Source organism: Mesonia hippocampi (genome assembly GCF_014197445.1).
Lineage (GTDB): Bacteria > Bacteroidota > Bacteroidia > Flavobacteriales > Flavobacteriaceae > Mesonia > Mesonia hippocampi.
Genome location: NZ_JACIFO010000007.1, coordinates 57,672 through 115,342 on the forward strand (window position 1 = coordinate 57,672; position 57,671 = coordinate 115,342).

Annotated in this window: 53 protein-coding genes and 1 other RNA gene (2 of these 54 cut by a window edge); 31 read left to right on the plus strand and 23 right to left on the minus strand. The window is 33.8% G+C overall.

All coding sequences use genetic code 11. From position 1 onward, the window contains the following. From GGR32_RS08980 to GGR32_RS08990, 3 genes are all read left to right on the plus strand, one after another. Window positions 1-282, plus strand: the final stretch of a protein-coding gene (locus GGR32_RS08980) for a potassium channel family protein (protein ID WP_183477867.1). Its footprint begins 378 nt before the window's first position; only the last 282 of its 660 coding nucleotides appear in the window; the start codon falls outside the window, past its left edge; the stop codon is at window positions 280-282. Window positions 283-298: 16 nt separating this feature from the next. Continuing rightward, window positions 299-1,405 (plus strand): porin, encoded by a 1,107-nt coding sequence (locus GGR32_RS08985; RefSeq protein ID WP_183477868.1) that lies wholly within the window; start codon window positions 299-301, stop codon window positions 1,403-1,405. Window positions 1,406-1,508: 103 nt separating this feature from the next. Next, window positions 1,509-2,357: a DJ-1/PfpI family protein gene (locus GGR32_RS08990; RefSeq protein ID WP_183477869.1), complete on the plus strand. Its 849-nt coding sequence runs from the start codon at window positions 1,509-1,511 to the stop codon at window positions 2,355-2,357. A gap of 169 nt (window positions 2,358-2,526) precedes the next feature. On the opposite strand, the gene GGR32_RS08995 is transcribed toward GGR32_RS08990, so the two are convergent. The 4 genes from GGR32_RS08995 to hutI all read right to left on the minus strand — a co-directional run bounded on the left by GGR32_RS08995 (window position 2,527) and on the right by hutI (window position 12,250). Further along, window positions 2,527-6,465 carry a hypothetical protein gene (locus GGR32_RS08995; protein ID WP_183477870.1) on the minus strand — a complete coding sequence of 1,313 codons (3,939 nt, stop codon included), beginning with the start codon at window positions 6,463-6,465 and terminating at the stop codon, window positions 2,527-2,529. Between the two features lie 75 nt (window positions 6,466-6,540). Then, window positions 6,541-9,786, minus strand: coding sequence for a hypothetical protein (locus GGR32_RS09000; RefSeq protein ID WP_183477871.1), 3,246 nt, complete (start codon window positions 9,784-9,786; stop codon window positions 6,541-6,543). Between the two features lie 243 nt (window positions 9,787-10,029). Continuing rightward, on the minus strand, window positions 10,030-11,007 hold the full coding sequence (locus GGR32_RS09005; RefSeq protein ID WP_183477872.1) for a formimidoylglutamase: 978 nt from the start codon (window positions 11,005-11,007) through the stop codon (window positions 10,030-10,032). A gap of 1 nt (window position 11,008) precedes the next feature. Continuing rightward, complete coding sequence (hutI, locus tag GGR32_RS09010; RefSeq protein WP_183477873.1) at window positions 11,009-12,250, minus strand: imidazolonepropionase; 1,242 nt, start codon at window positions 12,248-12,250, stop codon at window positions 11,009-11,011. 244 nt (window positions 12,251-12,494) lie between these two features. Between hutI and GGR32_RS09015 the strand changes: the two genes are divergently transcribed. The 8 genes from GGR32_RS09015 (at window position 12,495) to ribB (ending at window position 20,050) form a co-directional block, all read left to right on the plus strand. Beyond that, a complete protein-coding gene (locus GGR32_RS09015) occupies window positions 12,495-13,130 on the plus strand; it encodes a peroxiredoxin (protein ID WP_183477874.1) in 636 nt (211 codons plus the stop codon). A 61-nt stretch (window positions 13,131-13,191) separates the two neighbouring features. Next, entirely contained in the window at window positions 13,192-13,506 is a 315-nt protein-coding gene (locus tag GGR32_RS09020; RefSeq protein WP_183477980.1) for a thioredoxin domain-containing protein, read from the plus strand. Further along, a complete protein-coding gene (locus tag GGR32_RS09025; RefSeq protein ID WP_183477875.1) occupies window positions 13,487-13,735 on the plus strand; it encodes a DUF6952 family protein in 249 nt (82 codons plus the stop codon). The genes GGR32_RS09020 and GGR32_RS09025 overlap by 20 nt, the downstream gene beginning before the upstream one ends. Window positions 13,736-13,828: 93 nt before the next feature. Continuing rightward, window positions 13,829-14,203, plus strand: coding sequence for a diacylglycerol kinase (locus GGR32_RS09030; protein ID WP_246415188.1), 375 nt, complete (start codon window positions 13,829-13,831; stop codon window positions 14,201-14,203). A gap of 91 nt (window positions 14,204-14,294) precedes the next feature. Then, on the plus strand, window positions 14,295-16,712 hold the full coding sequence (locus tag GGR32_RS09035; RefSeq protein WP_183477877.1) for an FtsK/SpoIIIE family DNA translocase: 2,418 nt from the start codon (window positions 14,295-14,297) through the stop codon (window positions 16,710-16,712). Between the two features lie 14 nt (window positions 16,713-16,726). Next, on the plus strand, window positions 16,727-17,371 hold the full coding sequence (gene lolA1, locus GGR32_RS09040) for an outer membrane lipoprotein periplasmic chaperone LolA1 (protein ID WP_183477878.1): 645 nt from the start codon (window positions 16,727-16,729) through the stop codon (window positions 17,369-17,371). A gap of 7 nt (window positions 17,372-17,378) precedes the next feature. Continuing rightward, a complete protein-coding gene (locus GGR32_RS09045; protein WP_183477879.1) occupies window positions 17,379-18,866 on the plus strand; it encodes an LptF/LptG family permease in 1,488 nt (495 codons plus the stop codon). Window positions 18,867-18,904: 38 nt separating this feature from the next. Further along, window positions 18,905-20,050, plus strand: a complete 1,146-nt coding sequence (gene ribB, locus GGR32_RS09050) for a 3,4-dihydroxy-2-butanone-4-phosphate synthase (RefSeq protein ID WP_183477880.1) — start codon at window positions 18,905-18,907, stop codon at window positions 20,048-20,050. Between the two features lie 27 nt (window positions 20,051-20,077). Here ribB and GGR32_RS09055 read toward each other — a convergent pair whose 3' ends face one another. The 6 genes from GGR32_RS09055 to GGR32_RS09080 form a co-directional block, all read right to left on the minus strand. Continuing rightward, a complete protein-coding gene (locus GGR32_RS09055) occupies window positions 20,078-20,710 on the minus strand; it encodes an NAD(P)H-dependent oxidoreductase (protein ID WP_183477881.1) in 633 nt (210 codons plus the stop codon). A gap of 80 nt (window positions 20,711-20,790) precedes the next feature. Further along, a complete protein-coding gene (locus GGR32_RS09060) occupies window positions 20,791-21,615 on the minus strand; it encodes a DUF4249 family protein (protein ID WP_183477882.1) in 825 nt (274 codons plus the stop codon). A gap of 4 nt (window positions 21,616-21,619) precedes the next feature. Beyond that, complete coding sequence (locus GGR32_RS09065) at window positions 21,620-24,217, minus strand: TonB-dependent receptor (protein ID WP_183477883.1); 2,598 nt, start codon at window positions 24,215-24,217, stop codon at window positions 21,620-21,622. 39 nt (window positions 24,218-24,256) lie between these two features. Then, complete coding sequence (locus GGR32_RS09070) at window positions 24,257-25,108, minus strand: FecR family protein (RefSeq protein ID WP_183477884.1); 852 nt, start codon at window positions 25,106-25,108, stop codon at window positions 24,257-24,259. 5 nt (window positions 25,109-25,113) lie between these two features. Beyond that, the gene (locus GGR32_RS09075) at window positions 25,114-25,326 is read right to left on the minus strand and encodes a hypothetical protein (RefSeq protein ID WP_183477885.1); all 213 of its coding nucleotides are present in this window, start codon (window positions 25,324-25,326) and stop codon (window positions 25,114-25,116) included. Between the two features lie 40 nt (window positions 25,327-25,366). Then, window positions 25,367-25,894, minus strand: coding sequence for an RNA polymerase sigma factor (locus GGR32_RS09080; protein WP_183477886.1), 528 nt, complete (start codon window positions 25,892-25,894; stop codon window positions 25,367-25,369). A gap of 234 nt (window positions 25,895-26,128) precedes the next feature. On the opposite strand from GGR32_RS09080, the gene GGR32_RS09085 reads away from it, so the two are divergent. Both GGR32_RS09085 and GGR32_RS09090 read left to right on the plus strand, forming a co-directional pair. Then, window positions 26,129-26,932, plus strand: a complete 804-nt coding sequence (locus GGR32_RS09085; RefSeq protein ID WP_183477887.1) for an alpha/beta hydrolase — start codon at window positions 26,129-26,131, stop codon at window positions 26,930-26,932. A gap of 2 nt (window positions 26,933-26,934) precedes the next feature. Further along, window positions 26,935-27,549 carry a hypothetical protein gene (locus GGR32_RS09090; RefSeq protein WP_183477888.1) on the plus strand — a complete coding sequence of 205 codons (615 nt, stop codon included), beginning with the start codon at window positions 26,935-26,937 and terminating at the stop codon, window positions 27,547-27,549. Here GGR32_RS09090 and GGR32_RS09095 read toward each other — a convergent pair. Next, the gene (locus tag GGR32_RS09095) at window positions 27,546-28,436 is read right to left on the minus strand and encodes a LytTR family transcriptional regulator DNA-binding domain-containing protein (RefSeq protein WP_183477889.1); all 891 of its coding nucleotides are present in this window, start codon (window positions 28,434-28,436) and stop codon (window positions 27,546-27,548) included. The genes GGR32_RS09090 and GGR32_RS09095 overlap by 4 nt on opposite strands. A 172-nt stretch (window positions 28,437-28,608) precedes the next feature. Next, window positions 28,609-29,364: a glycosyltransferase family 2 protein gene (locus GGR32_RS09100; protein WP_183477890.1), complete on the minus strand. Its 756-nt coding sequence runs from the start codon at window positions 29,362-29,364 to the stop codon at window positions 28,609-28,611. 207 nt (window positions 29,365-29,571) lie between these two features. On the opposite strand from GGR32_RS09100, the gene GGR32_RS09105 reads away from it, so the two are divergent. Further along, window positions 29,572-30,402, plus strand: a complete 831-nt coding sequence (locus GGR32_RS09105) for a glycosyltransferase family 2 protein (protein ID WP_183477891.1) — start codon at window positions 29,572-29,574, stop codon at window positions 30,400-30,402. On the opposite strand, the gene GGR32_RS09110 is transcribed toward GGR32_RS09105, so the two are convergent. Genes GGR32_RS09110 through GGR32_RS09120 form a run of 3 tightly spaced genes read right to left on the minus strand, consistent with a single transcriptional unit; the run spans window position 30,395 to window position 33,184 of the window. Then, the gene (locus GGR32_RS09110) at window positions 30,395-31,453 is read right to left on the minus strand and encodes a glycosyltransferase family 9 protein (RefSeq protein ID WP_183477892.1); all 1,059 of its coding nucleotides are present in this window, start codon (window positions 31,451-31,453) and stop codon (window positions 30,395-30,397) included. The genes GGR32_RS09105 and GGR32_RS09110 overlap by 8 nt on opposite strands. Then, on the minus strand, window positions 31,450-32,328 hold the full coding sequence (locus tag GGR32_RS09115) for an ATP-grasp fold amidoligase family protein (protein ID WP_246415190.1): 879 nt from the start codon (window positions 32,326-32,328) through the stop codon (window positions 31,450-31,452). The genes GGR32_RS09110 and GGR32_RS09115 overlap by 4 nt, the downstream gene beginning before the upstream one ends. Window positions 32,329-32,368: 40 nt before the next feature. Then, complete coding sequence (locus tag GGR32_RS09120) at window positions 32,369-33,184, minus strand: 2,3,4,5-tetrahydropyridine-2,6-dicarboxylate N-succinyltransferase (protein WP_183477894.1); 816 nt, start codon at window positions 33,182-33,184, stop codon at window positions 32,369-32,371. A gap of 86 nt (window positions 33,185-33,270) precedes the next feature. Between GGR32_RS09120 and ruvX the strand changes: the two genes are divergently transcribed. The 4 genes from ruvX (at window position 33,271) to mazG (ending at window position 35,642) form a co-directional block, all read left to right on the plus strand. Beyond that, window positions 33,271-33,675 carry a Holliday junction resolvase RuvX gene (ruvX, locus tag GGR32_RS09125; protein ID WP_183477895.1) on the plus strand — a complete coding sequence of 135 codons (405 nt, stop codon included), beginning with the start codon at window positions 33,271-33,273 and terminating at the stop codon, window positions 33,673-33,675. 23 nt (window positions 33,676-33,698) lie between these two features. Further along, a complete protein-coding gene (gene def / locus GGR32_RS09130) occupies window positions 33,699-34,289 on the plus strand; it encodes a peptide deformylase (protein WP_183477896.1) in 591 nt (196 codons plus the stop codon). 58 nt (window positions 34,290-34,347) lie between these two features. Continuing rightward, entirely contained in the window at window positions 34,348-34,773 is a 426-nt protein-coding gene (locus GGR32_RS09135; RefSeq protein ID WP_183477897.1) for a DUF5606 family protein, read from the plus strand. A 92-nt stretch (window positions 34,774-34,865) separates the two neighbouring features. Next, a complete protein-coding gene (mazG, locus tag GGR32_RS09140; RefSeq protein ID WP_183477898.1) occupies window positions 34,866-35,642 on the plus strand; it encodes a nucleoside triphosphate pyrophosphohydrolase in 777 nt (258 codons plus the stop codon). A 79-nt stretch (window positions 35,643-35,721) separates the two neighbouring features. Here the strand turns inward: mazG and GGR32_RS09145 are convergent, their stop codons facing one another. Further along, window positions 35,722-37,155: an L-serine ammonia-lyase gene (locus GGR32_RS09145; protein ID WP_183477899.1), complete on the minus strand. Its 1,434-nt coding sequence runs from the start codon at window positions 37,153-37,155 to the stop codon at window positions 35,722-35,724. A gap of 191 nt (window positions 37,156-37,346) precedes the next feature. Here GGR32_RS09145 and dnaK point away from each other — a divergent pair, with 191 nt between their 5' ends. The 9 genes from dnaK (at window position 37,347) to GGR32_RS09190 (ending at window position 46,779) form a co-directional block, all read left to right on the plus strand. After that, on the plus strand, window positions 37,347-39,263 hold the full coding sequence (dnaK, locus tag GGR32_RS09150; protein ID WP_183477900.1) for a molecular chaperone DnaK: 1,917 nt from the start codon (window positions 37,347-37,349) through the stop codon (window positions 39,261-39,263). A 536-nt stretch (window positions 39,264-39,799) separates the two neighbouring features. After that, window positions 39,800-40,351 (plus strand): bifunctional pyr operon transcriptional regulator/uracil phosphoribosyltransferase PyrR, encoded by a 552-nt coding sequence (pyrR, locus tag GGR32_RS09155; protein ID WP_183477901.1) that lies wholly within the window; start codon window positions 39,800-39,802, stop codon window positions 40,349-40,351. Beyond that, a complete protein-coding gene (locus GGR32_RS09160; protein WP_183477902.1) occupies window positions 40,348-41,274 on the plus strand; it encodes an aspartate carbamoyltransferase catalytic subunit in 927 nt (308 codons plus the stop codon). Before pyrR ends, GGR32_RS09160 begins: the two co-directional genes overlap by 4 nt. A gap of 14 nt (window positions 41,275-41,288) precedes the next feature. Next, complete coding sequence (locus tag GGR32_RS09165) at window positions 41,289-41,624, plus strand: ribonuclease Z (RefSeq protein WP_183477903.1); 336 nt, start codon at window positions 41,289-41,291, stop codon at window positions 41,622-41,624. A 7-nt stretch (window positions 41,625-41,631) separates the two neighbouring features. Further along, window positions 41,632-42,540 (plus strand): ribonuclease Z, encoded by a 909-nt coding sequence (locus tag GGR32_RS09170; RefSeq protein WP_183477904.1) that lies wholly within the window; start codon window positions 41,632-41,634, stop codon window positions 42,538-42,540. Window positions 42,541-42,599: 59 nt separating this feature from the next. Further along, a complete protein-coding gene (pdxH, locus tag GGR32_RS09175; protein WP_183477905.1) occupies window positions 42,600-43,247 on the plus strand; it encodes a pyridoxamine 5'-phosphate oxidase in 648 nt (215 codons plus the stop codon). 42 nt (window positions 43,248-43,289) lie between these two features. After that, window positions 43,290-43,784 (plus strand): SixA phosphatase family protein, encoded by a 495-nt coding sequence (locus GGR32_RS09180; RefSeq protein WP_183477906.1) that lies wholly within the window; start codon window positions 43,290-43,292, stop codon window positions 43,782-43,784. Window positions 43,785-43,791: 7 nt separating this feature from the next. Then, a complete protein-coding gene (gene ppk1 / locus GGR32_RS09185; RefSeq protein WP_183477907.1) occupies window positions 43,792-45,867 on the plus strand; it encodes a polyphosphate kinase 1 in 2,076 nt (691 codons plus the stop codon). Window positions 45,868-45,876: 9 nt separating this feature from the next. Next, window positions 45,877-46,779: a Ppx/GppA phosphatase family protein gene (locus GGR32_RS09190; protein WP_183477908.1), complete on the plus strand. Its 903-nt coding sequence runs from the start codon at window positions 45,877-45,879 to the stop codon at window positions 46,777-46,779. 19 nt (window positions 46,780-46,798) lie between these two features. On the opposite strand, the gene GGR32_RS09195 is transcribed toward GGR32_RS09190, so the two are convergent. From GGR32_RS09195 to dnaX, 3 genes are read right to left on the minus strand one after another with little or no spacing between them, the layout of a single operon-like run. After that, window positions 46,799-47,755, minus strand: a complete 957-nt coding sequence (locus GGR32_RS09195) for a bile acid:sodium symporter family protein (RefSeq protein ID WP_183477909.1) — start codon at window positions 47,753-47,755, stop codon at window positions 46,799-46,801. A 15-nt stretch (window positions 47,756-47,770) separates the two neighbouring features. Next, window positions 47,771-48,352, minus strand: coding sequence for a MiaE family protein (locus GGR32_RS09200; protein WP_183477910.1), 582 nt, complete (start codon window positions 48,350-48,352; stop codon window positions 47,771-47,773). 2 nt (window positions 48,353-48,354) lie between these two features. Beyond that, window positions 48,355-50,070, minus strand: coding sequence for a DNA polymerase III subunit gamma/tau (gene dnaX, locus GGR32_RS09205; RefSeq protein WP_183477911.1), 1,716 nt, complete (start codon window positions 50,068-50,070; stop codon window positions 48,355-48,357). 106 nt (window positions 50,071-50,176) lie between these two features. Between dnaX and rnpB the strand changes: the two genes are divergently transcribed. Together rnpB and GGR32_RS09215 are read left to right on the plus strand one after the other, a co-directional pair. Further along, window positions 50,177-50,477, plus strand: an RNA gene (gene rnpB / locus GGR32_RS09210) — RNase P RNA component class A. Window positions 50,478-50,570: 93 nt separating this feature from the next. Next, window positions 50,571-52,691, plus strand: coding sequence for an O-antigen ligase family protein (locus GGR32_RS09215; RefSeq protein WP_183477912.1), 2,121 nt, complete (start codon window positions 50,571-50,573; stop codon window positions 52,689-52,691). 12 nt (window positions 52,692-52,703) lie between these two features. Here the strand turns inward: GGR32_RS09215 and GGR32_RS09220 are convergent, their stop codons facing one another. The 3 genes from GGR32_RS09220 to GGR32_RS09230 are packed head-to-tail and all read right to left on the minus strand — an operon-like array spanning window position 52,704 to window position 54,716. Next, window positions 52,704-53,246, minus strand: a complete 543-nt coding sequence (locus GGR32_RS09220) for an RsmD family RNA methyltransferase (RefSeq protein WP_183477913.1) — start codon at window positions 53,244-53,246, stop codon at window positions 52,704-52,706. Then, the gene (locus tag GGR32_RS09225; RefSeq protein ID WP_183477914.1) at window positions 53,237-54,082 is read right to left on the minus strand and encodes a DUF3822 family protein; all 846 of its coding nucleotides are present in this window, start codon (window positions 54,080-54,082) and stop codon (window positions 53,237-53,239) included. The genes GGR32_RS09220 and GGR32_RS09225 overlap by 10 nt, the downstream gene beginning before the upstream one ends. Then, the gene (locus GGR32_RS09230) at window positions 54,063-54,716 is read right to left on the minus strand and encodes a hypothetical protein (protein WP_183477915.1); all 654 of its coding nucleotides are present in this window, start codon (window positions 54,714-54,716) and stop codon (window positions 54,063-54,065) included. Before GGR32_RS09230 ends, GGR32_RS09225 begins: the two co-directional genes overlap by 20 nt. 133 nt (window positions 54,717-54,849) lie before the next feature. Between GGR32_RS09230 and GGR32_RS09235 the strand changes: the two genes are divergently transcribed. Continuing rightward, the gene (locus GGR32_RS09235) at window positions 54,850-56,271 is read left to right on the plus strand and encodes an ATP-dependent DNA helicase (protein WP_183477916.1); all 1,422 of its coding nucleotides are present in this window, start codon (window positions 54,850-54,852) and stop codon (window positions 56,269-56,271) included. 4 nt (window positions 56,272-56,275) lie between these two features. Then, complete coding sequence (kdsB, locus tag GGR32_RS09240) at window positions 56,276-57,025, plus strand: 3-deoxy-manno-octulosonate cytidylyltransferase (RefSeq protein WP_183477917.1); 750 nt, start codon at window positions 56,276-56,278, stop codon at window positions 57,023-57,025. On the opposite strand, the gene GGR32_RS09245 is transcribed toward kdsB, so the two are convergent. Beyond that, window positions 57,015-57,671: the final stretch of an OmpP1/FadL family transporter gene (locus tag GGR32_RS09245; RefSeq protein WP_183477918.1), read on the minus strand. Its footprint extends 876 nt past the window's final position; only the last 657 of its 1,533 coding nucleotides appear in the window; its start codon lies off the right edge, out of view; the stop codon is at window positions 57,015-57,017. The genes kdsB and GGR32_RS09245 overlap by 11 nt on opposite strands.

Consider the following 57,671-nt stretch of genomic DNA (forward strand, 5'->3'; position numbering starts at 1 on the left):
TACAGAGCCGTACAAGGCCCTAATGTAAACGAGTTTTTAGACCTAGGAGACGGTCACGAGTTATTGGAAATGCAAGTGGAACAAAACGCTAAAATTTCTAATAAATTAATTAAAGAACTAAATAAACAACGCGTATTACCTCCCGATTCTCGTATTATTTTAATTAAAAGAAACGAACAAATTATTGTTCCAGAAGGAGAAACAAAAATAGAGGTTAAGGACACTGTAGTTGTATTATCACAACGAAAAAAAGTATCAGAAATATCTAAACTTTTTGGATAAGAAATTAATATAAGCAATGAAACATTTTTGGAAAATATTTAGTGTAATAACATTGTCAAACTTACAGCTGTTAGCACAAGTAGATCGTATCTGGCAACAACAGCCCGAACTTAATATTTCAGGTTTTATGGATGTTTTCTACGTTTACGATTTTAATAGACCACAACATGCAGAAAGGCAATCTTTTTTGTTTAACCATAATAGGCATAACGAGTTTAATCTGAATTTAGCTTTGGTAAAATTAGATGTTAAGCATTCAAAATACCGAGCCAATTTAGCACTGCAAACAGGTACTTATGCGGGTGATAATTACACCGCAGAACCAGGGCTTTTAAAAAATGTTTTCGAGGCAAATATTGGTATTTCATTAAATAAGAAAAATAACCTTTGGTTAGATGCTGGTATTTTACCATCTCATATAGGGTTTGAAAGTGCTATTTCGATGAATAATTTAACGCTAACACGTTCTTTATTAGCAGAAAATTCACCTTATTTTTTAACAGGGGCAAAACTAACGTTTAGTCCAAATGATAAATGGGAAGTGGCAGGATTAATTGTAAACGGATGGCAACGCATTCAGAAATTGGAAGGAAACTCTTTAGTTTCTTTTGGAACACAAGTAAATTATAAACCAACTGAAAAAATTACGTTAAACTGGAGTACATTTATAGGTGCAGATACACCAGACCATATAAGGAAAATACGATATTTTAATAATTTGTACGGACAGTTTCAAGTGACCGAAAAACTTAACTTAATAACAGGTTTAGATATCGGAATAGAACAAAAAGCAAAAAAAAGCTCGAGTTATAACTATTGGCTAAGCCCAGTAATTATTGGACAGTACACGGTAAACAATACATGGAAAATGGCTGTTAGGGCAGAGTATTATCAAGATGAGAAAGGAGTAATAATTCCCACAGAAACAATAAATGGTTTTAAAACTACAGGCATCTCTTTCAATATAGATTACCTACCCAGTAAAAATATAAGCTGCCGATTTGAGGGGAGATGGCTTACGAGTAAAGATGATTTTTTTGAAACCGGAAACCGTACGTCGAAAAACAACTTTATTATAGGAACATCAATCGCTATAAAATTTTCTGAGTCATTAAGTAATTAGCAATAAACAATTGAACCTTGTTAGAAAAAATATTTTCTTAAACTAGTTTAAGTTTGTTGGCTTTTAACTTACCTATCTTTATTTCTCATTAAAAACATACAATATGAAATTGAATAAGATTATAGGAATACTATTTTTTACAGCATTTTTTTTAACCAGTTGTTCTTCCGAAAAAAAGAAGAACAACACCCAGAAAACGCAACTAGCGGTTACTGAAAACAAAATTGCAGAAGATAGTGTCACAGCCAGTTGTAGCCCAAGAATTTTAAAGAGAAATAAAAAAAATGGACTTATTCCACTTACCAAAAATCAATTGGAAAAGGTGGCCGATAATGCCAAAAAACTAGACGCCAATTTACCTGTAATTGGTTTATTGATGTATGACGATGTTTTAATAACCGAATTAACAGCGCCAATGGATGTGTTTACAAAACATTCAGAAAAAGGGGAGAAGTTATTTAATGTAATTACAATTGCAGAAACCTACGATTTTATTGTAGGGGAAGAAGGGTTAAAAATGTTTCCAGATTATACCATTAAAAATAGCCCAAAACTAGACGTTTTAATAGTGCCAAGTGCATACGATATGTCTAGGCAGGTAAAAAATAAAAACTTAGTAGATTTTATTAAGGCACAAAATAACAATACAGAATATACGGTAAGTAATTGTGCTGGAGCACACTTGATAGGTGAATCTGGGATTGCAGATGGTAGAAAAATTGTGACTTGGATCGGAGGAGGAGAAGACTTACAAAAAAACTACCCAAACTTAAAAGTTCAGGATGATGCGGTAATAGGTTATGTGGAAGATGGCAAATTTTTGTCGTCAAACGGAAATTTAGTTTCCTATATATCATCTTTAGAGTTATTAGAAAAAATGACAAGCGCAAAGCATCGAGAGCATGTAGAATCATATCTATTTCTCGACAGGCTTAAAAATTGGAAAAAATAAATTTTTATAAAACCTGATGCAAGATTATTGCTTCGAAAAATTATTCGTTTTGGGCGACAAGCTTTAGTGCCTTTCTAAGTGTATAAATTTTAAAATTAAACAAAAAAATATCGAGGGTTGCTACCCTCGATATTTTTTACTTTACATACTAGGGGAGATCGTACCGTTTTTAAACATGTACGATAAAACTCTTTCGAGCTAATTCAACGCCATTAAGATCTTTAGCAGTAATAACATATTGCCCAGGTACTAACTCTTGTTCATTTTCAAAGTGCCAACCTAAAAATATATCTGCAGCACTATAACCATTTTGTGTCCACTGCACGGTATTGGTAATATAGTGTTGTTTTTCTTCATCCCAAACAGGATGCAGTACTGTCACTTGGTGTGTACTCACTTTAGGCGCCAAATCAGGTAGGCACGATGTAAAGCGAAGACCAATATACATGCCCAATTCTACTGTCACCTCTATCGCCTGCTCTATACAGACAGGATCAGTTGCTACTTTTAGCTCAGTCCCTTTTATCGGTTCAGTATTACCTAACATTTTGTATATTCCATAATCAACAATCTTTGTTGGAATAAAATGAGGGCTAATCAATCTGCGCTTTTCCACCAATCGATAAACATGCTCTTTAACACGTGTATTCTCGCTCGTTCCGAAAGACAAGATTAAATCTTTAAAGCGAAGGTGTTCCGATAAACTATCAAGAATCTCTATCTGTTGTTTTACTTTCAATCGACTAATAGCCTCTCTCATATCAACAGCATCTACCAACTTCTTCAACAAGAACATATCTTCCTCTTCCAGCAACCAAAACATAACAGCAGTTGGGTCTACTTTGAAATTCAATAACATCGCAAAGTATTTAACCTCATGAATATCTAAGTGAAGTTTTAATCCTTCTCTAGGAGACACTAAAGCCAACATATTGAGTAAAGCACCTTGAGATTGTATCGGCATCTTTAACAAAACATCTTCAATACTGAAGTCATAAAAACCATCGTCTTGTAAAAATTCATAATAATAAATACCAAAGCGGAAAAAACGCTCTGTCTCTGGTGTTAATACACCTGTATTTAGATACTGATAAGCCAACTCCTTACCTCTACTTACATAGTCGGAAGTAGTCAGTATATCCATATCAAACTTATATTTCTCAGCAAGCTCTCCTTCTAAAACAATAACATTACACTTGGCTTGGTTAATATCTTCTCTTTCAATGTTTTCTTTGATATATACTAAAGTATCTAACCCATAAATTGGCTTATATACTCTTGCTATCTTCTCTACGACAATATAGTTCCACTCTGTACTATCGTCAAAACACTTACTAAGATATTCTTTGACCTCTGGAGAACTATAAGTACCCACCTGCCCCTGTTCGACAAAGTCACACCACTCTGGGAAGTCATTCCATTTTGTCCACTCAATATATTGATATTCAATCTTGTCATAATCCAACCAATTCTTCAAATAATCCAAAGGGTATTGAATTTTCAAACGTTGACTTAATTCATTTTGTAAACGCACTTGCATAAAATCAAGGAAATAAGAACTAAAGTCTTGATCTGGATAATAACTAGCTAGATCTTTAAAGAATACCACTTGTCGCTCCGTAGAAACTAAAGCAAGACCTTCTTTAAAAGCATTGACCTTTTCTTCATCTTGGGTGTTCTGTGAATCATCACCGTTGCAAAAAAACGATGAACCAAATTCCTTAGCAATAGTTTGATAAAACGGTGTCTCTTCAATAGAACACTCTGCTGTCAAACGATCAATAATTGTTCCCCAATACCCTCTATCAGATAATCCTTGTGCTTTGAAGATAGCCAGTTTTTCTACTAACTGGTCCGTAGACATTTGCTCATATCTCTCTGGCTTATATCCTTTAAGCAACATACATGAAGTACGTATAGGTGCTAAATAAAACGCTAACTCTAAAAAACGTTTTAATTGACTAGCATAGACAGACTCCGCATCAATGAGTTGCTGCGTATATGCCACCCACAATAGTTTCTGTGTATGATCACTTCGATTAGCCAGCCACTCTATTTCGGGCTGATCTTTAGATACTGGTCTATCATCAACTGTTATATACTGATCTATTAATTTATAAATATAAACCTTACTCGCTACCTCATCGAATGCTATTCCATCGACGACAATAGTTCCCTTACTAAAGTAATCTTTCAATGCATTAACCTTAGGCAAAGCCTCTTGAATCTCTGCGATATTCTGCTTGTTTAAACTATTCTCAGTCTTGTTGACGACCATATTAATAAGATAGGTCTTCGGCAACTCTGTATTATCGTAAAAATCATGAAATAACAAGTCTAGTACACAAGTCTCAACATACTGCATACAAGCCTTAGTAAGCGTATCAGAACGATTATTTTGTTTGTCTAAATACACAATATGATTCGCTAAAACAGCCATTTCTGTTGCCCCAAATTTGCGCATATTTAATAGAAAGTCGTCATCATCTTCATAGTCGGTATTAGGTAATACTAGAAACTTTTCGGGTATAACCTCTACAGCAAGTGCTCTATTAACCTCTATTAACTCCGCAATAGCATCTAATTGCTCTTGGTAGACATCATCATTATACCTTCCAAATGAAGCAAGGACATTTTCTAATTCCTTATCCCATGAAATGGCATAGCGTTCTCTAAACTCAAATACAGAACACAACTTGTATTTTTTAGCGCAAAGCTTCTCCACATCATCTTCAAAAGGATTACCATCATTTAAGACAAAAAACACATCTAAAAAGCGCAACAACATCTCAGCATCAAGCTCATTTTGACCATTTGCCTCTAAGTATTTCTTATACTTCTTGAATAATTTCTTCAAAACCTGAGCCAACTCCTCCCAAAGACTTTCCATATCATATATGAAATCAAAACCTTTTAGCAACTCTTGCTTACTATACTGCAAATGTCTAAATATGTTGACTTTTTCTATTTGCGGTAATTTGTCAATGCTCTGCTTACCGACAATATAATTCCACAATACCTCTCCATTAGTTAACTGATCTTTAAAAAAAGCTTCCCAACCAAGAAATGGATTCTTCAGCTCTTTACTTTTTGGTTTTTTGAATTGATTTAGCTTCTTATCCTTGCCAATAGCTACCAGAGCTTGTTCACCTACTTTTTCGCAGACATAAGTTGTTAACTGTTCTACCTCTTGATAGGCAGGTAAACTAACAAAGGTATGTTCCATAAAAGCATATACATCAAAGTCATCATCCCAACTATTGTATGGGTGCTCACTAGCTAATATATCCATGACAAAATCCTGAATAGGATTACTTACCTGGTCATCTGGGTGATTTGAACGCTTCAGATAAGGCATATTTTCAAAGCGCTCAACCAAAGCGTCTTTAAACGCCTGATAATTAGATTCATTTTCTCTAATATATTTTAATAACTCGAAAGAGCGTCCTTCTATTTTTTCATACGTTCCGTATTCTGTAGAATATCCAAGCATTTGCTCACGTATCTCACCGTAATCACAATAGCAAAACGCCTTGAGCAAATACGTATAATTCTCCTGCTTTTCCGTCCAACTTCTCATCAATATACGAGCCTCTGGCATGTGCTCATCATCCCAATAAGGAACATAAAAACAACCCAACAAATAACCGTATTCAGGATAAGTGCGTACAGACAAATAAATTGGTTCAAGACCAAATGGTTGCTCACAAGTAATCCACATCTCTGACGAATCATTAAGCCTTCTAGCAAAAAGCCCTATGACCTCACAAGCTTTAAGTACCTCCTGCTTTAATTCAGCAAATGTATTGGCTATAGCAAAAAACAAAGTCTCCGTCAACAGTGACTCTACTAGATTAGTCTCTTCAGCGGGACGAAAACAAGAAATAATTTCTTTGGTCAATGCCTGCTCAATCATTGGATGATCGTTAAAAATAGCTAACTCAATAGTTTCTCTATTGGGTCTAAACTGAATCACACAATAGTTTTGCACAAAACCTTTGTTATCAATCAGTAATTCACAGTATTGATTCAAAGCTTGCTTTATAGAAGCAGGATCATCAATTACGTAATCTATAATGTATTTAGGTGGAAATTCTTCGTATGCCATCTCTTTATTTTTGAAAGAAACTTATCGACTCACAATATCAAAATTGTAAACCTATAATAACTTATTTTTATTTTATTAATTTAAATATGCTCTAACTTTTCTTGATTGATCATCAGCAAAAAGCGCTAAATAAGAAGCTAATTCTTCGTGCTTTTTAATCAGAACAACAAGTTTTATGCGTTGCTTTACTCCTGAGTTCGGAAGAAATGCAGGTAATGCCCCTTGCTTGATAAACTCAACCACTTGATCTTGATACACTTCGATATCTTCATATCTCAATAAGAAACTCAACCAATGGTTCGTATCTGTCTCAAATGGCAATAAGTTCTCTAACAACATTCTAGGGGCATTTTCTTCGGCTAAGTCCATTAAGCGACTATTCATCTCATCAGAAAACGCTAAGTAATCTTCTATACGTTCTTGCTTTGACTCAACCAAACTTCTAACGTAAGCATAGTTGAGATACTCTTCTGCTATTTCAAAACCATCAGGGCTATGATTAAGCAATAACTTCATCAAGTGCTCTTGCTTTTCTTTGTCTAACGACCAATAGTGCTGACCGATACTTGTCATTTTATATTTAGGAGATCCTGTATCTAAGTCAAATACAGGAATATCTTTTTTCATAAGTACCAACATGTCCGCTAAAGCGAAAGTACCACTCATATAATCTGTAAATCGCTGTATCAACTCGTCAATGATCACTTGATCTCGACTACTTGAATTAATAGAGAAAAAAGTTTTCATACATCGATCAAAAGACTCCGGCTGATCAAAGGTGAAACGCGGGTGTCTCAGTGCTAGATTGACAAAAAACTTAATGCGTTCATGTTCATGAATATAATACATTCCCTTATCTAACGCAATTGCTTTTCTCTTTCTTGCCCCACCAATCATACCTCCATCTTCATCATCTATCTCATCATACAAATCTAACCAGGTTAGATACTCTGCTACATCACACGGATCAGCAATACTATGTTTTGATTGTGCTTGTGTCATTTGAAAAGCATACAGCTGGTCTACAGGTACTTTAGCTCTTTTTAAATCCTCATAGAAGCGTTCTCCTGCTTGATAATCGTCAAAAGCTATAACCGACATATCATCTGAATATACTTTCCCTATCAGCTTAAAAATACGTTGAGGAGCTAAAGCAACCAATACTTTAAATATTCTATCTGCATGTGAGCTAATTGGAGGCATCAGACCACGCATCCAATAAGCACATAAAACAAAAGACTGAAAACTATCTCCTCTTTTAAACAAGCTATAACTCTTCTGATGCTCAGAAATTGCATTAAATACAAACGGACCTCTATAACACTCTTCTCTATAAAGTGATTTTTCTAAAAGGGCAACTACTTGCTCTTGACTAGCCTCAGGGGTATTGGGGTTGACAAAGTAATCTTTAATAAGTTTCTTTTGTTCTTTCGTAATTCGATCAGTATCTAACGAATCCTTTAATTTTTCATACGCTTTCTCCCAAGGCCCTTCTTTCACAAACTCTAATAGAGCGCCTGTATAATCGTCGAAGTGCATACTGGCTCTATCTAATGACAAAAGATAAGCTGCTAAAGTAATAGCTCCAACCTTGTCTCTCTTCCAATCTGAGCAGTCATAAGCCTCTCTTCCTCTCTGCTTAATAACTTTGTTAATATACTTTAAAGCATCATTATCATTGGTATAACCTGTAATCCCAAAACTAGTTAACTTTAGCTTCTTTTCCTTTTTCTTATCTCCTTTAATACCTTTTTTACTATATCGCGCATAGAATTCATCTTTCGTTAATAGCACATTGTCCTCTTGATCTTCTTCTCCTGTCAAAACTACTTCTATACCCTTGCCTAGTTTTTTTACTCCTAACAATCGGAAAAAGACATCTAGTATACGTAAGAACATTTCTTCATTAGTAGTAAAACTAGTCTGTAAAGTTGCTTTTTCATTGTCTTTTTTACTAAAAATTCGAGAGATGAAGTTTCTAGTATATTGTATATCCTCTTGCTGCTCATCATCATTTAATAAATCATAAATTACGCTATTTAAGATAGAGTCTAATGAATCATTAATCTCAGACTCTGGATCTATTTTATTGAGGTAATAAAACATCTGATAATAGAAGTTTCTAGCGTGCTGCTTAGCTATAGGCAACAATTCTGTCTTAACGATATCCTCTAATATTTCAGGATTATCGCCTTGTTCAATAAAGTTCCAAAGCTGCTCACCACGATCCAAGGCTAAGATAAACTCTTTTAAATTTCTTACTCCATCTCCTTTATACGAGTCTTTTTTAAAGAACTCACTCATATCAATTTCTAATTGAGCACTTTCATCATATCTAACAAGTAGCCTACCTACCTTCGCTTCTACATACTCCTGCAAGTCCATTGCTTCATTCTCTAAAGTATCCGTAATAAAGAAGGTCTGTAAATCTTGTTGATATTCATCATCTTCTTCATTGTAATCCTCTGAAGCCAGTAAGGTGATATACAAGTCAAGAACAGGGTTTTGTTGCTCTATACGCTCCTCACGGGAATACATTAAAACAGGCTCTTGTTTAAAGCGTTCTAAAACTTCTTCTTTAAACCATTCATATTCAGCTGGATTAGCCTTTAAGTGGTTTAATAAGCTAGGTAAGCTTGTATCTAATAATGCTGTATAATCTTCATTCCACTGATCAGGAAGCGTATCCATATATATTCTGAAATGCTGGTTATCACACCATATATATGCCTTAATCATATCTCTACTCCACCCATACTTCTCAACTAAAGTATATAAAAACTTCTCATAACCTGATAGGTGCTCACTGTCCCAATATGGAATCATGTATTGCCCCACTAAGTAGGCATACTCAGGATAAGTATAAGCTACCATAAAAAGTGCCTCGACACCAAATATATTCATATCATCTACCCAAACTGCATCTGTATCATTTCGCCCTCTCATCAAAGCTACCATCGCCTTTGCCGTCTCAACTATTGAAGATTTAAGTTCTGGGTGCTCTAAAACCGAAGCGAAAAAGATAGCTTCCGAAATATATACTTCTGTCTGGTCTGTAATCTCATCTGTAAAATAAGTATCTTCCGAACCAAAGCTAAGCGCTAGTTTTAACAGCTCTTGATTCGCTACATCCCATACCTGTAATCGCCTTAATCCCTCTTTAGTTTTTGCTTGAAACTCTACATCAAACATACCAAACAAACCATGGGTAAATGCAAGATTGTCATCTAACAACTGTCTATATGCATTCAATGCAATTTTCATTGATTCAGCATTTCCTAACTCAAAGGGGATAACTTTACTCTTATCAAATTGATTCATCTACGATCTTATTTCGAAATTTATATATTTCAAAAATAGAAACTTCTTTTTAGTAATATACAGACTTATATTAGGTAAAGTGCTATATCACGGAATTAGGGGATACGAGTGTAAATGAGAAATAAGGGCGTGTAAATTCTTATAGACGAAAAGCAGTTTGGTATGTAATCTTGTAGTTTTGTAATAATAATCGGAGGGCTATGTTTTTAGGCCTCCGATTACTTTATCATTTCTCCTTTTTTATTAGGGGTTTCTTCTTATAAAATCAGATACAAAATAACTCAAGCTTTTTGCAATGGTGGGGTTTTGCGAAGTGATGGCTTCACAAATATGTAAATAGACAACATCTTGTTTTCTAGCTATATTTAGAAAACCTCTAATGTTAGTAACGCTAAATCCGGTAGGAGTTATGGCGCTGCTGTTAAAGTTTTCTATAGCGTCGCAGTCTATTTCTAGCCCGTAATAATCATCTAGAAAATCGGAAGTTTTTTTATACTTAACCAGCTTTTCTAAGTGTGAGAGGTGTAGCATATCTTCAAAAAGGACATATTCGATATGATTATCGGTATCCATTGCATCAAAAATATAAGTTGGGGTATAGTTTTTATGTAAACCAAAAACGGCATATTTAGCTAAATATTTTCGGTCTTTGGCAAAACTAAAACCATTACCACTATGCCTATAATTAATTGCACGAAGATCGGTATGGGCATCTATGTTTAGTACGTTAATACTACGTTCTAGGCCTAAAGATGTTCCTTTTATAATCCCGTAGGCGTTATTATGCCCACCGCCAATTGCAATAGGAATTTTGTTGGCACGAACAATTTTAGTAACAACTTCTGTAACAACATCATCAATAGCATCTACAATGCTACCTAATTTTTCAGGCTCTTGAATTTTTGCAGCATCGGTTATAAAAGCATCGGTATTAATGTGCCCTAAAAGAATGCAATTTTCGGGGTTATTAAACTTGTTCTTTTGAATGTTTAAAAAACTAGATAGGAAATCGTTCCATGTACTTCTTGCGCCTTCTTTTCCGTAATTGGCACGTACGCCTATATCTTCGGGGATTCCGAAAATAACGTATTCTGCAGGATGGTTTTCTAGGTCATTTAAGTCTGTTAAGGTAATTATTTCTTCCCCTAGTTTTGTTTCCCCAGCTCTAGGGGTAACATATTTAGCAAGGTCTGTTGGTGAATAAAGGCAAAGGTTAGTCATATTAATAGGTAATAAATTTTCCGTCTAAAATAATTTGATCAATATGGTTATTTCCAAACGAGTAGGGTAGGAATCCGTAGGATGGAATTTTATCGGTAATTATTAAATTTGCTTTTTTGTTTTTAGTAATACTTCCTAAGGTATCACTTACTCCCATGGCATAAGCGGCATTTATAGTTGCAGCATTAATGGCTTCTTCTGGGGTTAATTTCATTTTTATACAAGCCAGAGATACTACAAGATTCATGTTTCCGCTTGGTGTTGTTCCTGGGTTGTAATCTGTTGCTAGGGCTAGAGGCAAGCCTTTATCTATTATTTTACGAGCTGGTGCATAAGGAATTCCTATAAATAAAGAACAAGAAGGTAAGGCAACTGGCATTGTTTGGGTGTTTTTTAAGGTATTATAATCTTCTTCTTGCATAATTTCAAGGTGGTCTACACTTAACGCATTTTGTTTTACACTTTCTTGGATACCCCCAATGGCGTTAAATTGATTTACATGTACTTTTCCTTGTAAACCAACAGCAGCTCCCGCTTCTAATATATTTTTGGTGTCTTCTACAGTAAAGTAACCTTTTTCGCAAAAAATATCTATATAGTCTGCTAGTTTTTCTTTGGCAACAACAGGGAGCATATCTTTTATAATGTGTTCTACATAAGCCTTACTGTTGTGAAAAGATTTTGGTACGGCATGGGCGGCAAGAAATGTACTTTTAATGCTAATAGGATAGTTTTCTTTTAAGCGTTTAATAACTCGAAGAATTTTTAATTCCGCTTCGGTGGTTAATCCATAGCCCGATTTAATTTCTATGGCACCTGTTCCCATTTTAATTACTTCCTCTAGGCGAGCAGCAGCTTCTTTGTATAGTTGGTCTTCTGGGGTTTCCTGAAGTTTTTTTGCACTGTTTTTAATTCCTCCACCTTTTTTGGCAATTTCCTCGTAGGTGAGTCCGTTTATACGGTCTACAAACTCCTGTTCTCTATTTCCTGCATAAACAAGATGCGTATGAGAGTCTACCCAAGAAGGAAGCACCATTTTCCCATTAAGATCTACTTGTTGCTCATAAGCTATCGCAGGCATATCTTCCATGCTTCCGTAATTGCTAATTTTTCCATCCTCAATTAAGAGCCAAGCGTTTTTTATGCTAGGAAGCGTTTTCATTTCCTCGCCTTTTAAAAACTTGTTATTTAGGTGTTCACGTACTTGGATTAATTCTTTAATATTATAGAGTAATGTTTTCATAATAGTTTTTCTATTGAAGATTTTAAATGTATAAAAAAATATAGAAATCAACTTGAAAAAAGCCAGTATTCCTACAAAAAATGAAGTGTATTTGTTTTTGTTATTAAAACATTCTTTGTGTATAAATTTAATTTATTGAGGTATTGTTATAAATGACTAAAAAGCTTGTTTTTCTCGGGAAATAAGTTATATTTTTGAAGCAGATAACAAGTAGTATAACTATTAATTTTAAAAACAAAAAAACATGTCAATTGTAGGTCAACAGTTTCCAGATTTAACCGTAAACGCCATGAATGAAATGGGCGATACATTTACTATCAATGTACTAGAAGAAGCAAAAAAGAACAATAAAAAAGTAGTATTGTTTTGGTATCCAAAAGACTTTACATACGTATGTCCTACCGAACTTCATGCTTTTCAGGCTGCTTTACCAGAGTTTGAAAAAAGAAATACGATTGTAATTGGAGCGTCATGCGATACTGCCGAGGTGCACTTTGCATGGTTAAACACTTCTAAAGACAATGGCGGGATAGAAGGAGTAACTTATCCTATCCTAGCAGACTCTAATCGTAACTTAAGCATGCGTTTAGGAATTTTAGATGCAGAAGAAAGATTTAACGAAGAAACAGGAGAAATTACCTTAGAAGGAGATAACGTAACATACCGTGCTACTTATTTGATAGATGAAGAAGGAGTTGTTTTCCACGAAGGGGTAAACCACATGCCATTAGGACGTAACGTAGATGAGTTTATTCGTATGATTGATGCGTATACGCATGTACAGAAAAACGGAGAGGTATGTCCTGCAAACTGGGAAGAAGGAAAAGACGCTATGAAAGCCGATAGAGAAGGTGTAGCTTCTTATTTAGCAAGTCACTAAAATTATACATAAGGCTGTTTAATTTTAGGATTAAACAGCCTATTTTATATCAAAAAATAACATTATGAAAGAATTAGAACAAGATAACTTAAGCCAAATTGTAGCCGAAAACGATACTGTAATTGTACAATATATGGCAGGATGGTGCGGAAATTGCCGCTTGATGAAACCTAAATTTAAAAAACTAGCTACAGAAACAGCTAATGCTACCTTTATAATGGTAGATGCCGAAAAATTTCCAGAGTCTAGAAAATTAGCTACAGTAGATAATTTACCAACATTTGCAACGTTTAAAAACGGAAGTTTTGTAAACCAAGTGCAAACCAATAAACTAGAACCTTTAAAAGCCTTAGTAGATGAAGTTACCAGTAATTAAACATTTGCAAAAAAATAACACTAAAGAAGAACTAGAAAACACCGTTAAGGTACTAGAAAGCTTTACCGAACATCGCTCAGTAACCGATCAAGATTTAGACGTAATAGGAGAATTACTTACCAATTTGTGTGGAGCGGTAGAAGTACACCAAATGATAGAACAAGGTGTGCCAGAACGTGAGGCTGCTAAAAATTTTGTAAATAAAGTAATGGGAGCCATAGATCGGTAACACAAAATAACGACAATGCAAAAAAGTTGGCTTCTTGCCAACTTTTTTTATTTCTGCGGTTTTTTATATACTATCTTTGAAAGAAAAAGAAACTTGAAACCTAAAAAAACAACTTATTTTAAAGGCCGAATTTTATCAGGAGTTTATGCCTGTAAAGGTATTTTAATATTGCTAAAAAAGGAGCGAAACATACAAGTGCAGTTTGTTATCGCAATACTAGTAACGGTAATGGGGTTTTATTATCACATAACCCCTGTAGAATGGAGCTTGCAATTATTATCTATAGGATTAGTTATAGGGTTAGAGGCCTTTAATACAGCACTCGAGGAAATGGCCAATTTTATACAACCAACTTATCATGAATATATAAAGAAAATAAAAGATATAGCTGCTGCAGCAGTTCTTTTCGCTGCGATTGTAGCTTTTGTTGTAGGGGTTTTAATTTATTATCCTTATCTTTTTACATAAAATAAAACCTAAAATCCTACGATTAGAATAAGCATAATTATTTTAGGTGTAAAACTAATTTGTATTTTTGCACACTAACCCTTCATCATTAATGGCACAGAAAAAGAAAAAAACAACAACAACAACAAAAACAAAATCGCTACGCGAAAGGTTTTCTTTATCGAAGAAGCAACGTGTTATCTTAGGCTTGTTTTTGTTGTTTTTAGGGCTCGCAATGCTACTTGCTTTTGTATCGTTTCTTCTGGATTGGAAATCAGACCAAAGTATAGTAGGGCATATCGAAAACCGAGATTTAGAAGCTAAAAATTGGTTTAGTAAATTTGGGGTAGAAATAAGTCATTTTTTTGTATATCAAGGTTTTGGGGTTGCCTCTTTCTATTTAGCCGTTTTAACTTTTTTAACAGGCTTCTACTTGTTTTTAGGTATATCGTTACAAAAATTAAAATCGTTTTGGTTTTGGGGAACCAGCATGATGCTCTGGCTATCGGTAGTATTTGGTTTCTTAGGTGAAGAAAACCCAATTCTTGGTGGAGTAGTAGGTTATGAAATGAATGATTTCCTTCAGGACTACTTAGGCTTTGCAGGAACCCTATTTTTATTGCTATTTTTAGTAATTGTTTATATGATAATTAGGCTTAATGTAACTCCAGATAAACTAGGGAACTACATTAAACGTACTAAAAAAGAAATAAAAACAGACCTAAATACCGTTTCAACCACGACCAATGCCGAAAGTGAAAATGTACAAACGTCAGAAAAACCTACAGAGGAGGAACTTATTGCAGAATTTTTAAATGTAAAGGAAGAAGAAAAACCTCAAGAAGAAATAACACTTAACGCAAAGGAGTCTACTTTTTCAGAAGAACAAAAAATATTTCCTACTTCAGAAAAAATAATCATTAAAAACGATGATGATGTAACAGATGTTGCCATGGAAGTAGAAACCGTTAAAGAAGAAGAGGAAGCCCCAGAAACCTTAAGTGAAAAGCTGGTAAAAGATTTTGGAGAATTTGATCCTACATTAGAGTTAAGTAATTATAGATTTCCAACCATAGACCTGTTAAAAGATTACACAGAAGGAGGTAGCATTACAATAGATCAAAAAGAACTGGAGGAAAATAAAGACAATATTGTAAATACCCTTAAAAATTATAAAATAGATATTGCTCAGATAAAAGCAACGGTAGGTCCTACGGTAACTTTATATGAGATTGTCCCCGCAGCAGGAATTAGAATTTCTAAAATTAAAAACTTAGAAGACGATATTGCCTTATCACTTTCGGCTTTAGGAATTAGGATTATTGCACCAATACCAGGTAAAGGAACCATTGGGATAGAGGTGCCAAATAAAAAAGCCAATATCGTATCCATGCGTTCGGTAGTTGCGTCGTCTAAATTCCAAAAAGCAGAGATGGAATTGCCCATAGCCATGGGGAAAACCATTTCTAACGAGACTTATGTAATCGATTTAGCGAAGATGCCACACTTGCTTATGGCAGGAGCAACAGGCCAAGGTAAATCTGTAGGTTTAAATGCAATATTAACCTCCTTGTTATATGCCAAACATCCGGCAGAAGTAAAATTTGTTTTGGTAGACCCTAAAAAGGTAGAGCTAACCTTGTTTAATAAAATAGAACGCCATTATTTAGCTAAACTACCAGATGCAGAGGAAGCTATTATAACCGATAATACAAAAGTGATAAACACATTAAATTCACTTTGTATAGAAATGGACCAACGCTACGATTTGCTTAAAAATGCAATGGTGCGTAACATAAAAGAATACAACCAAAAATTTAAAGCAAGAAAATTAAATCCTGAAGAAGGACACCGCTTTTTGCCTTATATTGTTTTGGTGGTCGATGAGTTTGCAGATTTAATTATGACTGCCGGAAAAGAAGTAGAAACACCCATTGCTCGTTTAGCACAGTTAGCAAGAGCAATAGGAATACACTTAATTATAGCCACACAACGTCCATCGGTAAATGTAATTACAGGGATGATAAAAGCCAATTTCCCAGCTCGTATAGCCTTTAGAGTAACTTCCAAAATAGATTCTAGAACAATTTTAGATGCAGGAGGAGCCGAGCAACTTATAGGTAGGGGAGATATGCTGTATACACAAGGAAATAACCTAACCAGGTTACAGTGTGCCTTTGTAGATACTCCAGAGGTAGAAAAAATTACAGAGTATATAGGAAGTCAAAAAGCTTATCCCGACGCCTTATTGCTGCCAGAATATGTAGGCGAAGAAAGTGGCACAGGAGTTGATATAGACATCAGCGAACGCGATAAACTATTTAAGGATGCCGCCGAAATTATTGTAACCGCTCAACAAGGCTCGGCATCTTTATTACAGCGAAAATTAAAGTTGGGCTATAATAGAGCCGGAAGAATAATAGATCAACTAGAAGCTGCAGGAATAGTAGGTCCGTTTGAAGGAAGTAAAGCCAGACAAGTGTTGGTACCAGATTTAATAGCACTGGAAGAATTATTAAATAACGAATAAATAAAAATAGATTTATGAAAAAAATAGCCTTATTAAGCCTTAGCCTTTTATTGAGTCTTGGGATGTTTTCGCAACAAGACCCACAAGCAAAAAAACTACTAAATGAAGTCTCGGCAAAGGTGAAGAGCTATCAAAATATGTATATAGATTTTGATTATATACTACAAAATACAGCGGAAAATATAGAGCAAAAAACAAGAGGCGAAGTATCTTTACAAGAAGAAAAATACCGATTAAACCTTATGGGAGCAATACGGTTATTTGATGGGAAAAAACTATACACCATTATCCCCGAAGATGAAGAAATAACCATTTCTGCCTATAATGCCACCGATGATAAAGATATTACCCCTTCTAAAATGCTTACTTTTTATGAAAAAGGCTACAACTATAAGTGGGATATTGTACAAAATGTAAAAGGACGAAAAATACAATACATTAAATTATCACCTATAGATTCTAATGCAGAAATAAAAGATATTCTTTTAGGGATAGACCAGCAAACAAAACACATTTATAAGCTAATACAAACACAGGATAACGGTACAAAAATTACAATAAAAGTAAATAGCTTTAAAACCAACCAACCTTTATCACCAAATCTTTTTAACTTTGACAAAAGTAAATATCAAGGCTACTATATTAACGAATTAGATTAAGATTCTCTTGAAAATTTTAGACAGGTATATTCTCTCAAGTTTTATAAAAACCTTTCTAGCGGTTTTTTTAATTCTTATGTTTATTTTTGTTCTTCAAGGTGTGTGGTTGCACATTGATGAACTTGCAGGAAAAGATTTAGATTATGAAATTGTAGCCAAATTTCTCTTCTACCTCATTCCCATTTTTGTACCCATGGTATTGCCGCTAACCATTTTGGTTACCTCGATAATGACTTTTGGAAGCTTTTCTGAAAATTATGAATTTGCCGCCATGAAATCTTCAGGAATTTCCTTGCAACGCGCCATGAGAGGCTTAACACTTTTTATAGGCGTGCTAAGTATTGTAGCTTTTTTCTTTGCCAATAATGTTATTCCGTGGGCAGAGTACAAGTCTATAAACCTGCGTTATAACATTCGAGATATGAAGCCTGCTATGGCCATTGTAGAAGGATCTTTTAATCAGTTGGGCGATATTAATATCAAGGTAAAAGAAAAATCAGGAGAGAACGATCAGTATTTATCCGATGTTATTATTCATAAAAATAAACCCAATCGAAAAGGGAATTATACTGTAATAAAAGCAGAACGAGGAGAACTAACCAGTGGTAAAAGTACCGATATTCTATCACTTATTTTATATAACGGAAACTATTACGATGAGTTGCTTCCTAAAGATTACCAAGAGCGCCAACGTAAACCTTATGTAAAAAGCTATTTTGAGCAATACCGCATTAATATAGACTTATCTAGTTTTAATGAAGTAGATTTTGAAAAAGAAGACCGAAGTTCACAAAAAATGCTCGATGTCTCTGAACTTAAAATCTCTATAGATTCTCTTTCTCAGGATTTAAACGAAACTAAAACCGATTTTACCCAAAATATTCTCCTACGTAGCGGAATAAAGCAGCTTGGAGAAAACCCTAAACGTACAGTAAACAAAACAAACATAGTAACACAAAAAACGAACGATACAACTACGTATAAAATTACAAACATAGAAGAGTTTTTTGCCTCTTATAGCACACGGCAACAACAACAGATTATGAATATCGCAGCAGGAGCTGTACGCGGAACAGTCTCTAACATTTCTGGTAAAAAGCAAATTCTTAGAAATAAAGTAAGGCATATTAACAAAACAGAAATTCAGCTGCATGAAAAGTATGCACTAGCCGTAGCCTGTTTTGTTCTGTTTTTTGTAGGAGCACCATTAGGAGCTATTATCAGGAAAGGAGGTTTAGGTTTACCTATGGTAATAGCTATATTACTGTTCTTAACTTATCACTTTATAGGTATTTTTGCCAAAAATAGCGCAGAAGATAATACCGTTAGTCCTTTTGTGGCGGCATGGATATCAACACTAATTATGTTACCCTTAGGTGTTTACTTAACCTATCGCGCAACAACAGATCAAGGTTTTGTAAATACCGATGGCATTACAGAACCCGTTAAAAAATTCTTCGGAAAACTTTTTATAAACAAGCAAGACAAGAAATAGATTACTACCTTTGTAGGCATATTAAAAAGAATAAATTTATGGCAGAGCAATCCGTTAAAAATCGTTTTAAATTAAACACCATTACCGAAGCAATAGAAGATATACGAGCAGGAAAAATGGTAATTGTGGTAGATGATGAAGACCGTGAAAATGAAGGCGATTTTATTGCAGCTGCAGAAAAAGTAACGCCAGAAATGATTAATTTTATGGCTACACATGGGCGCGGACTAATCTGCGCACCACTTACCGAAGATCGCTGTGAAGAATTAGACTTAAACCTAATGGTTTCTAACAATACAGTGTTACACCATACACAATTTACAGTTTCGGTAGATTTAATAGGCTATGGTTGTACCACAGGAATATCTGCCCATGATAGAGCAAAAACTATCGAGGCATTGGTTAAGCCAGATATTAAAGCACACGAACTAGGGCGCCCTGGGCACATCTTCCCTTTAAGGGCTAAAAATGGAGGTGTACTTAGACGTACGGGGCATACCGAAGCTGCTGTAGATTTGGCTCGTTTAGCAGGCCTACAGCCCGCAGGAATTTTGGTGGAAATACTTAACGAAGACGGGACAATGGCACGTTTGCCACAACTGGTAGAAGTAGCTAAGAAATTCGATTTAAAACTTATTTCTATCGAAGATTTAGTAGCCTACCGTATGCAAAATGATTCTTTAATCAACAAAAAAGAAGATTTTGAAGTTACAACCCGTTTTGGTAATTACAGGCTTAGAGCTTATAAACAAACTACCAACGGGCAAGTACATATAGCATTAACTAAAGGCAGTTGGACAGCAGAGGAGCCAGTGCTTGTTCGTGTAAATTCAACCTTGGTAAATAATGATATTTTAGGAACATTAACCAATAATGCCGATAAAAAGCTTGATGATATGTTTACAGCATTAAATAAAGCAGAAAAAGGGGTTATTGTTTTTATTAATCAGGAAAATTCCAATTATAACCTTATTAATAGATTAGAAGCCTTGAAAGAAAACCAAGCAAACGGAAACATGAAGGCGCCAAGCCTAGCTATGGATAATAAAGATTTTGGTATTGGGGCACAAATTTTACACGATTTAGGTATTCATAAAATCAAATTGCTTTCTAATTCTCAACAACAAAAAAGAGTAGGAATGATAGGTTATGGTTTAGAGATTACCGAGTATGTTTCGTATTAATTAAAGTTATTCAAGAATTTTATATTATTAGGTAATTTCTAAAACAACTTCATTTAAAGGGCGACGTACTTTTTTTAAATCAGCAAAAAAATCATCAGTTGCTCGGTAACCTATTGGTAACACCAAAGTTGCTTGTAAGCCTTTTTGGTTAAGTTTTAGAATATCGTTATACTTTTTAGATTCAAACCCTTCCATAGGGCAAGCATCAATGTTTTCCTGAGCACAAACGGTTAGTAAATTTCCTAAAGCTAAATATACCTGATTGGTTGCCCAAGTAGCGATTTCGGCAGTAGATTTTTTTTCAAACATATCGATAAGAAAATTGCGGTAAGGTTCTAGAATAGTATCGGGCGTATTTCTAATTTCCTTTGTTAAATCCTGAATTTTATTGATGTATGAAGTGTCTATTGTTTTCTCTATACATAAAACCAATACATGCGATGCGGTACCAATTTGTTTTTGATTATAGGTAGCTGCTTGTAGTTTTTCTTGTAGCGTTTTATTGCTAATTACCACCATTTTTAGGGGTTGTAATCCGTAAGAGGTAGCGGTAAGCCGGAAACTTTCTTTTAAAATATTTATTTTAGATTCGGTTAGAATCTTATTATTATCAAATTTTTTAGTGGCATACCGCCAATTCAAATTTTTAATACTGTCCATCCAATTGTTCTGTTTACCTGTAAAAGTACAAAGATATAAACCTTAATGGGTTTCTGTTAGGTATAATTATAGTAATAAAATTAATTTTCTTCTACAACAGTATAAGTCAAATGGTTAATTTCCGAGAGTCTAAAATAGCCTAGCGCATAATTATCTGGGTTTTGTTTATTAATAATATTTCCTCTAATGTTTGCAGGTGGGGTTGCAAATGGGTTTCCGCTGGTAGATTCTAAAATTAAATACATATAGTTATAGAATTGTTCTGAAATCCCTCTATGGGTAATTTCTACAAGGTCCCCAGGTTTTAAATCTTCGTGAGAAAAACTATCCTCTATTTCTTTTCCGTTTTGTAAGTCGTCATTCATTAGAATATACTCCCGATAATATAGGTGTTCTGTTTTAAAATCGGTAAGGTAATAATTGGTTTCATCTTCAGGGTCTTGATAAAAAATAGCGATAGAAATATCTTCGTTAGAAATACCTTTACCTGATTCTTGGATTACCTTGGTTATTTCTGGTACAGAGGTAAGGTTTTCTGTTGCCGTATATATTTGGTTATCTATTTCTACTGTTAGGGTGTATGTTTCGTTTAATTTGGGTATAAAATTATTACAAATATATTCTCCAGGTGTATTTGATTCGTGAAAACTAAAAATTTCGCCTGTACTGTTCTGAATTTCTACGATGGCATTAGAGACTTTTGGCGTAGTAGGGTTGTAATAATCGGTTAGGCGGCTTAGTTTTATTTTCTGGAAACTTCCGTCGGTTTCTTTTTGCCATTGTATTTCTGCATCGATAACAAGTTTGGGTTCGCCTGTTTTTAAATCAACTTCAATAACATCTTCACAGGAAAAAAGTAGGAAGGAAAAGAAAATGCTGAGGTATGTTAATGGAGATATTTTCATTTTATTAAAATTTAAAGTTGTAAGATATGCTTGGTAAAATTCCGAAGATAGATAAACGCCTAGCTTCGTTGTTGCCTGTGTCCTCGTTGGTGGTAAACCTAATAGAAGTAGCGTTTTTGCGGTTGTATAAATTGTAAATGCTAAACATCCAAGAGCTTTGCCAGCCTTTCTTTTTATTAGGTTTTGGGGTGTAAGTGGCGGCAATGTCTAGGTGATGATAGGTAGGGAGCTTATTTTCATTACGGTTGGCATAATTTGGAATATGCAAATCGGCAAATTCGTAATATCCATTAGGAAAGGTTACTGGCTGTCCTGATTGTAGTGCAAAATTAGCACTAAACGCCCATTTTTTGTTAAGTGTGTAGCTTGTCATAATGCTTACATCGTGTAGTTTATCGTATGGTGAAAGGTACCATTCTCCGTTAGCAATACCGGGTTCGTTTGGTGTATTGCCTTTTGTTTTTTGTTCTGCACGAGATAAGGTATAGGCAATCCAACCGGTTAATTTTCCTGTATTTTTACGTAATAATAGTTCCATTCCGTAGGCCCTTGCTTTTCCGTTAAGGATAACACGTTCTATATTGTTGTTAGCAAGTAAGTCTGCGCCATCAATATAATCTATTCTATTTTGTACGTTTTTGTAGAAGAATTCGGTTTCTAACGAATATTTTTTGTCTGAAAAATTTCTAAAATAACCTATTGCATATTGGTCGAGTAATTGTGGTTTGATAAAAGGCCCGCTGGGAGTCCAGATATTCATAGGCATAGGAGATTGTGTATTGGAAAGCAAATGTAAGTATTGCGCCATCCTGTTGTAGCTAGCTTTAAGGGATTGATTTTCATTAAAGGCATAGGAAAGGGAAACTCTAGGTTCTAAATGATTAAAGGAAGAAATCTGTTCGCCTTTTTTATAAAAATTGGAACCTGTAGGTGTTGCTTCTTCATAAATGTGATAAGTAGGGTTGTAAACCACAGGCTGATTGTTGAGGTAAGTGGCTACTTCTTGTGCGCCAAAACGGTAGAAAGCGCTGTAACGTAAACCATACCTTAGGTTTAATTTTTCGCTTAGTGTATGTTCAACATCTAGGTATAAAGATGGTTCAAGTGCGTATTTTTTATCTAATTGTTTATAATTAAATTGAGAATCGGTATTTTCTGGTTTTAGGGTTCCCGGATTAAAATCGTAATAGGTGGCTGCCAAACCGTAGTTAAGTTGTATGTTGTCAGACAGGAAGTGTTTCCAGTTATAAGTTAATCCGTAGCTTTTTATGGCATTATCCCATTCAAAATTTTGATCGGTTAATTTTAAACTGAAGGTGTAATCACTGTAAAATACGGCTAAAGTGGTATTTATATTATCAGAAAATCGATGTTTCCAGCTTAAGCTCCCCATAGTGTTTCCGTAAATAGTGTGGAAAAAATTGCTAAGGTCAAAAACATCATTACCAAAATAGCCAGAAAAATGTAAGCTGTTGTTTTCGTTAAGTTTATAGTTTAGCTTGGTGTTAATGTCGTAAAATTTCGCCGAATTTTTATTGTCAGACAGTTTTAAAAATAAGTGAGCGTATGAAGTACGTCCCGCAATACTAAAGGAACTTTTTTCTTTTTGTATAGGTCCTTCTAGCATGAGTCTGCTAGATATTAGTCCGATACCTCCATTAGCATGAAAGTTTTGATAATCTCCTGTTTGTTGCTTTACATCGAGCACAGAGGAAACTCTACCGCCAAACTGAGCAGGGATTCCGCCTTTATATAAATCTAAGCTATGGATAGCGTCGGCATTAAAAACAGAAAAGAAACCAAACATGTGCGAATCGTTATAAATGGGAGCGCCGTCTAATAAAATTAGATTTTGGTCAGAGGCTCCTCCGCGAACATTAAAACCAGACGACATCTCTCCTGCGCTAGTAACTCCTGGGAGGCTAAGAAGCGATTTTAACGGGTCTGCTTCTCCTAAGGCAACGGGTATTTTTTTTATATCTTCTGCTGTTAGGCTGTTGGTGCTCATTTGTGGTTTTTTAATATCTACCGCTTTGTGGTTTTGTGTAATAACTACCTCGTCTAAGGTTTGGTTATCAGCTTGCATTGTTAAGTTTAGGTTTTTATTACCTGTTAATGCTATTTGCTGTTCTAAATTTTTAAAACCTAAATAACTAATTATAAGATTGTAATTTCCTCTAGGAAGGCGAATTGAGAAGTAACCATTTTGGTCTGAAACACTTCCTTTAGCAAGTTCTTTTATATAGATATTAGCCCCTATTAATGGAGTATTGGCGTCATCTAATATTTTTCCAGAGAGCAAGTATTCTTCTTGGCTTTGTTTTTTTAGAATAATATTATTCCCAATAATGGTATGTTGTAATGAATGATTTTTATTAAGTATTGTTAAAAATTTATCGACAGGTATGGTGTTGTAGGTAATGTCATTTTTTAATTTCTGATTTACGTCTACTCCTTGATTGTAAGCAAATTTATAATTTGTTTGACTTTCAACTTCTTGGAATAATTGTTTTAGGGTTGCTGTTTTATTTAAGGAAACTGTAATTTCTTGCGAAAGTGTACTTAAACTAAATATTAAAAAGCAATAAGTGATATACTTCATAAAATTTGTTTTTATCGTTTTATATTAAGAGGGTGTTTATTATTTTTTGAGACTGAAAACAATCTCTTTTTCATTAGGTTTAATTTTATAATCTAGGTTATGTATTTCTGCAATAATGGCAGTAATTGTAGTAAGTTGCTCTTTTTTATAAATTTTGATTGTGGTTTTTTCTGTTGTTAGGTTTTGGGGGATTTTAACTTTATAATTGAAATTTTTTTGTATAAAGTTGCTAACTACACTTAGTGGTTCATTATCGAAGTTTTTAAATAATTCAAACGGTTTTATAATAGGGTTTTCTGTATTGTAAACAAACTTTTCTCCTGGCTCGAGTAACCAGTTGCGCTTATTCCCTTCAATATTCATTTGTACTTTTCCTTCATAGAGTTCAACAACAATAGCATTACCTGGATTTCTTTTTATGGAAAACTCTGTGCCTAAAACAGTTGTTGTTGTATTAGCGTAACGAACACTAAAAGGATAATCTTTGTTTTTAGCGATGCTAAAAAAAGCTTCTCCGTAAAGGGTTGTTGCTCTGTTTTTTGTAAAATTTTCGGAAAATGTAAGTTTTGCATTAGGTTGTAATATAACTACAGAATTATCGGGGAGCTTAACTTCTTTTATTGTTTTAGAAGGGTTTTCTATAACGTTTAAGTGCTTTGTAATTAAATTTTCTTGTGATATTGTTTGGTGTGTTCTCAAAACACCTACACTAATTAAAATAAGCAAAACGGCTGCAGCAGAATAGTACCACAGTACTTTCTTTTTTCTTGTTTGTTTAAAAGTTTTATGAGCAAAATTTTCCCAGGAAACTTCTGTTTTTTGAGGAGTTGCATCTGCGTGAGGTTTACTCCAAATATCCTTTAATACTTTATCAACCTTATTATCTTTCATAAATGCTATTTATATTCTTTTACAAACAGTCCTTGAGTAGAAAAAAGCCCATGTACAACTTCGGTAATGTCTCTATTCACTTCTATTTTGTAAAGTGTTTTATTTTCTTGAATGTCTATATAAATAAGCGCATCGGCTATATTTATTCTAAGCATACTTAAAAGGTAGTCTGCTTTATTGCTATCGGTTATAGTAGCACCAAAAACTTTAATGTTCATTGTTTGCTTTTTTAGATAACAAACAAGGTTTTAAAAGTTCCTAAGTTTTTACGACTTTTTTTTGAAGAAATTTATTAGCAAGGTAAATATGGTTTGCAATTGTTTTTTTAGATAAACCTGTATGCTCCATTATTTCTTGGTAAGTGTATTGTTCTACTTTATGTAATACATATATTTTTTGTTGCTGTTCGGGGAGTTGTTTTATAAGGTTAAAAAACTCCTGTTTTCTATGTTCTAATAGCGTTTGAGTGTTGGCATCATCTTCATCTTCAAAAGTATTGTAGTGGTTGTTTAGCGGGATTACTTTTTGCTCTCGTTTTAGATGGTTTATAATATTGTTTTTGCAGATACTATATAATTGTTTGTCAAAAAGTACATCTGTTTTTAATAAGTGTTTGTTTTGGTACAATTTCAAGAAAGTTTCTTGAGCAAAATCGTCTGGGGAAAGAAATTTGAAATTAAACTTTTTAGCCGAAAGGATTAATTTAGGGTAGTAAAGAAGATAAGCTTTTTTAAAAGCTTTTTGATTTCCTTTTTTAAGTTTTTCGATAAACTTTTTGTTTTCCATGGCTAAGTTTAGGGTTGCTATAATAACTGTAGTAACTAAAAAATGTTACATAAGGTTAAAACTAAATTTAAATAGGTAACGAAGATAATTTATTCTATCCACTCGGTTTAATTTTAAGATTCCCATACATCACAAAGAAACGACATTTCGTCCCAATACTTATAAATAAAGGGTAATCTGCTATTTCTCTATATATTTTTGAGGCTGTAAAATTATTTTTTAAAACAAATTTATATGAAAAACATGCAATGTTCCTTTTGGTATTTTTTGATGATGGTTTTATTTTTTTTACTCACAGGATGCCAAAAAGATAAACTCCCCGAGGTGAAAAACAGTAAACATTATGAGCTTAGCTCAACCAACACTAAAAGTAGGTATAATATTTTTATCGCTTATCCTGAAAATTATCAATCAGATAAATTCTATAATGTAATTTACATGTTAGATGGTGACGATTATTTTGAGGAGGCTGCAAATGCCCTGCGTAAAACTTCTCACAACAACATCGTTTTAGTAGGTGTAGGTTATAATAGTAAAAATAAACGTGGTAGAGATTATTCTTACCCAAACGATGCAGATTTTAAAGGAAGTTCGGGCGGAGCTAAAAAGTTTTTAAAATTCCTTACGGAAGAATTAACCCCTTTTCTTACCAATCAAATAGGTTTACAACATCAAGAAAGTATCCTTTATGGGCATTCTTTGGGCGGATATTTTGCGTTATATACCATGTTTCAGCAATCGCAAAATCATTTTTTTGATGCTTTTATAGCGGTGAGTCCTAACCTTATGTGGGCAGATGCTTATTTATTTAAATTGGAGGAAAGCTATTTTCAGACCACAAATATACTGCCTAAAAAACTTTACTTAAGTGTAGGTGATTTAGAAGGGGTTTCCCAAAACCTTTTTTATCAAGCTTTTTATAGAAAATTAGAAGATCGAGAATACGCTCAGTTTGATTTTTATGCAGAACGCTTGTCTAATACAACACACCGTAATACACCAATAAGAGCATTTAAAAACTTTTTAGATAACATTTAATCATGAAACAGTTAAAATTGATAATCATAGGGCTAAGTTTATTAGGTTACGTTGCTAGTGCCCAGAATAATACAAACGAAATAATTACATGGAAGTTGGAGCTTCTTACTACCTACGATTTTTTAAATACAAGTTACGGTACCAATAATGGTTTTATAGCAAAAGGAAAGTATAGCTTATATCATTCAAAGCATTTTTCTTTTTATACAGGAATAATGCACCAAAATAGTTACATTAACGAACGCAAAAATAAATTTACCAAACATACAAGAGGCTATACCACCGATGTAGGTTTATATGCTCTGACCGAAATAGTTTATTACCCTTTTAGGCAAAGAAAATTTTTTATGAGCATAGAACCTTTTGTTGGAGCAACCCATTTAAAATCTAAAGGTTCTTTAAAAATTCCTAGGTATGAAGTTTCTGAAACCTACAAAAACACTTACGTGTACTTTAACTACGGAATGTCAAATAGCTTAGGTTGTCGTTTTGGTAAATTTTCTGTGCAGTTAAGTTTATGGAGTTCTTTTAAAGGTTTTTTGGATAAAGGTAGGTTTAGACCAGGCGATTTTGATTCTCGTATTTTTGCCGCTTTAGGTGTAGGTTATTCATTTTAGCCCATATTATTAAAAGCTTTTTTAAAAGCTTCAAATTTACTTCTAGATACCGGTATTTCGATATCGGTATGATAGAAGTTTAAACGATAATTTCTGGCATTTCCAGTAGCCGAGGTTATGTTTCTTAGGTTAACTAAATACGACCGATGTGTTCTAATACAATGCTTATCTTGAGCAAGAGCGTCTTCCAATTGTTGGATGTTAATTCGGTATGGTGTACGTTTATAGCTCGAAGTGGTTTTTACAAAAATGTCGGTGTAATTTCCTTCGGCTTTAGCAAATAAAAAGTTTGCTAAATCTATCACAAGAACTTCATTTTTATTATTGGTTTCTATTTTTAATGTATTGTTTTTTGGGAAGTCTTGTTGTTTTAAATTTGCTTCTAATTGTTTGTTGTATAAAGAAACTTCTTTTAAATTTTGCTTTAAAAGTATAGTGTAATTAAACCAAATAATAATTGCTGTTGGGAGGCTTCCTATGCCTGCCGCATAGGTAAAAGCATTTACAAATTGTTGAAAAAAGTTATAATCGGTAGTTCTTTTACTAATTATAAAAGCTACAATGTTGTTAAAAATAGCGATGGTGAATAAAAGTATAATAATGGTAATAAACTCTTTTCCTACCGTCCAAGTTTCTTTTGTTTTTGTGTTTAAAAAAAACCTTGTACCAATTTCTGTAATTAGTAAAGTACTTAGAAAGGTTGATAAACCTGCAAATATACAAACCGCCTGTTTGGAAAAGTTAAAGTTTGTGGTAACAAGAACATCGTTTATACTAATAAGGTTAAGCAAGTAAATAAAAACCCCTAGCAGAAAAGCAACAATAAAATTGCGTATAGGGGAAAATAAAAATGGATAAGGTTGTTTGATAAATTTATGCAGTAGCATAGCTTGATTATTTATAAACAAAGGTAGTTATTTAACTTAAAAAAATGGTTCTGTAAATATTATTAGGCTGTGTACTCTTCAATAATAATTTGTAATAAAACTACATGTTTTGGGTAATAGTTAGTGTTCTGTAATAAAGTTGTTGTATAGGTTTAGTAAGAAAAAACTATAGTTATTTTCGGTTTTTTCGGAGTAACCAGAGTTTAGAATATCGCATAAAAATAGAGTAGGAGCGAATAAAAGCAATATTTAAGCCTACAACACCATCTCTAAAACCAGCTTGTATAAAGTAGTGTTTTATAAAGCCCCAAAACGGTTTTACTATAAAATGGAAAGCGGTGAGTTTACCTGTTTTTTTATCGTAATCTTTTGCTTGGCACCATGCGTATCTATTCATTTTTTCAAGATAACGATCCATAGTGATATAAGTATTGTGGTAAAGTTTGTTTTCTAATTTTCCTACTTTACCATCAGCAATAATTTCTTCGTGTACATAAATATCTTGATAGTTGCATTTGTCGCGTTTAAAAAGTCTAATTACTTTATCGTTTCGCCATCCGCTATAATGTACAACTTCTCCCATAAAGTGATTTTTTCTGCCAATCCAATAAGCAACTATATCTTTTGGAGGGTTTTTAAGAAGTGTTTGGATCTCCTTTTTTAGCTCAGGAGTAACACGTTCATCAGCATCAACTAGCAGAATCCATTGGTGAGAGGCTTGTGGGATTGTCCAGTTTTTTTGCGAAGCATGATAATCAAACTTACGCTGTAAAACACGGTCGGCCTTTTCTAATGCTTTTTCGTACGTGCCATCGGTACTAAAACTATCAACTACCAAAATTTCATCGGCAAAACCTACAGAGGCAATAACTTCTTCTATGTTATGAATTTCATTTCCTGTAGGTATGATGGCAGTAAGTTTTTCCAAAAAAAAAGTTTTTAATAATAGATTTAACAACAAAAATAGATAAGATATTTAAAATTATCTACGTTAAGCATGCTAAATCTTAATAATTAGCATTGAAATCTCATTAGTGTAGATTCAGGAATTTTAAAAGGTTGCTTTTTCTTTTAAAAAATTTATTTTAAAGTTAAAAATATTTATTTTTGTTTTCTTTAGGTAGAAAAAATAGGTTTGGATAAAAAAACATCAATTTCTGTTATTATCAGTACATATAATGCTGAGGAGTGGTTAAAAAAGGTACTTATTGGGTATCAGGTGCAAACCTATACTGATTTTGAATTGGTAATAGCCGATGATGGTTCTTCTAATGCCACTTTTGAGCTGATAGCAGAGATGCGTAAACAAGTTAACTATCCAATTCAACACGTTTGGCAAGAAGATGATGGGTTTCAGAAATCTAGAATTCTTAATAAAGCTATTATTGCCTCAAAGTCTGATTACCTCTTGATGAGTGATGGCGACTGTATCCCGCGAAAAGATTTTATTGAAACACATATTGCTTACCGAGAAAGAGGTTATTTTTTATCGGGAGGTTATTTTATGTTACCTATGGATATTTCTAAGGCAATTACGGTAGAAGATATTAAAACACAGCGATGTTTTGATGTTAATTGGCTTAGGGATAAAGGGCTTAAAAAATCGTTTAAAAACAAAAAGTTAACCGCTAAAGGTGTACAAAAAAAACTCCTTAATAAGCTTACCCCTACCAATGCAAGTTGGAATGGGCACAATGCCAGTGGCTGGAAAGCTGATATTTTAAAGGTAAATGGTTTTGATGAGCGCATGCAATATGGCGGTCAGGATAGAGAATTAGGAGAACGCCTTTTTAACGCCGGAATTAAATCTAAACAAATACGATATTCTGCCGTTTGTGTACATTTAGATCATCCTAGAGGTTATAAAACGCCAGAATCTATTGCTAAAAATATAGCGATTAGAGAAGCTACAAAAAATAATAAACTTGATTATACTCCTTACGGAATAGAAAAAAACATTAAGTAAGTTGTTTTTCTACAAAGGTTAAAAGCTTTTTTTGTATTAAGTTAGGTGTGAATTTTTGATATAATAGTTGCGTATTTTCCTTTAGCTCTTTTCGGTTAGAAGATTCGTAATCTTCAGGATAAAAATCCTCTAGATGCACTACTTCATGATTTTCTTGGTTTTTTGTTCCCCAAGCTTTGGTAGTTATCCAGGGAGAAAAAATAGCAAAAGTAGGAATATCCAAAGCTTTACTCATGTTTATCAGTCCGCCCTCATTTCCAATACTCATGCTGCAAAAAGAAGTTAAGGTTATAAAGTCGCGTAGGTTTTTAGCGTAATAAGGGTTAATAAGTTTTTGAGTATTGCTATTACACAATTCTATTAACCGATTAACTTCGGCTTGTTGAGCAGGAATATAATTAAATAAAAATTTCACATTTTTAAATGTGTTAGCAATGCTGTCTAGCAATTTAGCAAGGTAAGCTAGGGGATATGTTTTGTTTGTACTACTTCCTAAGATACTAACCATGATATGTGGTTGTTCATTATAATTTATACCATGATTAATACAAATTTGTTTTGTTTTTTCTTGTTCTTCCGTGGTAAGGTATATTTTTGGTTTTAAGCTATAATCTATAGGTACAGATAAGGGTTCAAGAAATTGTAGTCTATTTTCGTAAGAGAGCTGCGTGTGGTATAAACTCTTAGTTCTGTATTTTATAGTCTTGCTGTATGCCCATTGGGTGTACCATTTGTAGATACCAAATTTGGCTTTATTCCCGATTAAAAAGGATAAAAGTGCTGTGTTTATTTTAGAATAGACATCAATTATGAGGTCGTACTTTTCTGCTTTAAGTTGTTTAGAAAGTAAGAAAATAGTATCTCGGTTAAGTTTTTCTACAGAAATGGCTTTATCTATAGCGGGATGATTTTCAATAACGGGGAGCGTACGTTTTTCTACTAAGTAATGTAGCGTAATGTTAGGGTAATTATGTTTAAGACTATCTAAAATAATGGTAGATGTAAGTACATCGCCAATCATTTTTATTTGAATGATTAAACATTTTTTCATATTTCTAAGTCGAAATGGTTAATTACAGAAGCTCCTTGAGGGATATTGGGAAGTGTTATATACTCACCAATTATTTTGTTATACTCGTTGGGTATAAACTCAGAGCGTCCATCGGCGGGATAAAATGTTAACTCTCCAAAAATAATAGTGTTTTTTATAGAGTATAAATCTACTCGTACAAACGGAAAATTGGCAGCTAATTTCTCTGCTAATTGTTGCATTAGCTTAAAATTTCTGGGAGGATTTATTGGTTTTTGAATGGTTTTTTCTAACGGGACATCTCTAAAAGGAAGTTTGTTAAAATCCATATCGAAAAATGAGGATTGATGATTTTCCTGCCTATCTATATGAACTTCTACAAACTTAGCTTTTCCGTTAAAACAGAAAAATTTATAATCACGAAGCGATTCATTAGTTAATTCAGATAAAAATTTTTCTACAATAAATCTTGGTTTCACATCTTTATAGGCCCATTCAAGCCCACCTCGATAATATTGATTTTTTCTGTACCACTTATTTAAAAGTAATTTAGCTTTTGTTTTGTTTAATTTAGATTTGTCTGGTGCTATTATATTAAAACCACAGCCATGTACACCTTTTATCACAAATTGATTTGGAAGCTTATCGAAATTAATATCCGAAGGTTTGTTATACAGGCCAATTAAATCGTTAAGGTATTCTTCTCCAATAGTTTTTTTAACATAAGCTCTAACTTCATATTTATCTACCAATTGATTTAATATAGGCGGATGAAAGTAAGTTTTTAGCCATTGTATTTTTTCATTAAACTCTTGTGGATTTTTTAAGTTTAAATCCTTATTTGTATAATATTTATAATAAGCGGGGATGTAAATTTCTTGTGGTAGAAACTTCAATTTTTTTATAAAGCCATTATATAATTTACTTAATTTCATATTATACAGCTACATCGTAAGTTCTTAATGCATCGTTTAATGAGGTTTTCTTGTCGGTACTTTCTTTACGTTTTCCGATAATCAAAGCACAAGGTACCTGAAATTCTCCTGCAGGAAACTGCTTGGTATAACTACCAGGAATTACTACAGATCGTGCAGGAACAATACCTTTCATTTCTACGGGTTCATCACCTGTAACATCAATAATTTTTGTAGAAGCAGTAAGCACTACATTGGCGCCTAAAACCGCTTCCTTTTCAACCCTTACTCCTTCAACAACAATGCTTCTAGAGCCAAGGAAAGCGTTGTCTTCTATAATAACAGGAGCGGCTTGTAAAGGTTCTAATACCCCGCCAATACCAACACCACCAGATAAATGAACATTTTTGCCAATCTGCGCACAGCTTCCTACGGTAGCCCAAGTGTCAACCATAGTACCTTCATCTACATAAGCGCCTATGTTTACATAGCTAGGCATCATAATTACACCTTTCGAGATGTATGCTCCATGGCGAGCTACCGCATTTGGTACTACACGGATACCTTTTTCTTGATAGCCTTTTTTTAAAGGCATTTTATCATGATATTCAAAAATTCCAGCTTCTAAAGTTTCCATTTTTTGGATAGGGAAGTATAGTACAACGGCTTTTTTTACCCATTCGTTTACTTGCCAACCTTCTGCGGTAGGCTCGGCACAACGTAAATCTCCAGAATCGATAAGATTTATAACAGCCCTGATGCTTTCTTGTGTTTTTTCCTCTTTTAATAAATCTCGGTTATCCCAAGCGTTTAGTATAGTTTCTTTAAGTGAATTCATGCTGAAAAATTTGTGTAAATATAAGGCTTCTTTACAAATATTATAACAATAGTCTAATAAGTGTTACCTTTGCAGAAAATATTTAGATGGCACGAATCTTAGCAATAGATTACGGAACAAAACGTACAGGAATTGCAGTAACCGACCCCATGCAACTTATTGCTTCGGGATTGACTACGGTGGAAACCCCAAAGCTGATAAAATTTTTGACAGATTATTTTACGGAAGAAAAAGTGAGCTTGGTTTTGGTAGGAGAACCTAAACAAAAAGACGGAACCCCGTCGCAAAGCGAACCTGCTATTCAAATATTTTTAAAAGAATTTAAAGAGAAATTCCCCGCAATGGAAGTAAAACGAGTAGATGAACGTTATACCTCCAAAATGGCAACGCAAACCATGTTGGACAGTGGTCTTAAAAAGAAAAAACGACAAAATAAAGCTTTAGTTGATGAGATAAGCGCAACCATAATTCTACAATCTTATCTCTATTAAAATAAATATAAACTTATACCATAATGATATTACCCATAGTAGCTTACGGTGACCCCGTTTTAAAAAAGAAAGGAGAAGAAATTCCTGAAAACTACCCAGAATTACCTACATTAATCGAAAATATGTTCGAAACAATGTATGGAGCTTACGGTGTAGGGCTTGCAGCACCACAAGTAGGTTTAGCTATTAGAATGTTTGTGATAGATCCAGCACCATTTGCTGAAGATGAAAGTATCTCGGAAGAAGAAAAAAACACTTTACTGAACTTAAAAAAAGTATTCATCAATCCACAAATTACAGAAGAAACTGGGGAGGAATGGGCTTTTAATGAAGGTTGTTTAAGCATCCCAGATGTACGCGAAGATGTAAAACGAAAGCCTACGATAAGTATTACCTATCAAGATGAAAACTTCAATACGCACACCGAAGAATATTCTGGTTTAGCGGCACGTGTAATCCAGCATGAATATGACCATATAGAAGGTATTTTATTTACCGATAAACTCTCACCTTTTAAAAGGCGTTTGGTTAAACGTAAGTTAGAAAACATTAGTAAGGGAAAAATACGCACAGAATACCGCATGCGTTTCCCTAAACTTAAAAAAACTAAATAATATTGCAAAAATCAAGTATAGATAAGATATTTGCGACAATGATATTAAAAACAAATTAATGAGTTTACAAAAAATATTATCCATTTCAGGAAAACCAGGTTTATATGAACTTAAAGCACAAACCCGTGGAGGTTTTGTAGCAGAGTCTTTAGCAGATAAGAAAAAAATATCGGTAAACGTCCGTCATAATGTAAGTATGCTTAGCGAAATAGCTATTTACACACATACAGAAGAAGTGCCTTTGGCCGAAGTATTTCAGAAATTAGCCGATAAAGAAGAAGGAAAAGAGAGCTTAAGTCATAAATCTTCCGCAAACGAGTTAACAACACATTTTAAAGAGGTGTTACCAGATTTTGATGAAGGACGCGTATATGCAAGTGATATTAAAAAAGTTTACCAATGGTATAATATTTTGGTAAATGCAGGAGTAAATACTTTTGTAGAAGAAACACCAGCAACAGAAGAAAAACCTACAGAAGAATAATTTTTTTGCTAAGCGAACTAATTAACTAAACAAAACCTCAGTACATTGCTGAGGTTTTATAATTTTTACTCGTTGCCTAAACTTAAAATAAAATGAAAAACAGAGAAGCACAATTAAAAGCATTTGGTAGATTGTTAGACATTATGGACGATTTACGTGAAAAATGCCCTTGGGATCGTAAACAAACCCTGCAGAGCTTACGTCAATTAACCATCGAAGAAACCTACGAGTTAGGCGATGCTATTCTCGATAACGATTTAGAAGAGGTAAAGAAAGAGCTTGGCGATATATTATTACATATTGTTTTTTATGCAAAAATAGGGAGCGAGAAAAATGCTTTTGATATTGCCGATGTTACCAATGCGATTTGCGAAAAACTCATTACCAGACATCCACATATTTATGGCGATGTAAAAGCCGATAATGAAGAGGAGGTAAAGAAAAATTGGGAGAAAATAAAGCTAAAAGAAGGAAATAAAAATGTGCTTCAAGGCGTACCAAAATCATTACCTGCTTTGGTAAAAGCAACCCGAATTCAGGAAAAAGTTGCAGGAGTTGGCTTTGATTGGGAAAACCCCGAAGAAGTTTTCGAAAAAGTACAGGAAGAATTGGCAGAGTTTCAAGAGGAAATAACCGCCGAAAATACGCTAGCTATGGAAGCAGAATTTGGTGATGTACTTTTTTCTTTAATTAATTACGCAAGGTTTTTAAAAATTAATCCAGAAAATGCTTTAGAGCAAACCAATAAGAAATTTATTAAACGCTTTACGTACATCGAAACCAAAGCAAAAGAACTAAACAAAAGTATTACAACATTAAGTATTGCCGAAATGAATGCTTTTTGGGAAGAAGCAAAAAATAAGCAATAAAACAGTTTTTTTAATTAAGAAAAAAAGCTATCGCTACATTAACGCAGTGATAGCCTTTTTTATTTTAAAAACGTAATGTTTAGCAATCACTTAAATAAACTTTAACCGCCAAGCCTCCTTCTGAAGTTTCTTTGTACTTAGAATTCATATCTTTAGCAGTTTCCCACATGGTTTCTATAACTTTATCTAACGGAACTTTAGCTTTGCTAGCGTCAGATGCTAGGGCAATTTCTGCTGCGTTAATAGCCTTGATGGCTCCCATGGCGTTTCGTTCTATACAAGGTATTTGTACAAGTCCAGCAACAGGATCGCAGGTGAGTCCTAGGTGATGTTCCATGGCAATTTCACTCGCCATAAGTACTTGTTCTGGAGTTCCACCCATAAGCTCGGTAAGTGCTCCAGCGGCCATTGCCGACGAAACCCCGATTTCAGCTTGGCATCCGCCCATTGCTGCCGAGATTGTAGCCCCTTTTTTAAATAGGCTTCCTATTTCGCCTGCTACAAGCATAAATTGCTTAATTTCTTTAAAACTAGCTTGATGGTTCTCGATGGTTAAATAATACATTAAAACAGCAGGAACGGTTCCAGAACTACCATTAGTAGGTGCGGTAACAACTCGCCCTAGCGATGCGTTTACTTCGTTTACACTAATGGCATAGGTGCTTACCCATTTTAGAATTTGACGGAATTTCACTTCGGTATTTCTAATGCTATTTATCCATTCATCATGAGAATTGTAGGTTTGGTCTCCAATAAGATTTTGGTGCATTTCGTAAGCTCGGCGTTTTACATTTAGCCCTCCAGGGAGTGTGCCTTCTGTATGGCAGCCAATATACATAGACTCTAACATTACTTCCCAAACTTGTTTTATTTGCGCGTCTATTTCTTTATCGGTGCGTATAGAGCGTTCATTTTCTAAAACAATTTCTGAAATTATTTTATTTTCAGTTTTACAAAAATCGAGTAATTCGGTTGCTTTACTAATTTGATAAGGGAAATTGTCTATGTTTTCCTCTACATTATTAATATCTTGGGTTTCTTCTTTTACAATAAAACCACCGCCAATAGAGTAGAATTTGGCGCTTTTTTGCGTTTCATTGCTTAAAGTGGCAGTAAACTTCATTCCGTTTGGATGAAATTCTAAAAAATTCTTATTGAAGTTAATTTGCTCTTCAAAAGAAAAATCGATTATTTTTTCTCCGTTAAGGTTTAATTGATTCTTGTTTTTTATGGTTTCAATAGTAGGATCTAAAAGAGTTAAATCCATAGTTACGGGGTCGTATCCAGATAGTCCTAGCAAACAAGCAATATCTGATGCATGACCTTTTCCTGTAAGTGATAACGATCCGTATAAATCTATAGTTATCGTTTTAATTTCATCAAATACATTGGCAGATTTTAGTTCTGTAATCCAGCTTTGCGCTGCACGCCATGGACCAAGTGTGTGCGAACTCGATGGTCCTACGCCTACTTTTAGCATGTCGAAAATACTAATGCATTCAATTTTTTTCATAAATAATGTTTTTTACAAAAATGAGAGTTTTTTTCGAATAAAAAAGTTTTCGGTTAATTATTTGCTATGTTTTTGTTAATTAAGTTTTTATAAAACATAAATGACAACCTGTCAGGTTTATGTACATGGCATAGAGATTGACAAGTATATACCGAATTTAAACTTTTAAAAAACAATTTAACACAGATATTATGAGCAAAATAATTGGAATAGACTTAGGTACCACCAACTCTTGTGTAGCAGTGATGGAAGGTAACGAGCCTACGGTTATCCCAAATGCCGAAGGTAAACGTACAACTCCTTCTGTAATTGCCTTTGTAGAAGGTGGCGAAATTAAGGTTGGTGACCCGGCAAAAAGACAAGCGGTTACAAACCCTCAGAAAACAATAGCTTCTATTAAACGCTTTATGGGTAATAAATATTCAGAATCTGAACGAGAGGCTGGAAGAGTTGCTTATAAAGTAGTAAAAGGCGATAACGATACCCCAAGAGTAGATATTGATGGGCGTTTGTATACCCCACAAGAATTATCGGCAATGACGCTTCAAAAAATGAAAAAAACTGCCGAAGATTACTTGGGGCAAGATGTAACAGAGGCGGTAATTACCGTACCTGCTTATTTTAACGATTCTCAGCGTCAGGCTACTAAAGAAGCTGGAGAAATTGCAGGATTAAAAGTGCGTCGTATTATTAATGAGCCTACAGCAGCAGCATTGGCTTATGGATTAGATAAAAAAGGACAAGATCAGAAAATAGTGGTATTTGATTTTGGTGGAGGTACACACGATGTTTCTATCCTAGAGTTAGGAGATGGTGTTTTTGAAGTATTATCTACCGATGGGGATACACACTTAGGAGGTGATGATGTAGATGAGAAAATAATCGATTGGTTAGCCGATGAGTTTAAAAGTGAAGAAGATATAGATTTACGTAAAGACCCAATGGCTTTACAACGTCTAAAAGAAGCAGCAGAAAAAGCAAAAATAGAGTTATCTTCTTCTACACAGACAGAAATTAACTTACCGTATATTACCGCAACAGCTAGTGGCCCAAAACACTTGGTAAGAACTTTAACACGTGCCAAATTCGAGCAATTAATTGCAGATTTAGTAGAGCGTACCATTATACCTTGCCAAAAAGCATTAAAAGATGCAGGACTTTCTAATAGTGATATCGATGAGGTAATTTTAGTAGGAGGTTCTACACGTATTCCTGCAGTACAGGAAGCCGTAGAGAAATTTTTTGGTAAAAAACCAAGTAAAGGAGTAAACCCAGATGAGGTTGTAGCTGTTGGAGCGGCTATCCAAGGAGGAGTATTAACAGGAGATGTGAAGGATGTACTGTTATTAGATGTAACGCCACTTTCTTTAGGAATAGAAACTATGGGAGGGGTAAATACTAAGCTAATCGAATCTAATACAACAATTCCTACTAAAAAATCGCAAGTATTCTCTACCGCAGCCGACAACCAACCGTCTGTTGAAATCCATGTGCTTCAAGGAGAACGCCCAATGGCAGCCGATAACAAAACAATTGGTCGTTTCCATTTAGATGGTATCCCGCCAGCACCAAGAGGAACTCCTCAAATTGAAGTTACTTTTGATATTGATGCTAACGGAATTATCAATGTAAGTGCTACCGATAAAGCAACAGGGAAATCTCAGGATATTAGAATTGAAGCTTCATCAGGATTAACAGAAGAGGAAATCCAAAAAATGAAACAAGAAGCAGAAGCTAATGCCGAAGCTGATAAAACAGCTAAAGAAAAAGTTGAAAAACTAAACGAGGCTGATGCTATGATTTTCCAAACAGAAAAGCAACTTAAAGAGTTTGGTGATAAACTTAGCGATGATAAGAAAAAGCCAATTGAAGAAGCTTTAACTGAGTTAAAAACAGCTTATGCTACGAAAGAAGTAGAGAAAGTTACCCCAGCTTTAGATAAATTAAACGAAGTTTGGAAAACTGCCTCAGAGGAAATGTACAAGGCACAAGCCGAAGCACAACAAGCAGGAGGAGCTGCGCCAGGAGGTGATGCTCAGCAAGCTTCAGGGAATAATGCTAAGAGTGGGGACGATGTAGAAGATGTAGATTTTGAAGAAGTGAAGTAATTACGATTAATATCGATTACTAGAATTATAGTAAAAAGCAGTAAACTAAGTGTTTACTGCTTTTTTTTTGTTGACATGTCTAATCGTTTATACATGTGTTTTTAGTGTTTTCAACGTTGTAATCAATTTATGATTTGAAGGAATTATACTAAATTCTTTTGAAGAATTTAAAATTCAAATTATAGTGATGACGGTTATTAAATAGTTTAAATTCAATAGAAACATCAATAATTTAAAAGTTGATATTGCTTAAATGTACAACGGGTATTTAGATACTAAACTTGCGTTAGCAGCAATAAACAAAAAGTCCAATAATTTTATCAAGTTTTTTTAAACATCATAACGCAACTTTATTTTACTATAAACATCTAATAGGTATGAAAGAGTTTTTAAGCTGGCTTAAAAACAAGTTGAGTAAAGTTAAGTTATAAATAGCTGGAGTGTTGTAAAAGATGCTTCAGCTTTTTTTATAATCATAATGGGAAGTTCTTCGGAATTATATATTTTTGTATTCAAATCGATGTATATAAAATATAATGAGCCAGAAATTACTACTCAGTGCCCGAGAAATAGATATTATCCTTCATCGTTTGGCATGTCAGCTTATCGAGAAGCATGACGATTTTTCTCAAAGTGTATTAATAGGAATCCAGCCTAGGGGTGTATTTTTGGCACATCGAATAAAAGAGAAATTAGAAAAAGATTACCAAATTCCATCCATAAACTTAGGGCAATTAGACATTACGTTTTATCGAGATGATTTTAGACGTAGTCAAGAGCCATTACATGCAAATGCAACCAATATAGATTTTATAGTAGAAGATAAACATGTAATTTTTATAGACGATGTATTGTACACGGGGCGTAGTATTAGATCTGCATTAACCGCAATACAATCTTTTGGAAGGCCAAAAACCATCGAGCTACTTACTTTGATAGATAGACGCTTTAGTAGGCATTTACCCATACAACCTAATTATAACGGTAGGAAAGTAGATGCTATTAATAACGAGCGCGTCATTGTAAATTGGGAAGAAAATAACGGGGAAGATAGTGTATACCTTATAAATAAAGAATCAAGTATATGAGTACATTAAGTGTAAATCACTTATTAGGGATAAAATACCTTAAAGAAGAAGATATTCGATTAATATTCGAAACGGCCGATAAATTTAAAGAAGTTATCAATAGACCTATAAAAAAAGTGCCTTCGCTTAGAGATGTAACCATTGCTAATTTATTTTTTGAAAACAGTACACGTACCAAATTATCTTTCGAGCTTGCAGAAAAACGTTTAAGTGCAGATGTGGTTAATTTTTCTGCCGCTTCTTCTTCTGTAAAAAAAGGAGAAACGCTTATCGATACCGTAAATAACATTTTGGCAATGAAAGTAGATATGGTGGTGATGAGACACCCCAATCCAGGAGCCGGAATTTTTCTTTCAAAGCATATAGGTGCAAGTATCGTAAATGCAGGAGACGGTACCCACGAGCATCCTACCCAAGCATTATTAGATAGTTATTCTATACGAGAAAAACTAGGCGATGTTACAGGAAAAAAAGTGGTAATAGTAGGGGATATTTTGCATAGCCGTGTGGCATTAAGTAATATTTATGCGTTAAAATTACTAGGCGCAGAAGTAAAGGTTTGTGGACCCAAAACATTATTGCCAAAATATATAGAGCAATTAGGCGTAGAAGTAGAACTGAACTTAGATAAAGCCTTAGCTTGGTGCGATGTAGCTAATATGTTACGCGTACAAAACGAACGTATGGAAATTAGTTATTTTCCTTCAACTAGAGAGTATGTACAGCAATATGGCGTATCTAAACAACGTTTAGCACAACTAGATAAAGAAATTGTAATCATGCATCCAGGACCAATCAATAGAGGGGTAGAAATTACGAGCGATGTTGCCGACTCTAAGCATGCCATTATATTAAATCAGGTAGAAAACGGCGTAGCTATACGTATGGCAGTTATCTATTTATTAGCTTCAAAATTAAAATAAATCTATTTTTAGAAATGAATATTATTACAAAAGAAAACTATTCGATTATAGTAGGCGAAGATGAAAATATAGAAATTCTCTTTCAGGCTATTAGCGATGCTTATAAAGAAGTAGAAGCTGGAAATATAATTATTGATTTACAAAAAAACGAGCAAATTACAATAGATAACTTGCTTCTTTTTCAAGAATTAGCCAATAAACATAGAGCAGCCAAACATTCTTTTGTAATTATAAATAATTCGTTGCTACTAGAAGATATCCCAGAAGAGCTTATTGTAGTTCCTACGCTTTTAGAAGCCGAAGATATTATCCAAATGGAAGATATAGAGCGCGATTTAGACGTTTTTTAATTAGATTATGGAAGTAGCAATATTAGGCTGTTATGCCGCAACACCTACTACATCGCACAGGCCTACTTCGCAAGTTCTATCAATAGGAAACCATTTGTTTTTAATAGATTGCGGCGAAGGAACACAGACTCAGCTGAGGCGGCAAAAAATTAAATTTTCTAGGATAAAACATATCTTTATCTCTCACCTACATGGCGATCATTTTTACGGGTTAATCGGATTAATAGCTACATTTGGGTTGTTAGACAGGAAAACGCCTTTGCATATCTATGGACCAAAGGGAATAAAAGAAATAATAACTTTACAACTTAAGCTGAGTAAATCATGGACAGGTTTTCCATTGTATTTTCATGAGTTAGAACAAAAAACACCGGAAATTATATTCCAAGACGATAAAGTTAGCGTAGAAACAATTCCGTTAGACCATCGTGTTTACACCAACGGATTTCTGTTTAAAGAAGCCTTAGGTGATCGGAAATTACTTATCGATAAAGTTGATGAATATCAAATAGATGTTGCTTATTATAAAAGCATAAAAAAAGGAAAAGATGTTCCCGATAACAACGGAAATCTTATCGCAAACAAACTGCTTACAGCACCGCCACCACCGCCTAAAAGTTATGCTTTTTGTAGCGATACTGCCTTTAAACCAGAACTAGCAACACAGCTAAAAAACACCAGTGTATTATACCATGAAGCTACTTTTTTAGAAAGGCATAAACACCTATGCGAAAAAACCAAGCATACAACCGCAAAACAAGCAGCAACTTTAGCAAAAATGGCAGCGGTAAAAAAACTTATATTAGGACATTACTCTACCAGGTACGGAAGTATAGAAGTGTTTAAACAAGAAGCAGAACAAGTTTTTCCGGAAGTTTTATTGGCAGAAGACGGGAAAAAATTTAAGTTTGATTAAAGAAATGTAAACTTTCCTAGATTGTTTTTTCCTTAACCTAGATTCTTGTAAATTGCAGTATGGAAAAAAACTTAGAAAACTACCGAAAAAACTATCAACGGGCAAGTTTAGAGGAAGATAAACTAGCAAAAAATCCCATAGAAACTTTTCAGGATTGGTTTCAGAATGCCGAAAAATGCGATGCCATTGAGGAAGTAAATGCAATGACGTTAAGCACTATAGGTTTAGATGGTTTTCCTAAAAATAGAGTGGTTTTACTTAAACGAATCACCAATTTAGGTTTTGTTTTTTACACCAATTATCAAAGCGAAAAAGGAAAAGCAATCGCTAACAATAAACATGTTTGCTTATCTTTTTTTTGGCCAGCTTTAGAGCAGCAAATTATTATTAAAGGCGTTGCCGAAAAAATATCAGAAACAGAGTCGGATGCGTATTTTAATAGCAGACCTATCGGAAGCCGTTTAGGAGCAATGGCATCTAATCAAAGTCAACCAATAGCTAGCCGTAATGTTTTGGAAGAGAAATTAATTACACTACAGGAAACGTTTAAAGATGAACCTATTGTTCGTCCAAAACATTGGGGAGGGTATTTGGTGAAAACAAAAACTGTAGAGTTTTGGCAAGGTAGGCCAAACCGACTACATGATAGAATTTTATACACTAAAAATGAAAAGGGAGTGTGGAATATTACACGCTTAGCTCCATAATAAAAATTTTAAAAGCATAACATACAGCATAATTTTATAGAAATGAAAAGACTCATTCTTGTTAGGCATGGAAAATCGTCATGGGCAGATCCTGCATTAAAAGATATTGATAGACCTCTAAAAAAGCGAGGTTTCACAGATGCAGAATTAATTATAAAAGCCTTTAATGCAGAAAAAATTTCTGAAGAAGCCTACCAGGTATATACAAGTCCTGCAAAACGAGCGCTTACAACAGCTAAATTGTTTAGCGATACCTTAGCCAGAACTCCTAAAGATTTTAATGTGTTATCAAACCTATATACTTTTAATACGCAGGAGTTGTTACACGTAATTTATACTTTAGAAGAAAAAAGTAACGCCTGCATGCTTTTTGGGCACAACCCTGCAATTACAGAGGTTGCAAACTTATTAGGAAATAAAGAAATAGCCAATATACCAACCACAGGACTTATTGTGATAGAAGCAGATGTGAAATCATGGGCAAGTTTTGCTGAAGGGAAAACAACTTTGAAACTATTTCCTAAAATGTTTAAATAAAACTTAGATGAAAAAAAGTAAAAACCAATACATTAACAGGGAAATTAGTTGGCTTCAGTTTAATGCACGTGTATTGCAAGAAGCAGCAGATACTTCTGTACCGCTAATCGAACGTTTTAGGTTCTTGGGGATTTTTTCCAACAATTTAGATGAGTTTTTCAAAGTGCGTTATGCTACGGTAAAACGAATAGACCAAGCCGGTAAAGCCGGTAAAAAGGTATTGGGCGGAATAAAAGCAAGTAAGCTTCTTAAAGAAATTACACAAAAAGTTATCGAACTACAAACTGAGAGCCTGAAAATATTAGAAGATATACAAGAAGAATTAAAAGCGCATAAAATTTTTATTGTAAATGAAACAGAAATTCTTCCGCATCAAATAGAGTTTGTTCACGATTATTTTTTACAAAAAGTTTCCCCAGCATTAGTAACCTTGTTGTTAGATGATCTAGACGAAATACCAAGGTTAAAAGATAGCGCAGCATACTTAGCTGTAAGAATGAAGCTAAAAGCCACAGAAAATAAAGAAGCTCGTATAAAATATATTTTGATAGAAATACCACGAGGTATAAATCGTTTTGTAGAAATACCAAGCGATGGAGATAACCGTTATATCATCATTTTGGACGATTTGATTCGTTATAACCTAAAGAGCTTGTTTAATATTTTTGATTATGATGAAATCTCTGCACATATGATAAAAATAACACGTGATGCAGAATTGGATATGGAAGGTGATTTAAGTAAAAGCTATATCGATAAAATACTTTCCAGTATAAAAGATAGGGTAGAAGGGCAGCCCGTGCGTTTTGTTTATGATAAAACAATAGCAAAAGATACCTTAAACTTTTTGCTAACAAAAATGGAAATAGACGATTCTGATAGTATTATCCCAGGAGGAAGATACCATAACCGTCGTGATTATATGAAATTCCCTAGCTTGCAAAAAGATTTGCTATACTCAAAATATCAAGCATTACCAATTGTAGGTTTAAATATTCAAGAAAGTATCTTTAATAGAATTACAGAAAAAGATTTTCTGCAATACACACCTTATCATACTTTTTCTTATACCGTAAAGTTTTTACGAGAAGCCGCTTTAGATCCCGCAGTAAAATTTATAAAAATAACCATTTATCGATTAGCAGAATTTTCGCACATCGCAAGCTCACTGATTAATGCCGTAAAAAACGGAAAACAAGTAACGGTTGCCATAGAGCTTCGCGCTCGTTTTGATGAGGCAAACAACATTCGTTATGCCGAACAAATGCAGCGAGAGGGGGTACGCTTAATATTTGGTGTTCCTGGGCTTAAAGTACATTGTAAAGCTTGTGTGATAGAACGTTTAGAAGAAGGGAAAATTAAGCGTTATGGCTTTGTAAGTACAGGAAACTTTAATGAAAATACCGCAAAAATTTATACCGATTATACCTTGTTTACTGCCAATCAGCAAATTTTAAAGGATGTAGATAAAGTGTTTGATTTTTTCGATATGAATTATAAGGTGAATAAATACAAACACCTTATTGTATCACCACATTATTCTAGAAAAACATTTGTACAGCTTATTGATACCGAGATAAAAAATGCAAAAGAAGGAAAACCTAGTGGAATAAAACTAAAGCTTAACAGTTTGTCTGATTATGGGATGATAGATAAACTATACGAAGCCAGTAGAGCAGGTGTGAAAATACAACTTATTGTACGCGGAATATGCTCTTTGATACCAGGAGTCGAGGGAATGAGCAAAAACATAGAAGCCATTAGTATTGTAGATAAATATTTAGAACATCCACGTTTATATATTTTTGAGAATGGAGGAAACCCTAAATATTACATATCTTCGGCAGATTGGATGACTCGAAACTTAGATCATCGGGTAGAAATATCTTGTCCTATATATCAAGAAGATATACAACAAGAATTGTTAGATACTTTTATGATATGCTGGAACGATAACGTAAAAGCACGCGATTTTTTTGGGAATAAAAATACATACCGAACCAACAGTAAACCAAAAAATAGAAGCCAATTTGCTACATACAATTATTACTTAGAAAAATTAGCCAACCAACATAAAACTTAAAATTTATACGTGTTAAAAATAAAAAAATACGCAGCTATAGATATAGGCTCTAATGCCATACGTTTATTAATATCTACCATTACAGAACCAGAGGGTAAAACGCCAACTTTTAAGAAAACCTCTTTAGTTCGTGTACCAATACGTTTGGGAGAAGATGTTTTTGTTACAGGAAAAATTTCAGAAAAAAATAAACAGCGGGTGTTAGATAGTTTAAAAGCTTATCAACTATTAATGCGTACCTACCAAATAGAAAAATATAAAGCTTGTGCTACTTCTGCTATGCGTGATGCCGAAAATGGAGAAGCTCTGGCTAAAGAGATTTACCAAACCACGGGGATAGAAATTGAAATTATAGATGGAAAGCACGAAGCCGCCATTATTGCAGCAACAGATTTACATAACCTTATACAAGACGATAAAACATACCTTTATGTAGATGTGGGCGGAGGTAGCACAGAGTTCACTTTGTTTTCTAAAGGGAAAAATATAACCTCAAAATCGTTTAAATTAGGTACGGTACGTTTACTTAATAACTTGGTAAATGATAAATTGTGGGATGAAGTACAAACCTGGATTAAAAAAGTAACCAAACCTTATAGTTATATAGCCCTGATAGGAAGTGGAGGAAATATTAATAATATATTTAAATCTAGTGGAAAAAAGGCAGGCAAACCACTTTCTTATCTTTATTTAAGCTCTTATTATCAATTGCTCAACTCATTAACTTACGAAGAGCGAATCTCTCAGTTAAATCTTAACGAAGATCGTGCAGATGTAATTATCCCTGCAACTAAAATATATTTGTCGGCAATGAAATGGAGTAGAGCACGCTCTGTTTATGTTCCAAAAATAGGTCTTGCAGACGGAATTATAAAATCTTTATACAATGAAGGATTAGAAGAAAACGAATAACGACGTAACTTAATTTTCGTTAGGTGTTATCAGAATTTTCCTTGTTATATTTTTCTGCAAAAATAGCAACAACAATAAGCTGGAAAATATGATACAGCATAATAGGAGTAAGAAATAACCCCATACTCGCTTGCCCGCTAAACATTACTTTTGCCATAGCAGAACCATGCACTAAAGATTTTTTTGTACCACAAAATTTTGCGGTAATCTGATCTTCCTCAGAGAAACCTAACTTTTTAGAAAGCATAGAAATAAGAAAGTAGATACCAAAAAATAGCCAACCAACAATAAGCAGAAAGATTAGAATACTTTTTATTGAAAATTGCTCGAATATATTAGCGTTAAACGATAAGCTAAAACTATTGTAAACAATAAGTATAATACTCATTTTGTCAATCAAACTTAATTTAGTTCTGTATTTGTTTACAAAAACCTCTAGCGGATGCCGTAATAGAAACCCTAGAATAAGAGGAATTATAATTTGTAGAAAAAGTTTGATAAGAACTTCAGAAAAACTAAAATCTGTTTGCCCTTTTAAGAAAAAACTCATGTAAAAAGGCGTAAGAAAAATTCCTAAAATTCCAGAAATACTGGCATTAAATATAGCTGCAGGAATATTGCCTTTAGCAATAGAAACCATAACAACAGAAGAGGAAACCGTAGAGGGTAAACAGGCTAAAAAGAAAAAAGCTAACCAAACTTCTGGCGTTAAAAATAGATTTGAAAAGGGTTGAATAACGAATATTGTTAACGGAAAAACAAAAAAGGTAAAGCTTTGTATAAGTACATGTAATTTATTGTTTTGCATGCCTCTTTTTAGTTCATCTACCGAGAGTTTTAATCCATAAAAAAAGAAAATAAACCCAATGCCTATATCTGTGATGGTATTAAGCGGAATATAACTCCCTAGATTTGGAAAAAAATAGGAAAAAATTATGGTTAAAATTAGTGCGCCAACAAATAGGTTTGCTTTCATACCGTTTATTGAGTGTTACCCATGTATGCTCTCACCATCGCTAAAGCTTTGGATAATTTTAGCTTCGTAAGTAAGTAAATCTTGCCATTTTTTGTTTACTTCTTCTGGGTTACCGTATTTTCTGGCAAAATTTAAAAACATAGTATAATGATTGGCTTCCGAGATCATTAGTTTTTTATAAAAAAGTTTAAGCTCTTTATCTTCAAGCTGTTCAGATAGCAATTTAAAACGCTCACAACTTCTGGCTTCAATAAGTCCTGCATACAATAAGCGGTGAATAAGTTGGTCTTTTCTGCTGCCGCCTTTTGGGAAAAACTTCATCAGTTCGGTTACATAAATATCTTTTCTGTGCCAACCTAAGGTGTAACCTCTTTCGGTAAGTTTATCATGTACCATTTTAAAATGGCTCATTTCTTCTTCCGTAAGGGCAATCATTTCTTCTACAAGTTCTGGATATTCTGGATAATTTATAATTAAGGAAATGGCAGTAGATGCTGCTTTTTGCTCACACCAAGCGTGGTCTATTAAAATTTCTTCTATGTTTTTAGAGGCAATGTTTGCCCATCTAGGGTCTGTAGGTAATTTTAGGCCAAGCATAATTATAATTCTAAATCAAAGGTGGTTCGTAATTTATCTAATAGTGGGTTTTTTTCTTTTAATTGCTCGTATTTTTCTCGAGGTGTAAAAGCAAACTTCTTTGCCGTAGTTTCATTTACTAAAATTTCTAGCTGGCACTGGTTGTTGTTAAGTGTTTCGGCAAGGTAGGCTAATAGTTTTCCTTGTGCACGTTCTAAATCAATTTTCATTGTTGCATTGGGTAACACAACTTTTATTTTATTGTTTTCTAATTTTGGGGTATCTGTTTTGATGATAGAATAGAGGATTTTTTGTCCTTTTTCTTTCAAAATTTCCCCATAAGCAACCCAAGCTTCTTGGAGTTGTTGCTCTGTAAAATTCTGATTTAAAACTTTTTCTTCTGGTTTGTTGAGCTGTTGTTGTTTTAATAACTCTTTTTTCTCTCGGATACTTTTTAGGGAAAGTCCAGATGTTTTTTTCTTTCTTTCTGAAGTTAACTTAACAGTAGCAGAAGATTCAGTAGTTATACTTTGAGTGTTTTTTGTTGCTTTGGTATAAGGCTCCTTCTCCTCCTTTACTGTTGCAACATTTTGCTGAACAATAGGTGGTGGATTGTTTGGGATTACTTGAGCAAAATGACTTGCAGCAATTATAAAGTGTTTAGGCTTTTTTTTTTCTCCATCAAAAGTGATAGAGGCAATTTGCATAAGGCAGAGCTCTACTAACAGGCGCTGATTTTTGCTGGTTTTATATTGTAAATCGCAAGTATTTGCTAAGTCTATTGCTTCTAAAAGAAACTCGCGGTTACATTTTTTTGATTGTTCTAAATACTTGGTTTTAATTTGTTCGCCAACTTCAAGCAGTGCAATGGTTTCCGGATGTTTACAAACCAATACATCTCTAAAATGAGAAGCTAAACCGTTTATATAGTGTTGTGCATCAAAACCTTTTGCCAGAATCTGATTAAATTGTAATAAGAGTTCGGGGATGTTGTTTTCTAGAATTAAATCTGTCGATTTGAAATAGGTTTCGTAATCCAACACATTTAAGTTTTCGGTAACGGCAGCTCGTGTAAGTTTATTTCCGCAGTAGCTTACTACTCGGTCATAAATAGATAAGGCGTCTCGCATGGCACCATCGGCTTTTTGGGCAATAATGTGTAGGGCATCATCTTCGGCTTCTACGCCTTCTTTTAAGGCAATTTTTGCGAGGTGCTCTTTGGCATCGGTTACGGTGATTCTTTTAAAATCAAAAATTTGGCAACGCGATAATATGGTAGGGATTATCTTATGTTTCTCTGTGGTTGCTAAAATAAAGATAGTGTGTTTTGGCGGTTCTTCTAATGTTTTTAAAAAGGCATTAAAAGCAGAAGAAGATAGCATGTGAACCTCATCGATAATATATACTTTGTATTTACCTACTTGTGGTGGTATTCTTATTTGGTCGATAAGGTTTCTAATATCATCTACCGAGTTGTTAGAGGCTGCATCAAGCTCAAAAATATTGAAGGCAAAATCTTGTTCTGTGTTATCGTCAGAAGCGTATTGATTTATTTTTTTTGCCAGAATACGAGCACAAGTAGTTTTTCCTACACCACGCGGGCCTGTAAATAATAAAGCTTGTGCTAAGTGATTATTGTTTATGGCGTTTTCTAAGGTGTTGGTAATTGCTTGTTGCCCAACAACATCTTCAAATGTTTCGGGCCTATACTTTCGTGCTGATACTATAAATTGCTCCATTACCGCAAATATATAAAGTTAGTTTAAGTATAACAACCAATTAACACATGTAACAAACAAATAAGTTTTAAGTATGATTTTGTAATCTAAGTAGTATCTTTGCCGTAAAGTAGGTCGTCTTATCGCTCTGTAAGGAGAGGAAAGTCCGGACACCATAGAGCAGCATAGCGGTTAACAGCCGTCGGCCGTGAGGTTAGGAAAAGTGCAACAGAAAGAATGTACAGGTAATGCTGTAGTGAAATCAGGTAAACTCTATGCGGTGCAATGCCATGTATACCAGCGTTATAGATAGCTCGGTCGATGTTGGAGGGTAGGCAGCTAAGAGATTTTTGGTAACAAAAATTCTAGATAAATGATAAGAACTCATTTTTTGAGTACAGAATCCGGCTTATAGACCTACTTTATTTTATAAATCAAAATTTCTTGTTTGATTTTGCCGACTTCAATAAAAATAAGTATTTTTAGTTTTTTTAACAAATACACCAATCTTTTAAGTATTTATGAAAAACTCCAAAAAAAGGAAAGCAACTACAAAGCATTCTAAAAATCAAGAAGAAAAAGTTAATTTGTTTACCAAGCATTTTATTCCAATTTTAATCTTGTCCTCTTATTTTATTATAGAAACAATAGCGATTAAAGGACAAATAGATTATAAAGGATTTCAGTGGTTAGCAATTTCTGTAGTAAATCTTTTCGGGTTAGGTTATATTTTTTTTAACAGCAAGCAATTGAATTTGATAAATGCTGTTTTTAAGAAAAATATACTTCTTATTTTATTAGCTATTTTCTTTATCCTTTCAGGAGTTTCTATTTTACAATCAATAAATGTAGGGCAAAGTATAGTAGCTTATGCGGCATTAACGCCTGTTGTTACCATGGCGTTTGTATTTTTTTGTTTACTTTATAAACGTATAGAAGTTTTAAAAATATTAGCACTTGTTATTACAGGTGTTGCTTTTTATGAATCGTTTGATGCGGTATCTGCTATTTTAGGAGGTATTGCAGATGGTGAAAATTACAGCACCTTAAGAAGAGCAACTAAAGGGGCAATGGGAAATCAGAATGTTTTTGCTTTTGCTTTTGTGGTAAAGTTTCCTTTTGTAGCCTATGCAGCAATTGTGTATAAACAATGGTGGGTAAGAATAGCTGTTGCGGTAACACTTTTCTTAAGCTTTATGACTATTTTCTTTACAGGCTCTAGGGCAGGAATGCTATCTGTTGTAGGGCAAAGTGTTTTGATGCTAGGAGGTTTAGGATATTTATTTTTTAAAACTAAAGAAAAAACAAGGTTTATTTACCTAGCAGCTTCTTATGCGTTTGTATTGGTTGCTTCTTATTTTATTTATAAAACTATTCATCAAAATAATACAAGGCCACATAAACCAGTAAGTGTATTGGCACAAGAAAAGAAACCTGCTAACATAATTACGGGTAGGCCTGTAAAAGAAGAGGTTCGTGTGAAATATTGGGAATATAGTTTTGATTTAATCAAAGATAAACCTTTACAGGGCTATGGTTTTGGAAATTATGAGCTTTATATTCCGAAGTATTATAGAACAATAACAGACGGAAACCGTTTTTCAAGGCACCCACATAATGAGTTTGTAAATATAGCAGCAGAATCTGGTATTATTAATTCTTTGGTATTCTTAGGTATTTTTATAGCTTCATTATTATTGATAATTAAAATTTTAAGGGATAAGGAAAATAATTATCCAGATAACGTTAAAATTGTTGCTGTAATTGGGTTTGTGGCTTTAGCAGGATATTTTATGGATTGCATGTTTAACTTTCCTATTAATAGGCCTCCTATGCAAATATGGTTTGGATTAATTATCGGACTTATTGCGGCAGTATATTTAAGCTATCAGGAAAAATTATCGGAAGAATCTGTAATTGAAAAGCAACCTGTAGGGTTGGTTAAACTATTAGCTGTTTCTTTATTAGTGTTAGGTTTAATAGTTACAGTAATTAATTATAACACCTATGTGTCTTACAAAATACAAGGGAAAATGATAGCCGATCTAAGTGCAGTAAATAAAAGGCAACAGCAAAATTTATCTAAACCGGAAGGTAAACGTATTCCTGTAAAGCCTACATACAATTATAATAGTTTGGTGAAAGAGTTGCCTAAAATTCCGAACCTAGCAGAAGATACCGAACCAATTGGCTATAAATTAAGTAGGTATTTATTGCTAGAAAAACGATATGCAGAAGCTGTAAAGGTTTTAGATAGTATCCATCAGTATAGTCCTTATACAGGCTATGATTATTACTTAAAAAGTAATGCCTATGATAAAATGAATAAACCTGATAGTGCATATAAATATGCTAAAAAAGCATATTATAACCGACCTCGTAACCTTAGTTATTACAAAACAGCAATGGCTATGGCGCAACGAACGGGGCATGTAGAAGATTTGAAACCAATGTTTGAAGAGTTTTCAAAATATAGTCCACAAGCCGAAGTGCATAGAACCTACATTTATTCATTAATAAGAGCGAAAGAAAATACAACACTTATTATGAGTGAAACTCAAAAAGCAGCAGAATTATATCCTGAAGATACAAAAATACAAAACTTAAATGCTAAGTTACATAGCCTTCAAAATAGGAGATAAACTTTAGAAAATCTATATATTTTTGAAGAAAGAAAATACGGTTCCGCCGTATTTTCTGCTTTCTGCAAAACAGTTATGTACCGATAAATCTGTATGTGTATCGTGTTCGATAATTAAAATGCCGTTAAGGTTTAGGAGTTTGTTTTCTATACATAAATCTGCAATTTCTGTAAATTTATCGAGACTAAAATCATAAGGAGGGTCTGCAAATATGATGTCAAACTTCTCGTTAGTATGGGCTAGAAAAGCAAAAACATCGCTTTTTATTGTATCGATAGGTGTATTAAAAGTATTCGTGGTGGTTTGTTGTATAAACTTTACACAGGCATAATGGCTATCTACGGCTGTAATTTCTGTGCTTCCACGCGAGATAAACTCGTAGGTAATGTTTCCTGAACCAGAAAATAAGTCTAAAATTTTGGTTTCTTGAAAATCAAATTTATTAGTAAGTATGTTAAACAAGGCTTCTTTCGCCATGTCTTTGGTTGGTCTAATAGGGAGATTTTTTGGGGCAATAATACGTTTCCCTTTGTATGTTCCAGAAATTATTCGCAAAATAAACTTTTTAAAATAAGATGATTTGTATGGTAGTCCTTATTAATTAATATATTTTCATTATCAATAAGGTTGTTGTTGATGTTTTCTTCTTTAGTAAAAAAGTAAACATGCTTGATATAGGTTTCTATATAGTTGTATGTAGCGGTACCTATGTTGATGTCGCCGCCCAAATAGAGTTTAATTTTGGTAGGCTTAATATTTAATTGCTCTAAAGAGAAAAGTAGGTAATAAATAAAATCTTCGGGGGTGTAATAGGAAAAACTATTTGCTAGTATAAGTTTTTTATCACTAAAAATACTTAAATCAAAGTGTGTTGGATATACCTGGATAAAGCCTTGTGTGGTAGTCTCTAAAAGTTGTTGTTGGACTGAATTTACGAGTAAACTCACGCTGTGGGTAAAAGTAAAGCTTCCAAATGTATCAAATAGATAATTATTGATATTAGTTAAAGGGATAAACACATTTTTTGTGGCTAAATAAGGTATATCGTCATAAGTAATATAATCTGTTTCGAGTATTTTGATGTTAAACTTTAAGTATTGACTGAGTTTGTTTTCATCAAAAAAATCATTAGGAACTAACGTGTAAAGTGTATTGGCATAAACAACAATAACTTTACTGAGCTGGTAGGTTTGCTGAAGCTTTTGGACTTCGGGTTGTAGGCTTTCTAAAACCGTAATAGGAGAAGCCGATGAGTTAATTTTTTTATGCTCATAAGCAATAATCTTTTTGCTTTCACCTGCCGTAGCAGTACAAAAAGAAAGTCCATCTTGAGAAATCAAGATGGACAAGATATAGTTGTTATCCTTATGTTTATTTGTCGTTATCGCCATAAACTTTAGGCCAGTTACCACTGGTGTTAACTTCGTTTAAAGAGCCTACTTGTATGTAAGGTCCGTTAACTTCTTCTACCGATACAATTTGCTTTTCTTGCGCAACAAGGTCTTTATCTTGGTCTTTAAGAATTACCTCTTTTGCTACTTTTACCTCAAAAACAGGCATTGCAGTATTGTTCTTTTTTATTTTTCTAGCACCTATTTGGAATTCTTCCTCTTTGTTGGTAGTAGGTACATATTTTAATTCTTTGTAGCGGTTAGTTCCTTTAAATAAGGAATCTTTAACAGAAACAAACCCAATTGTATCAATTACAACATCTCCTTTGTACTTATCTACCCCGTAAGATTTTTTGTACTCCTCGTCTAAATAGGTAGTATCTCTACGTTCAGTAATGGTAAATTTTGCCGTATCTATAAATTTAACAAGCCTATCAAAAGTAGGAGCAAATTCTCCTGTTACTTCTTTATGGGCAAGTTCGGCTTTTCTAATGTCTTTAAGACGCTCGATAACTTTTTTATATCTAGCTTCTTTAACTTTGTTAAACTGGATGGGAGCGTACACGGCATTAAAGGTTAGGTAGCCTAGGAATACAATTACCACCCAAAGAATTAACTGAACAACAAGTTTCATAGTTGAGGTATATTTAGTTTAGATTTATAAGTTTTATGTTATTACGCAAATCTACAATTTTTTTTTATACGTAAAAGTTTACAAGAAAAAAATCATGGTTATATTTGAATTTTTGTAAAGCTTCTACTTTTATATGGATTCACAAGAATTATACCAATTATTACGAGACGATTTTAAATTCTCTCCAACACAGGAGCAAGATCTTGCTTTACAGAAAATTACAAGATTTCTTTTTGATAGAGAAGAAAATACTTTTATTCTTAAAGGATATGCAGGGACAGGAAAAACCACATTAATAGGTTGTTTGGTGAAAAATTTATGGAAAATAAAAGTATCCCCTTCGCTTATGGCACCTACGGGAAGAGCAGCAAAGGTAATGACTAACTATTCGGGGTATCAGGCGCAAACAATACATAGAAAAATTTATTACCCCAAAAAAGCAGGTGTAAAGTTGCAATTTGTTTTGCAACCTAATAAACATAAGAATACCGTATTTATAGTAGATGAAGCTTCGATGATTTCAGATATGTCTAACCAAGGTTCATTGTTTGATAACGGTTCATTGTTAGATGATTTAATGCAGTATGTACAAAGCGGAAAAAATTGCAAGTTGATACTGGTAGGCGATACCGCTCAGCTTCCTCCTGTAAACTTAGACAAAAGCCCTGCGTTAGATGCAGATAATTTAGCGCTGAAATACCAAGAAAACGTCTCTCAAATAGAGTTGAGCGAAGTAGTAAGACAGCAGCAAGAAAGCGGAATTTTATTAAACGCTACACGCCTGAGAGAACAACTTCAAACAGATTTTTACGATGATTTTAAGTTTTCGCCTCATGTAGGGAAAGATTTTGAGCGCTTGATAGATGGACATGAAATAATGAATGCTATTAACGAATCCTATAGCAATTTAGGGCATGAAGAAACCGCTATTATCGTACATTCTAATAAACGAGCAAACCTGTATAATCAACAAATTCGTTCAAGGATTTTATTTAGAGAGGATGAAATTGCTGCAGGTGATTACCTTATGGTGGTTAAAAATAACTATTTTTGGGTAAAGCCAAGTTCCGATGCGGGGTTTATAGCAAATGGAGATATTATAGAAATATTAGAAATTTTTGCCATTAAATCACTGTATGGATTTAGGTTTGCGGAAGTAAAAGTAAAAATGGTAGATTACCCAAAAATGAGGGCTTTCGAAACCGTGGTAATGCTCGATACGCTTTCGGTAAATTCACCAGCTTTACCATACGAGGACGCTAACAAACTTTATGAAGAAGTACAGAAAGATTATGCCGATGAACGTACAAAATATAAGCGTTTTCTTAAAGTGAAAAACAATAAATACTTTAACGCATTACAAGTAAAATTTAGTTATGCAATTACTTGCCATAAATCTCAAGGAGGACAATGGCATACTGTTTTTGTAGAACAACCCTATTTAAAAAACGGAATAACAAAAGAGTATTTACGTTGGTTGTATACCGCTTGTACACGTGCAAAAGAGCAATTGTATTTAATAGGATTTAAAGACGATTTTTTTATAGAAGAATAATACAATGAAGAAAAATAAAATAGTAGCTATGATTCCAGCGCGTTATGAGGCCTCTCGTTTCCCTGGGAAATTGATGGAAGATTTAGAGGGAATGCCTGTAATTTGCCGTACGTATTTTGCTACAAAACAAACTCAACTTTTTGATGAAGTCTATGTGGTAACCGATAGCGATATTATTTATAATGAGATAATAAAACACAAAGGGAAAGCTATAAAAAGTATTCGTGAGCATGAATGTGGGAGCGATAGGATAGCAGAGGCTATTCATACAATAGATGCAGATATTGTGGTAAACGTTCAAGGTGATGAGCCTTTTACATCAAAAAAAATACTAGCACAACTCTTAGCAGTTTTTGAAGATGATGCGATGAAGGCAATAGATTTGGCTTCCATTATGACGCCTATCTCTAGTAAAGAAGAAATAGCAAACCCTAATAATGTAAAAGTAATTGTAGATAATCAGTCTCGAGCTATGTATTTTTCGCGTTCTGTAATTCCGTACCAACGGGCAGATGTTGGACATACTTATTTTAAGCATATAGGTATTTATGCGTTTAGAAAACAAGCCCTTTTAGATTTTGAGCAATTGCCTATGCGAAGCCTAGAAGCTACAGAAAAACTAGAGTGTCTACGATTTTTAGAGTATGGAAAAACCATAAAAATGGTAGAAACACAAGAAAAAGTTATAGGTATAGATACCCCAGAAGATTTGCAAAAAGCTAGAGAGTTTTTGACTTCTTCTGCTAAAAATTAAAACTAATACCTAGACTTATGTTGTTGCGTTCGTGGTTTACACTTGCAGTTTGATTACTGTGTTGGAAGTTGTTGGTGTAATCCCTATCAGAATAATCATAAGAAGCATCTATCCTTATGTTATAAAAAGTATATCCTAAACCAAAGGAGAATCCTTCTAGGTCGCTCATATATAGGTTATTTTTATAAGGACTTTCTTCATAGCGATAACCTCCACGTAAGCTTAATGCTTTTATACGATATTCTGCACCAACTTTATAGGTAGAAACAGCTTTGTAATTATTTTTAATAAAATGGTTTAAGTTGTCAAAGTATATCGGATCATAATTATTAGCGTAGTATTTTATGTTAGCGTAATCTTGATACCCATAGTCAAAGCTAATAATCGCCTTGTTAGAGACAATATAAGCAACACTAGCATTAAGCTTGCTAGGGGTGCGTAAATCGTAGTTAGGGTATAAATTAATAACATCAGGAGCTACTGTATAATATTTATTATTTGAGCTGTCGAAACTTTCTAAAAATTGAGAGGTTTCATCGCTAATGGTATACCAAGTAGGAGAGTGGTAACTTGCTCCCACTCGCAACGAGTTTGTTAATTTTGCAATGGCACCTATTTGTACAGAAAAACCTGTTCCTATTGTATT

Coding starts and splice junctions, on each gene's coding strand:
- GGR32_RS08985 (WP_183477868.1), top strand. CDS start 299: ATGAAACATTTTTGGAAAATATTTAGTGTAATAACATTGTCAAACTTA.
- GGR32_RS08990 (WP_183477869.1), top strand. CDS start 1,509: ATGAAATTGAATAAGATTATAGGAATACTATTTTTTACAGCATTTTTT.
- GGR32_RS08995 (WP_183477870.1), bottom strand. CDS start 6,465: ATGGCATACGAAGAATTTCCACCTAAATACATTATAGATTACGTAATT.
- GGR32_RS09000 (WP_183477871.1), bottom strand. CDS start 9,786: ATGAATCAATTTGATAAGAGTAAAGTTATCCCCTTTGAGTTAGGAAAT.
- GGR32_RS09005 (WP_183477872.1), bottom strand. CDS start 11,007: ATGACTAACCTTTGCCTTTATTCACCAACAGACCTTGCTAAATATGTT.
- hutI (WP_183477873.1), bottom strand. CDS start 12,250: ATGAAAACATTACTCTATAATATTAAAGAATTAATCCAAGTACGTGAA.
- GGR32_RS09015 (WP_183477874.1), top strand. CDS start 12,495: ATGTCAATTGTAGGTCAACAGTTTCCAGATTTAACCGTAAACGCCATG.
- GGR32_RS09025 (WP_183477875.1), top strand. CDS start 13,487: ATGAAGTTACCAGTAATTAAACATTTGCAAAAAAATAACACTAAAGAA.
- GGR32_RS09035 (WP_183477877.1), top strand. CDS start 14,295: ATGGCACAGAAAAAGAAAAAAACAACAACAACAACAAAAACAAAATCG.
- lolA1 (WP_183477878.1), top strand. CDS start 16,727: ATGAAAAAAATAGCCTTATTAAGCCTTAGCCTTTTATTGAGTCTTGGG.
- ribB (WP_183477880.1), top strand. CDS start 18,905: ATGGCAGAGCAATCCGTTAAAAATCGTTTTAAATTAAACACCATTACC.
- GGR32_RS09055 (WP_183477881.1), bottom strand. CDS start 20,710: ATGGACAGTATTAAAAATTTGAATTGGCGGTATGCCACTAAAAAATTT.
- GGR32_RS09060 (WP_183477882.1), bottom strand. CDS start 21,615: ATGAAAATATCTCCATTAACATACCTCAGCATTTTCTTTTCCTTCCTA.
- GGR32_RS09065 (WP_183477883.1), bottom strand. CDS start 24,217: ATGAAGTATATCACTTATTGCTTTTTAATATTTAGTTTAAGTACACTT.
- GGR32_RS09070 (WP_183477884.1), bottom strand. CDS start 25,108: ATGAAAGATAATAAGGTTGATAAAGTATTAAAGGATATTTGGAGTAAA.
- GGR32_RS09075 (WP_183477885.1), bottom strand. CDS start 25,326: ATGAACATTAAAGTTTTTGGTGCTACTATAACCGATAGCAATAAAGCA.
- GGR32_RS09080 (WP_183477886.1), bottom strand. CDS start 25,894: ATGGAAAACAAAAAGTTTATCGAAAAACTTAAAAAAGGAAATCAAAAA.
- GGR32_RS09085 (WP_183477887.1), top strand. CDS start 26,129: ATGAAAAACATGCAATGTTCCTTTTGGTATTTTTTGATGATGGTTTTA.
- GGR32_RS09090 (WP_183477888.1), top strand. CDS start 26,935: ATGAAACAGTTAAAATTGATAATCATAGGGCTAAGTTTATTAGGTTAC.
- GGR32_RS09095 (WP_183477889.1), bottom strand. CDS start 28,436: ATGCTACTGCATAAATTTATCAAACAACCTTATCCATTTTTATTTTCC.
- GGR32_RS09110 (WP_183477892.1), bottom strand. CDS start 31,453: ATGAAAAAATGTTTAATCATTCAAATAAAAATGATTGGCGATGTACTT.
- GGR32_RS09120 (WP_183477894.1), bottom strand. CDS start 33,184: ATGAATTCACTTAAAGAAACTATACTAAACGCTTGGGATAACCGAGAT.
- ruvX (WP_183477895.1), top strand. CDS start 33,271: ATGGCACGAATCTTAGCAATAGATTACGGAACAAAACGTACAGGAATT.
- def (WP_183477896.1), top strand. CDS start 33,699: ATGATATTACCCATAGTAGCTTACGGTGACCCCGTTTTAAAAAAGAAA.
- GGR32_RS09135 (WP_183477897.1), top strand. CDS start 34,348: ATGAGTTTACAAAAAATATTATCCATTTCAGGAAAACCAGGTTTATAT.
- mazG (WP_183477898.1), top strand. CDS start 34,866: ATGAAAAACAGAGAAGCACAATTAAAAGCATTTGGTAGATTGTTAGAC.
- GGR32_RS09145 (WP_183477899.1), bottom strand. CDS start 37,155: ATGAAAAAAATTGAATGCATTAGTATTTTCGACATGCTAAAAGTAGGC.
- dnaK (WP_183477900.1), top strand. CDS start 37,347: ATGAGCAAAATAATTGGAATAGACTTAGGTACCACCAACTCTTGTGTA.
- pyrR (WP_183477901.1), top strand. CDS start 39,800: ATGAGCCAGAAATTACTACTCAGTGCCCGAGAAATAGATATTATCCTT.
- GGR32_RS09160 (WP_183477902.1), top strand. CDS start 40,348: ATGAGTACATTAAGTGTAAATCACTTATTAGGGATAAAATACCTTAAA.
- GGR32_RS09165 (WP_183477903.1), top strand. CDS start 41,289: ATGAATATTATTACAAAAGAAAACTATTCGATTATAGTAGGCGAAGAT.
- GGR32_RS09170 (WP_183477904.1), top strand. CDS start 41,632: ATGGAAGTAGCAATATTAGGCTGTTATGCCGCAACACCTACTACATCG.
- pdxH (WP_183477905.1), top strand. CDS start 42,600: ATGGAAAAAAACTTAGAAAACTACCGAAAAAACTATCAACGGGCAAGT.
- GGR32_RS09180 (WP_183477906.1), top strand. CDS start 43,290: ATGAAAAGACTCATTCTTGTTAGGCATGGAAAATCGTCATGGGCAGAT.
- ppk1 (WP_183477907.1), top strand. CDS start 43,792: ATGAAAAAAAGTAAAAACCAATACATTAACAGGGAAATTAGTTGGCTT.
- GGR32_RS09195 (WP_183477909.1), bottom strand. CDS start 47,755: ATGAAAGCAAACCTATTTGTTGGCGCACTAATTTTAACCATAATTTTT.
- GGR32_RS09200 (WP_183477910.1), bottom strand. CDS start 48,352: ATGCTTGGCCTAAAATTACCTACAGACCCTAGATGGGCAAACATTGCC.
- dnaX (WP_183477911.1), bottom strand. CDS start 50,070: ATGGAGCAATTTATAGTATCAGCACGAAAGTATAGGCCCGAAACATTT.
- GGR32_RS09215 (WP_183477912.1), top strand. CDS start 50,571: ATGAAAAACTCCAAAAAAAGGAAAGCAACTACAAAGCATTCTAAAAAT.
- GGR32_RS09225 (WP_183477914.1), bottom strand. CDS start 54,082: ATGGCGATAACGACAAATAAACATAAGGATAACAACTATATCTTGTCC.
- GGR32_RS09230 (WP_183477915.1), bottom strand. CDS start 54,716: ATGAAACTTGTTGTTCAGTTAATTCTTTGGGTGGTAATTGTATTCCTA.
- GGR32_RS09235 (WP_183477916.1), top strand. CDS start 54,850: ATGGATTCACAAGAATTATACCAATTATTACGAGACGATTTTAAATTC.
- kdsB (WP_183477917.1), top strand. CDS start 56,276: ATGAAGAAAAATAAAATAGTAGCTATGATTCCAGCGCGTTATGAGGCC.